At 64.2% G+C, this 56,681-nt stretch carries 53 protein-coding genes (1 of these 53 running past the window's edge); 29 read left to right on the top strand and 24 right to left on the bottom strand.

The features are described 5' to 3' along the window. The 4 genes from ACODSP_RS17315 to ACODSP_RS17300 form a co-directional block, all read left to right on the top strand. Positions 1 to 325: the 3' portion of a DUF4198 domain-containing protein gene (locus ACODSP_RS17315; RefSeq protein ID WP_488966812.1), read on the top strand. Its footprint begins 419 nt before the window's first position; 325 of the gene's 744 nt are visible here — the last part of the coding sequence; its start codon lies beyond the left edge, outside the window; it ends in the stop codon at positions 323 to 325. Between the two features lie 135 nt (positions 326 to 460). Then, positions 461 to 841, top strand: coding sequence for a hypothetical protein (locus ACODSP_RS17310; RefSeq protein ID WP_488966811.1), 381 nt, complete (start codon positions 461 to 463; stop codon positions 839 to 841). Positions 842 to 853: 12 nt separating this feature from the next. After that, positions 854 to 1,597: a HupE/UreJ family protein gene (locus tag ACODSP_RS17305; protein WP_488966810.1), complete on the top strand. Its 744-nt coding sequence runs from the start codon at positions 854 to 856 to the stop codon at positions 1,595 to 1,597. A gap of 12 nt (positions 1,598 to 1,609) precedes the next feature. Further along, entirely contained in the window at positions 1,610 to 2,215 is a 606-nt protein-coding gene (locus tag ACODSP_RS17300) for a hypothetical protein (protein WP_488966809.1), read from the top strand. A 145-nt stretch (positions 2,216 to 2,360) separates the two neighbouring features. On the opposite strand, the gene ACODSP_RS17295 is transcribed toward ACODSP_RS17300, so the two are convergent. Then, complete coding sequence (locus ACODSP_RS17295) at positions 2,361 to 5,234, bottom strand: phage tail tape measure protein (RefSeq protein WP_488966808.1); 2,874 nt, start codon at positions 5,232 to 5,234, stop codon at positions 2,361 to 2,363. Between the two features lie 3 nt (positions 5,235 to 5,237). Between ACODSP_RS17295 and ACODSP_RS17290 the strand changes: the two genes are divergently transcribed. Continuing rightward, a complete protein-coding gene (locus tag ACODSP_RS17290) occupies positions 5,238 to 5,534 on the top strand; it encodes a hypothetical protein (protein WP_488966807.1) in 297 nt (98 codons plus the stop codon). Positions 5,535 to 5,550: 16 nt separating this feature from the next. On the opposite strand, the gene ACODSP_RS17285 is transcribed toward ACODSP_RS17290, so the two are convergent. From ACODSP_RS17285 to ACODSP_RS17275, 3 genes are all read right to left on the bottom strand, one after another. Then, positions 5,551 to 6,483, bottom strand: coding sequence for a Mu-like prophage major head subunit gpT family protein (locus ACODSP_RS17285; RefSeq protein ID WP_488966806.1), 933 nt, complete (start codon positions 6,481 to 6,483; stop codon positions 5,551 to 5,553). 3 nt (positions 6,484 to 6,486) lie between these two features. Beyond that, on the bottom strand, positions 6,487 to 7,422 hold the full coding sequence (locus tag ACODSP_RS17280; protein ID WP_488966805.1) for a phage protease: 936 nt from the start codon (positions 7,420 to 7,422) through the stop codon (positions 6,487 to 6,489). A 127-nt stretch (positions 7,423 to 7,549) separates the two neighbouring features. Then, a complete protein-coding gene (locus tag ACODSP_RS17275; RefSeq protein ID WP_488966804.1) occupies positions 7,550 to 8,266 on the bottom strand; it encodes a hypothetical protein in 717 nt (238 codons plus the stop codon). 551 nt (positions 8,267 to 8,817) lie between these two features. Here ACODSP_RS17275 and ACODSP_RS17270 point away from each other — a divergent pair. Together ACODSP_RS17270 and ACODSP_RS17265 are read left to right on the top strand one after the other, a co-directional pair. Beyond that, a complete protein-coding gene (locus ACODSP_RS17270; RefSeq protein ID WP_488966803.1) occupies positions 8,818 to 9,078 on the top strand; it encodes a hypothetical protein in 261 nt (86 codons plus the stop codon). A 66-nt stretch (positions 9,079 to 9,144) separates the two neighbouring features. Further along, complete coding sequence (locus ACODSP_RS17265; RefSeq protein WP_488966802.1) at positions 9,145 to 9,705, top strand: hypothetical protein; 561 nt, start codon at positions 9,145 to 9,147, stop codon at positions 9,703 to 9,705. A gap of 953 nt (positions 9,706 to 10,658) precedes the next feature. On the opposite strand, the gene metF is transcribed toward ACODSP_RS17265, so the two are convergent. Together metF and ACODSP_RS17255 are read right to left on the bottom strand one after the other, a co-directional pair. Then, positions 10,659 to 11,594: a methylenetetrahydrofolate reductase gene (metF, locus tag ACODSP_RS17260; protein WP_488966801.1), complete on the bottom strand. Its 936-nt coding sequence runs from the start codon at positions 11,592 to 11,594 to the stop codon at positions 10,659 to 10,661. Positions 11,595 to 11,605: 11 nt separating this feature from the next. After that, positions 11,606 to 12,571: an ArsR/SmtB family transcription factor gene (locus ACODSP_RS17255; RefSeq protein ID WP_488966800.1), complete on the bottom strand. Its 966-nt coding sequence runs from the start codon at positions 12,569 to 12,571 to the stop codon at positions 11,606 to 11,608. 286 nt (positions 12,572 to 12,857) lie between these two features. Here ACODSP_RS17255 and ACODSP_RS17250 point away from each other — a divergent pair, with 286 nt between their 5' ends. Both ACODSP_RS17250 and ACODSP_RS17245 read left to right on the top strand, forming a co-directional pair. Further along, positions 12,858 to 13,517, top strand: coding sequence for an MlaC/ttg2D family ABC transporter substrate-binding protein (locus ACODSP_RS17250; protein ID WP_488966856.1), 660 nt, complete (start codon positions 12,858 to 12,860; stop codon positions 13,515 to 13,517). An 87-nt stretch (positions 13,518 to 13,604) separates the two neighbouring features. Next, entirely contained in the window at positions 13,605 to 14,402 is a 798-nt protein-coding gene (locus tag ACODSP_RS17245) for a hypothetical protein (RefSeq protein WP_488966799.1), read from the top strand. On the opposite strand, the gene ACODSP_RS17240 is transcribed toward ACODSP_RS17245, so the two are convergent. The 8 genes from ACODSP_RS17240 to ACODSP_RS17205 all read right to left on the bottom strand — a co-directional run bounded on the left by ACODSP_RS17240 (position 14,384) and on the right by ACODSP_RS17205 (position 22,161). After that, positions 14,384 to 15,139, bottom strand: coding sequence for a substrate-binding periplasmic protein (locus ACODSP_RS17240; protein ID WP_488966798.1), 756 nt, complete (start codon positions 15,137 to 15,139; stop codon positions 14,384 to 14,386). The two genes, ACODSP_RS17245 and ACODSP_RS17240, sit on opposite strands and share 19 nt — an antisense overlap. A gap of 96 nt (positions 15,140 to 15,235) precedes the next feature. Beyond that, a complete protein-coding gene (locus ACODSP_RS17235; RefSeq protein ID WP_488966797.1) occupies positions 15,236 to 15,586 on the bottom strand; it encodes a DUF3703 domain-containing protein in 351 nt (116 codons plus the stop codon). A 1-nt stretch (position 15,587) separates the two neighbouring features. After that, complete coding sequence (locus tag ACODSP_RS17230; protein WP_488966796.1) at positions 15,588 to 16,400, bottom strand: CheR family methyltransferase; 813 nt, start codon at positions 16,398 to 16,400, stop codon at positions 15,588 to 15,590. Next, entirely contained in the window at positions 16,397 to 17,611 is a 1,215-nt protein-coding gene (locus tag ACODSP_RS17225; RefSeq protein WP_488966795.1) for a protein-glutamate methylesterase/protein-glutamine glutaminase, read from the bottom strand. The genes ACODSP_RS17230 and ACODSP_RS17225 overlap by 4 nt, the downstream gene beginning before the upstream one ends. Positions 17,612 to 17,632: 21 nt before the next feature. Continuing rightward, entirely contained in the window at positions 17,633 to 17,998 is a 366-nt protein-coding gene (locus tag ACODSP_RS17220; protein WP_054170230.1) for a response regulator, read from the bottom strand. A gap of 27 nt (positions 17,999 to 18,025) precedes the next feature. Continuing rightward, on the bottom strand, positions 18,026 to 18,523 hold the full coding sequence (locus ACODSP_RS17215; protein WP_488966794.1) for a chemotaxis protein CheW: 498 nt from the start codon (positions 18,521 to 18,523) through the stop codon (positions 18,026 to 18,028). Beyond that, positions 18,520 to 21,222 (bottom strand): hybrid sensor histidine kinase/response regulator, encoded by a 2,703-nt coding sequence (locus ACODSP_RS17210; protein ID WP_488966793.1) that lies wholly within the window; start codon positions 21,220 to 21,222, stop codon positions 18,520 to 18,522. Before ACODSP_RS17210 ends, ACODSP_RS17215 begins: the two co-directional genes overlap by 4 nt. 309 nt (positions 21,223 to 21,531) lie before the next feature. Further along, the gene (locus ACODSP_RS17205; protein WP_488966792.1) at positions 21,532 to 22,161 is read right to left on the bottom strand and encodes a histidine phosphotransferase family protein; all 630 of its coding nucleotides are present in this window, start codon (positions 22,159 to 22,161) and stop codon (positions 21,532 to 21,534) included. Between the two features lie 104 nt (positions 22,162 to 22,265). On the opposite strand from ACODSP_RS17205, the gene ACODSP_RS17200 reads away from it, so the two are divergent. Further along, positions 22,266 to 22,448, top strand: a complete 183-nt coding sequence (locus ACODSP_RS17200; RefSeq protein ID WP_054170234.1) for a DUF3553 domain-containing protein — start codon at positions 22,266 to 22,268, stop codon at positions 22,446 to 22,448. 3 nt (positions 22,449 to 22,451) lie between these two features. Here the strand turns inward: ACODSP_RS17200 and ACODSP_RS17195 are convergent, their stop codons facing one another. Continuing rightward, the gene (locus ACODSP_RS17195; RefSeq protein ID WP_054170235.1) at positions 22,452 to 22,958 is read right to left on the bottom strand and encodes a cupin domain-containing protein; all 507 of its coding nucleotides are present in this window, start codon (positions 22,956 to 22,958) and stop codon (positions 22,452 to 22,454) included. 117 nt (positions 22,959 to 23,075) lie between these two features. Next, positions 23,076 to 23,435, bottom strand: a complete 360-nt coding sequence (locus ACODSP_RS17190) for a hypothetical protein (protein ID WP_488966791.1) — start codon at positions 23,433 to 23,435, stop codon at positions 23,076 to 23,078. A 351-nt stretch (positions 23,436 to 23,786) separates the two neighbouring features. Here ACODSP_RS17190 and ACODSP_RS17185 point away from each other — a divergent pair, with 351 nt between their 5' ends. Beyond that, positions 23,787 to 24,839, top strand: a complete 1,053-nt coding sequence (locus ACODSP_RS17185) for an aspartate-semialdehyde dehydrogenase (RefSeq protein ID WP_488966790.1) — start codon at positions 23,787 to 23,789, stop codon at positions 24,837 to 24,839. A 149-nt stretch (positions 24,840 to 24,988) separates the two neighbouring features. On the opposite strand, the gene ACODSP_RS17180 is transcribed toward ACODSP_RS17185, so the two are convergent. Further along, on the bottom strand, positions 24,989 to 26,905 hold the full coding sequence (locus ACODSP_RS17180) for an AsmA family protein (RefSeq protein WP_488966789.1): 1,917 nt from the start codon (positions 26,903 to 26,905) through the stop codon (positions 24,989 to 24,991). A gap of 144 nt (positions 26,906 to 27,049) precedes the next feature. Here ACODSP_RS17180 and moaA point away from each other — a divergent pair, with 144 nt between their 5' ends. Together moaA and ACODSP_RS17170 are read left to right on the top strand one after the other, a co-directional pair. Further along, on the top strand, positions 27,050 to 28,072 hold the full coding sequence (gene moaA, locus ACODSP_RS17175) for a GTP 3',8-cyclase MoaA (RefSeq protein WP_488966788.1): 1,023 nt from the start codon (positions 27,050 to 27,052) through the stop codon (positions 28,070 to 28,072). Positions 28,073 to 28,129: 57 nt separating this feature from the next. Next, positions 28,130 to 28,903 (top strand): NAD kinase, encoded by a 774-nt coding sequence (locus ACODSP_RS17170; RefSeq protein WP_488966787.1) that lies wholly within the window; start codon positions 28,130 to 28,132, stop codon positions 28,901 to 28,903. 4 nt (positions 28,904 to 28,907) lie between these two features. On the opposite strand, the gene ACODSP_RS17165 is transcribed toward ACODSP_RS17170, so the two are convergent. Next, entirely contained in the window at positions 28,908 to 29,768 is an 861-nt protein-coding gene (locus ACODSP_RS17165) for an N-formylglutamate amidohydrolase (RefSeq protein ID WP_488966786.1), read from the bottom strand. Between the two features lie 194 nt (positions 29,769 to 29,962). Here ACODSP_RS17165 and ACODSP_RS17160 point away from each other — a divergent pair, with 194 nt between their 5' ends. After that, positions 29,963 to 30,922 carry a M14 family metallopeptidase gene (locus ACODSP_RS17160; RefSeq protein ID WP_488966785.1) on the top strand — a complete coding sequence of 320 codons (960 nt, stop codon included), beginning with the start codon at positions 29,963 to 29,965 and terminating at the stop codon, positions 30,920 to 30,922. Next, complete coding sequence (locus ACODSP_RS17155) at positions 30,919 to 32,028, top strand: AbrB family transcriptional regulator (RefSeq protein ID WP_488966784.1); 1,110 nt, start codon at positions 30,919 to 30,921, stop codon at positions 32,026 to 32,028. The genes ACODSP_RS17160 and ACODSP_RS17155 overlap by 4 nt, the downstream gene beginning before the upstream one ends. 466 nt (positions 32,029 to 32,494) lie before the next feature. On the opposite strand, the gene ACODSP_RS17150 is transcribed toward ACODSP_RS17155, so the two are convergent. Then, entirely contained in the window at positions 32,495 to 34,237 is a 1,743-nt protein-coding gene (locus tag ACODSP_RS17150; RefSeq protein ID WP_488966783.1) for a hypothetical protein, read from the bottom strand. 158 nt (positions 34,238 to 34,395) lie between these two features. Next, on the bottom strand, positions 34,396 to 34,881 hold the full coding sequence (locus tag ACODSP_RS17145; protein ID WP_488966782.1) for a CreA family protein: 486 nt from the start codon (positions 34,879 to 34,881) through the stop codon (positions 34,396 to 34,398). Positions 34,882 to 35,075: 194 nt separating this feature from the next. Here ACODSP_RS17145 and ACODSP_RS17140 point away from each other — a divergent pair, with 194 nt between their 5' ends. From ACODSP_RS17140 to ACODSP_RS17115, 6 genes are all read left to right on the top strand, one after another. Then, the gene (locus ACODSP_RS17140; protein WP_488966781.1) at positions 35,076 to 36,143 is read left to right on the top strand and encodes an SPFH domain-containing protein; all 1,068 of its coding nucleotides are present in this window, start codon (positions 35,076 to 35,078) and stop codon (positions 36,141 to 36,143) included. Positions 36,144 to 36,172: 29 nt separating this feature from the next. Continuing rightward, positions 36,173 to 36,613 carry an NfeD family protein gene (locus tag ACODSP_RS17135; RefSeq protein WP_488966780.1) on the top strand — a complete coding sequence of 147 codons (441 nt, stop codon included), beginning with the start codon at positions 36,173 to 36,175 and terminating at the stop codon, positions 36,611 to 36,613. Between the two features lie 279 nt (positions 36,614 to 36,892). Beyond that, complete coding sequence (locus ACODSP_RS17130) at positions 36,893 to 38,224, top strand: putative bifunctional diguanylate cyclase/phosphodiesterase (protein ID WP_488966779.1); 1,332 nt, start codon at positions 36,893 to 36,895, stop codon at positions 38,222 to 38,224. 193 nt (positions 38,225 to 38,417) lie between these two features. Continuing rightward, entirely contained in the window at positions 38,418 to 40,490 is a 2,073-nt protein-coding gene (locus ACODSP_RS17125) for a protein kinase family protein (protein WP_488966778.1), read from the top strand. Further along, positions 40,487 to 40,999 (top strand): hypothetical protein, encoded by a 513-nt coding sequence (locus ACODSP_RS17120; protein ID WP_488966777.1) that lies wholly within the window; start codon positions 40,487 to 40,489, stop codon positions 40,997 to 40,999. The genes ACODSP_RS17125 and ACODSP_RS17120 overlap by 4 nt, the downstream gene beginning before the upstream one ends. Positions 41,000 to 41,059: 60 nt before the next feature. Next, positions 41,060 to 42,688: a diguanylate cyclase gene (locus tag ACODSP_RS17115; RefSeq protein WP_488966776.1), complete on the top strand. Its 1,629-nt coding sequence runs from the start codon at positions 41,060 to 41,062 to the stop codon at positions 42,686 to 42,688. Positions 42,689 to 42,835: 147 nt separating this feature from the next. On the opposite strand, the gene ACODSP_RS17110 is transcribed toward ACODSP_RS17115, so the two are convergent. Beyond that, positions 42,836 to 45,082 (bottom strand): GGDEF/EAL domain-containing response regulator, encoded by a 2,247-nt coding sequence (locus ACODSP_RS17110; RefSeq protein ID WP_488966775.1) that lies wholly within the window; start codon positions 45,080 to 45,082, stop codon positions 42,836 to 42,838. 253 nt (positions 45,083 to 45,335) lie between these two features. Between ACODSP_RS17110 and ACODSP_RS17105 the strand changes: the two genes are divergently transcribed. Further along, entirely contained in the window at positions 45,336 to 47,852 is a 2,517-nt protein-coding gene (locus ACODSP_RS17105) for a cation:proton antiporter (RefSeq protein WP_488966774.1), read from the top strand. A 1-nt stretch (position 47,853) separates the two neighbouring features. Here ACODSP_RS17105 and ACODSP_RS17100 read toward each other — a convergent pair whose 3' ends face one another. From ACODSP_RS17100 to ACODSP_RS17090, 3 genes are all read right to left on the bottom strand, one after another. Further along, on the bottom strand, positions 47,854 to 48,705 hold the full coding sequence (locus ACODSP_RS17100; RefSeq protein WP_488966773.1) for a class I SAM-dependent methyltransferase: 852 nt from the start codon (positions 48,703 to 48,705) through the stop codon (positions 47,854 to 47,856). A 67-nt stretch (positions 48,706 to 48,772) separates the two neighbouring features. Further along, positions 48,773 to 49,513, bottom strand: coding sequence for a metallophosphoesterase family protein (locus ACODSP_RS17095; RefSeq protein ID WP_488966772.1), 741 nt, complete (start codon positions 49,511 to 49,513; stop codon positions 48,773 to 48,775). Positions 49,514 to 49,609: 96 nt separating this feature from the next. Continuing rightward, positions 49,610 to 50,431, bottom strand: a complete 822-nt coding sequence (locus ACODSP_RS17090) for a hypothetical protein (protein WP_488966771.1) — start codon at positions 50,429 to 50,431, stop codon at positions 49,610 to 49,612. Positions 50,432 to 50,704: 273 nt separating this feature from the next. Between ACODSP_RS17090 and ACODSP_RS17085 the strand changes: the two genes are divergently transcribed. The 7 genes from ACODSP_RS17085 (at position 50,705) to ACODSP_RS17055 (ending at position 56,519) form a co-directional block, all read left to right on the top strand. Next, a complete protein-coding gene (locus tag ACODSP_RS17085) occupies positions 50,705 to 51,115 on the top strand; it encodes an EF-hand domain-containing protein (protein WP_488966770.1) in 411 nt (136 codons plus the stop codon). 14 nt (positions 51,116 to 51,129) lie between these two features. Next, the gene (locus ACODSP_RS17080) at positions 51,130 to 51,780 is read left to right on the top strand and encodes an RNA polymerase sigma factor (RefSeq protein ID WP_488966769.1); all 651 of its coding nucleotides are present in this window, start codon (positions 51,130 to 51,132) and stop codon (positions 51,778 to 51,780) included. Between the two features lie 40 nt (positions 51,781 to 51,820). Further along, positions 51,821 to 52,282 carry a hypothetical protein gene (locus ACODSP_RS17075; RefSeq protein WP_488966768.1) on the top strand — a complete coding sequence of 154 codons (462 nt, stop codon included), beginning with the start codon at positions 51,821 to 51,823 and terminating at the stop codon, positions 52,280 to 52,282. Then, positions 52,279 to 52,758 carry a periplasmic heavy metal sensor gene (locus ACODSP_RS17070; protein ID WP_488966767.1) on the top strand — a complete coding sequence of 160 codons (480 nt, stop codon included), beginning with the start codon at positions 52,279 to 52,281 and terminating at the stop codon, positions 52,756 to 52,758. The genes ACODSP_RS17075 and ACODSP_RS17070 overlap by 4 nt, the downstream gene beginning before the upstream one ends. Positions 52,759 to 52,786: 28 nt before the next feature. Beyond that, complete coding sequence (locus ACODSP_RS17065; protein ID WP_488966766.1) at positions 52,787 to 54,112, top strand: DUF1800 domain-containing protein; 1,326 nt, start codon at positions 52,787 to 52,789, stop codon at positions 54,110 to 54,112. Positions 54,113 to 54,114: 2 nt separating this feature from the next. Then, the gene (locus ACODSP_RS17060; RefSeq protein WP_488966765.1) at positions 54,115 to 55,305 is read left to right on the top strand and encodes a DUF1501 domain-containing protein; all 1,191 of its coding nucleotides are present in this window, start codon (positions 54,115 to 54,117) and stop codon (positions 55,303 to 55,305) included. Between the two features lie 86 nt (positions 55,306 to 55,391). Beyond that, positions 55,392 to 56,519: a beta/alpha barrel domain-containing protein gene (locus tag ACODSP_RS17055; RefSeq protein ID WP_488966764.1), complete on the top strand. Its 1,128-nt coding sequence runs from the start codon at positions 55,392 to 55,394 to the stop codon at positions 56,517 to 56,519. Positions 56,520 to 56,681: the final 162 nt, after the last annotated feature.

Here is a 56,681-nt window from a genome sequence, read left to right as displayed (position 1 = left end):
CATCCCCGCCCTGCCGGAACAGGTTCTCCAGATCGTGCCGGTGGACAAGGCCCTGCCCGTGGAGATGGGCAAGCCGCTGAAGGTGCGCGTGCTGTACAAGGGCAAGCCCGTCAAGGATGCGGCCCTGAAGCATGATTTCGTGAACGATCCCGATCAGGAGCCGGTGAAGACCGACAAGGACGGTGTCGCCACCATCAAGGTGCGCAACCAGGGCCTGAACGTGCTGGCCGCCACCTATGTTGGCCCGTCGGACAATCCCAAGCAGATCGACCATATCGAATATCTGGCGACCCTGTCCTTCGTGCTGCCGCACGCGCCGGAATAACACCAATCCGCCGAAGGTTTTACCTTTGGTGGATTGGAGGCCGGCGACTGCCGGCCCGGCGCCCATGCGCCGTTAGCCAAGCCGCCGGATGGCGGCGCCCGGCGCCTGAGGGCGCAATGAAAGTGGATTTCACACATGAAGCACCCGATGATCCGGCTGACGCTGGCCGCCACCCTGACCCTGACGCCGCTGACGGTCCTGGCCCATGGCGATACCACGCCCAAGCATGGCGGCATCGTCCAGCTGTCGGGCGAGACGCTGATCGAACTGGTGGCCGGCGCCGATGCCGCCAGCATCTATGTCAGCGAAGAGGATGAACCCGTCGCCAGCGCCGACCTGACGGCCACCATGACCATCATGGATGCGGGCGGGAAGCGTCAGGTCAATCTGACACCCGCCGCCGGCAACCGCTTCGACGCGCCGGGCGTGAAGCTGGCCAGTGGGGCCAAGGTGGCGGTGATGGTGGTCAACAAGGCCAGCCAGGCCCGCTCCATCCTGTCCTTCACCGTCAAGTGACGGGGGCGGACGATGCGGCGGCTCCCCTTGTCATTGACCAACGGGGGCGGTCGCGCCGTCCCCCTTCTTGTCGCCGCCCTGCCCTGGCTGGTGATTCTGGCCTTGCTGATCTGGGCACCCCATGCCATGGCGCATGGTGTGTCGGAGGAAGACCGATCCTTCATCGAGGATGCGCAGGGTGTGCATGTCATCCCCTATATCTATCTAGGGGCCAAGCACATGGTCACCGGCTACGACCATCTGCTGTTCCTGGTGGGCGTGATCTTCTTTCTTTATCGGCTGCCTGACGTCGCTGCCTACGTCACCCTGTTCGCGATCGGTCATTCCACCACGCTGCTGCTGGGCGTGCTGGCCGATATAAGGGCCGATGCCTATATCATCGACGCCATCATCGGCCTGTCGGTGGTCTACAAAGCGCTGGACAATCTGGGGGCCTTCAAAACCTGGATGGGTTTTCAGCCCAATACCAAGGCTGCCGTCCTGATCTTCGGCTTTTTCCACGGCTTCGGTCTGGCGACCAAGCTTCAGGAACTGTCGCTCTCGCCCGACGGGCTGCTGGCCAATCTGGTCAGCTTCAATGTCGGGGTGGAGATCGGGCAGTTCATGGCCCTGTGCCTGATCCTGATCGCCATGAATGCCTGGCGCACGACGCGCAGCTTCAACCGGTCGGTGCTGCTGGCCAATGGCGCATTGATGGCCGCCGGCCTGACGCTGGTGGGCTATCAGCTGGCCGGCTACGCCACCCAATCCGCCTGAGGGGGATCAACCATGACCGATATGAGTATGACACCTTATCAGGCCTCGCCCCGCGCCCTGCTCCGGGCCGGGCTGGGGGCCGTGGCGGCATCTGCCCTGGTGCTGACGCTGTTCGTGCTGCCGGCTGAATATGGGATCGACCCGACGGGGGCCGGTGGCGCCCTGGGCCTGACCAGGCTGGCCGGCGGCGGGGGTGAGGCGGCGGAACCGGCAGCCACCGCGCCCGTCGCCGCACCGGTGGCCCCCGGCACCCCGACATCGGCGGATATCACCAAATCCACCACCATGCGCAGCGACCGCCAGGAACTGATCCTGCCGCCGCATTCGGGGGCGGAGGTGAAGGCCCATATGGCGCAGGGCGATCATTTCATCTTTCGCTGGCAAGCCACCGGCGGGCAGGTGCGGTTCGACATGCATGGCGAACCGCCCAACGCCAAGGAAGGCGAATTTTCCAGCTACTGGAAGGCCAAGGACCTGGACAGCGCCCAGGGTGCCTTCACGGCCCCCTTCACCGGCACCCATGGCTGGTATTTCCGCAATCGCGGCGACACACCGGTGACGGTGGTGGTGGAGACCAGCGGTTTCTATAAGGACCTGTATCTGCCACCGGTGGAGTGATGCTGGGGGGCATCCGCCCTCACCCTCCCAAGCCTTGACAGGCTTGGGCCCCTCCCTCTCCCACTTTCGTGGGCGAGGGGCTTCAATGATGCGCGCCGAAAATTTTGATCGGTAGGGACATACCTTTTGATCGGTCTGCCAATCGTCACGCGATGTCGGCTAGGGCACTACGCCGCAGCCTATCGAACTCCCGCATCACCTGTTGCGCCACCTCACGAGGGTCGCTCGCTCCCGTGACGTTGATATTGATGTTGAACTCCTGCCGATGGTCAATACGGGAATGAACGACTTCCGGCGGTGATGACGGTTCGGATTGGGCTGTGGGCCGTGGCGGCGCGATGGGTTGCGGTGTGGGCTGGCGGAGGCGCGGCCCTGGCTGATCGCCTGCCACTGCAATGAGCCTTGGCGACGGTGGCGGCGGCACCGCGCTCCCAATGACAGGCGCACGCTCCATCACGGTTGCCCCTATGGGAGCCGTTGCCGGTTCCCGACCCGCAGGCGTGGAAACAGCTTCCGGCGTGCTGATCTGCACCGTTACCGGGGGCAGCAACACGGGCGGCGGTGGGGCGGCAACGGCTCCCATGGCGAGCATGGTGCTTCCCATGGCAAGGCCCGCCGGTTGCAACAGGCTTGGTGCCTTCGGAGCCGCCACGGTGGCCCCCACCATGGGCTGTTCCCTGTCGTCACCGCCGAACAGGTTGCCCAGACCCGACAGGGAACCCATGGTCGAACCAACCCAGCCGATGAACTGTTCCGCGTCCTGCCGCAGGCCTCCGAACAGGGATTGGAAGAACTCGCCCACGGGTGCCCAGAGGCGTTGAAAGGTTTCGGTCGGTGACCATTCCAGAATGCCCGCCAGCGTGTTCCAGGCACCGCCCACCGTGTCCACGACGCTGGTCACCGCCCCGCCGATATAAGTCCCGACGCTGTAACCGAAATTCCGCGCGCTGCCGTCCGCATCGTCCAGCGGCTCGAACAGGGAACCCAGTGCTGCCACTGCGCTGCCAACTATCCGGCCCACGGGTGCCAGGGCGGAACCAATGGCGGAAAAGACCGGGGCAAGGGGTTCCAACGCCTGTTGAACGCCATCCGAAACACCGGCGACGAACCCTGAAATCGGCCCCCAAAACTTGTAGATGGCGAGCGCGGCACCACCCACCAACAGGCCAATCGGATTGGTCATGAGGGCGACCGTCAAGGCCCGCAACCCACCGATGGCCATGGGAATGGCGCGACCGGCAACCGCCGTCAGCGTGCTGCCCACCATGCCGACGCTGCTGGTGATGGCCGCGCCCATCATGGGAATGCGGGTGGCGGCCATGGTGCTGCCCAGCCGCAACCATCCCGCCGACGCGGCGTTGGTGGCGACCGTTTGCCCGATCAAGCCTTGCCCGGCAACCGCGCTGCCTATAGCGGACGCAGTGGACGCGCTGGTGAGCGCACCCATGCCCGCCACGACAGCGGGCAGGTTCCCCGCCAACAGCATGCTTCCCATGCGATACCCGGCCATGGCCGTTTTCGCGGTCAGGAAAGCCCCGCCCGACAGAACCACGGCTTGGGTCAGGAACGGCATCTCATCGGCAAGAAAGGCCACGCCATCCGCCACAGTGCCCAGCACCCCGGCGGCTACGTTCAACGATGGCAACAGTGCGTCACCGATCTTGATGGCGGCGGCCCCGACCCGGTTTTGCAGTATTTCCAGGTTGTTGCCCGTGGTGTTGGACCGTTCGGCGAACTCCCTGTTCATCGAACCGGCATAGGCGGCGCGGTCCCCCACCATGCCCAGCGATTTCTGATAGATATCCAGGCCACTCACCAGTTTCGCCATGTCGTCGGCATATTCCGCGCCGAACAACTGCGCCAGGGTGGTCATCTTGTCGTCGGCACCATCCACGGCTTTCAGGAAGCCCAGCAAGGCCCCCTGCGCATCGCGTCCGATGGCGTCTTTCAGCGTGTCGGCTTCAAGGCCGATATCACGCAGGGCCTGTTGGAATTCCTTGGGTTGCGTGGTGGCGGTGGCCAGCTTGCCCAACAGGGCGTTGATACCTGTCGCGGCGACTTCCGGGGGCGTCTTCAACGCCAGCATGGTAGCGCCCAGCGCCGCGACCTGTTGCCCGGACAGACCAAACATCTTGCCCATGGAACCGGCCCGGTTCTCCAGGTTCAGGATATCGGCGGCACGCGCGTCCATGTTGTTGGACAGGTGGTTGATGGCGTCGCCCAGCCCGACAACCTCATCCTGCGACAGCTTGAAGATGCTGCGCAGGCCCGTCATCGCCCCACCGGCTTCCTTGCCCGAAAGGTCGAAGGCAACGCCCATCTTCGCCGCGTCTTCGGTAAAGCGCAGCAGTTCGGTGCGGGCAATACCGGACTGCCCGGCGGCGGCCATGATGTCGCCAAGCCCCGATGCCGCCATGGGGATACGGCGCGACAGGCCCAGCACGTCATCCGCCATCTGCTGGAACTGGCCGGGATTGTCGAAGTTCACCACCTTGCGGACATCCGCCATGGTGCTTTCAAACTCGACGGCGGGGCCGGTCACCGCCGTCATGGTCGCCCCGATCAGGCCGATTTGAATGGCGCTGTTTCGGAACGCCTGCCCGGCAACCATCATGGCCGAGGCGCGTTCCTGCGTTGCCCCCAGCCGTTCAATGGCCTGCCCGGCCTGATCCGCCTGCCGTCCGGCGGCCTCCAGATCGGCAGCCAGGCGCCTTTGCGCGGTGGCCAGGTCTTTCGTATCCACGCCCGCCGCGTCCAGTTCCGACCGCAGTGCCGCAAGCCGTTGTTTCTTGGCTTCCAGGGCGGCGGCGGAACGGGTGACGGCGGTGCGGGACTGGGCCAGCGCCGTGGAATGGGCCGCTTCCGCGCGTTCGGCTTCCTTCACCTGCTGCACAAGTTCGGCTTCGCGCCTGCGCAGATCGTCCAGCGCACGACCGGCGGCGGCGGGACCGGAAGCGCCTTCGGCCATGGACTGCATGGCGGTCTTGGCGCTGGTGATTTCCCGGCGGACATTCGCCAAGGCTTGCCGGTGTTCTTCGGCTTTGGTGCGGGCCTGATCCAGTTGCCGCGCCGTCGCCGCAACGCCTTCCGTCGCGGTCCGGTGGGCCTGTCCCGCTTCCAGAACGCCCCGGCCCATCTGGCGGTAGCTGTCGATCTCCCCAAGCTGCCGTTGCGCCTGCGCTATGCCTGCCACGGCATTCTGGTGCATGGTCTGAACGCCAAGCGCCGCGTCTCCCACCCGGCCTATCTGGGCTACCGTTGTGCCAACCGCGCTCCCCAGCATTGGGGAAACGGTGGCGCCGATGATAAGGCCGAGTGAGAGCGAGCTATCCATATCAGGCCACCCAGGCGGACGTGATGGGCTTGGCGGTGCCCTGCCATTCGTTGTTGACGGCGACAGCCTGTTGCAGACCTTCACCGACCGTCACGACTTCCACTCGCGTCCCGCCGTTCAACAGGCGCATGGCGGCCCCTTCCAGGGTGGGCGGAACGACCAGAGTATCGGGCACGATCCCCAGCGGGCGGCCCGCATCGCCCTTCAATTCCGCCATGCGGACGCGGGCGGCCTCGTAATTGGCGGCGGTCAACGGGGCTTTCGAGGCAAAGGCCAGTTGCCACAGCCCGAACCCGGCATTGTAGCGGGCACGCACGCCATAGACGTACTCGTCCTTGTAGAAGACGTTGGTTTCCTCGTCCTTCTCCAGCCGGGTGAACTTGGGCTTGATGCGTTCCTGGAACAGCAGCGGCTTGATGGGGCGGGAACAGTCCATCAGATACCATACGGGACCGGTGCCGGCCTGGACATTGCTGACAGCATATTCTTGACCGTCCTCACCGAGAACTTGATGTTCCGCGTCAAAGAAATTCTGCCCGTCGCAACAGGTTGTGACGAAGCCTTCTTTCAGAAGACTGAAGACCAGTTCGTCGGGATGTTCGGCGACACTGACGCCCATTTCCTGGAACAGCGGCCCGAAGACGCCATACCGATCATCTTCGATCTTGTCGCGGTCGATGGACAGCGTCAGTTCGAACTTGCGGTTCTGGATGGCGTAACCATGGACGGACAGGCTATGCACGATGCGGTCGCCAACCCATTCCCGCATCTTGGGCAACTGCCCCAGCCAGCCATAGGTTTGTTCGGCGGTATCGCTGGGAACGATCAAGGCGACTTCCTTGTGCTTCACCTGCTTGGCAGTGCCGAACCCGGCGTCAAACGCCTTGTTGAAGCCCTTGAAAAGAAGCTCCAGATTGCCGTTGTTGATAATCATGGATCAATCCCCCTGCACGCCGAGTTTGGCGTAAATCTGTTGCTGTTCAGCACTTTCCGGCTTCTCCAGACCGGGCGGCTTCCGCACCGGCCCACCGAACAGGCCCATGAAGCCGCGACCGTCACCAGCCACCCGGTCAAGGAAGCCGTCGAACAGCTTCGGGTCACTGGCGGCAACGGTCACAGCCCAGTCCTTCAGGAAGGGGGCAAGGCGTCCGCTGCTGATGGCGCTGTTGACAGCGGCCTTGGCACTGTCTTCAGTGACGCTGGTATTGACCCGCGACAGTTCGGCCAGGGCGCTTTCCAGAAGGCCGATGGGAACATAGCGCGTCGGATCGGGGTCCGACTTCGAAGCGTTCGGCTCAATGATGGCGTCACGCAGGGCCTTCACCGCCGCCAGAACGTCCGCCGTATCGGCATTTTCCGACAGTCCGAGCAGCGATATCAGGCCACGCAAGAGTTCATTGTCTTCAGGCATGGTAACTTTTTCCACTCCGTTGATGGAGACGAGTTGCGTCAAGTTCGGATTGTTCGTCAGACCCGCTCTCAACAGGCGGATAACAGTTCCTTTTCCTTTCTGCGGCGTGAGGAATACCGGAGAGATGAAGCGCCATTCCTTGGCGGCAATCGACTTATGGCCGCGCGGCGTCCATTCGACCTTTCCCCAAATGCCGTCCGTCCTGGCCTGCAACTGCACGATCCACCCGGCGGCGGGCGCTTCCCCGCCAGCGGGGGCGGCAAGGTCGGTCGCGTGGTCATAGTCGATGACCAGCGGACGGGCGTTCTCGCCCATGGATGCGTTGATGACCGTTCGCGGGTCACCCAAGGCGAAGGGGCCACGCCCATCAGTCCCGTTGAATGAACCCGCCGGAACCAGATGCACCCATTCCGGGACGACACCATCCCCCGGCAATTCGACGTGATGAATTCCAAGGTGCATTATCACGTCCCCTCTGAATGCGTTTCGAACGCTTCACGACTCGATGAACCGGCCCGGTGGTGGGTTGGGTGCGGCGACTGCCGGAAGGCATTCCACGGCGAAAAAATCGGGCTTTTCGAGAACGGGATCATTCAGCGCCCCCGTCATCGTCGGACGGCGTTGCGGCGAGGGCACGGGCCTGCCGGATGCGTTCTTCCGTGGTGTGGTACAGCGCAGCAAGCACGTCGTCGGGACCGCGACTTTCCCCGACCGCCCGTTCAAGCTGGATCATGTGCCGCCGCAGGCGTTCCGTTGCCCGGCAGTCCGGGTTACGCAGCTTCAACAGGGCCGAATGATCGTAGCCATAGCGCTTCGCGCATTCCTTGTCCGAACCGACGTAGAGCCAAACACGCAGGTTGAAGCGGACGCGCCCGACTTCATCCCCCTTGAAGAACAGCCGTGAGACGACTTCATCGTCGCTGTACGGAGAACGAGCGATACGAAGAAGGTTGTCAGAAAAGCTGAAATCCGCGCGGGCTTCATTGCGCACTCTTCGAACGTAGGCTTCCGTCACACTGAATTGAAACGCGATATCGCGCGTTCTGCCGGGGGTTTGCAGGATTTGGAGCTTCTTGGCCCTTTCATAGAAAAGCGTTGGAACCTCCAAATGCTCTCCACCAATCAAATTGCGCAGTTTGTCAAAATACTCCCTGCCAACAGCCTTGAGAATTTGATGGTCATTAAAATCTTGGCGCGGAACATATATGCTTATGCCTCGAAAATTCTCCAAAATCATCTGGGCGCATTCTTCAGAAATCTCCGAAGCAATGAGAGTTAAGACGGAAGATGATTGAAATTTCTTCATTGACCAACCCCGTGGCATCATTCTTATTGTTAATAAGAACACGCCGATACGGGTTTCGTCATTGTAACTGGTATCGGCGATACCCGTTCCGCTGGCGGCGATAAACTTGAAATGACAAGGGGCGGAACTTGCGTTCCGCCCCTTTCTATTTTGCTGTGGCTAAACCGGTTATTCCGGTGGCTTCCGCCCAGCCTTGGCAGCCTCCAACCCAAGTTGGATCAACCGCCGGATAGCTTCGGCCCTTGTGCTGATACGGTTCTCAAAGCGCCAATCATCTATAGCCCTCTGTTCAGAGGGCGTCACCATAAGCGGCAGGCGGACATCTTTGAGTTCAGGTTCCATGAGATGCACCATAGAAAGTTTGCGCCACTTGTGCAAGTCACCTTGACGGCGGCGGTAAACTTGGTCAACTTGTGCAAACTCAAAGCAGCCGGACGGAGTGCGCCAACACCCCGCCCGGCCTAACCCCGAGCAAGGAGTTATCTTCCATGCACAAGGCTGATCCCTCACATAGCCAATCTCGCTCACCCGAGCAAGCCGGGTGGCCGGACTTGCATCCGGTTGACACCCTTAACGACTGCATCCGCATCGTGGAATTCTACCGCGTCTCCCTGGATGCGATGGCGGTTGCCCCGGTCGATATCGGTCGGACCTGCCTTGAGGGGATGCAGGTGATGATGCGGAACTTGAGCGCGTCCCTGTCCGACGTGCTGGCCAGGATCGAAACCAGTCCCGCCGCGCCGTCCCTGATCGAGCCGGCCCCGTCCATTGATGACCGGGCACGGGAATTAGTCCGCCAGATGGCAGGCTGAAACAGCCAGATAGGAAAAAGGGGCGAGCCTGACGGTTCGCCCCTTTTCATTTCAAGGGACAGGATCATGACAGAAGACACGCTCCCGCTGACGGTCACGGTGTCAGCGCGGGAATATGAGGCATTGCGCCGCCGGCTCGCCTTCCTCGACACGGCCACCCTTCAACTGCTGGGACAGGGTGCCCGGCTGAAGGAATGGTTCACGGCTGCTGAACTGGCGTCGTACCGCCTGGCTGAATTGCCCACCCACCGCAACGCCATCACGCGGCTTGCGCGCGAACGGTCATGGCTGCATCGGGAAATCCCGTGCCAGGGTGGCAGCCGGCATGAGTACCACTATTCGGCCCTGCCGCACCGGGCCTTCACAGACATGATGCACCGCGTCCAGTTCGGCTCCCCCGCACCTAAGGACAGCACGCCGACCACCGCTCCGCTTGCCGCCGCGCCTCGTTCCGACGCGGTGCCGGCTTGGGTGCTGCCGCTGCTGCGTGTCGTTCGCAGCAGCGGCAGCCTTGACCTGACGACGGCATTGGAAGACCTGCCCAGCATGTTGCCCGCCGGTGTGACAGTGCCAACGGCAGAGGAAGCGGAGGCTGTGTTGAGGTCGCTGAAGATGCTGGTAGGTTGAAACAAGTTTCGGCTATTCAGACAGAAAGGGGCGGGGCGATTACCCCGCCCTTTTTTCATGCGCGGGCCTGGAAATCGAATGACAGTGCGTCCGACTTAATCGTCTCGAATTATCTCCGAACGTAGGTAGCTTTTGATTCAATTTCATCGACTTACCACAAGTCGGACATAGGTCTATAACTTAGACGGTGGTGTCCGTGATATTTTATTAAACATGGACGTTGACTTGCATCTTACCTAAATAGTTTTAGTTCCGTTCGTAGGTGGAGGTTAACGTATTTTCAATGACTTAATATCAAGAAGCAACACGCCTCATAGGGTGCGCCTAAAGGTGCAACCTATTCATCATAGCCTGCACCTTCTTTTCGGGGATATTGCGCTTGAAATATGGTGGAAACTAGTTTCGATGAGAACAGAAAATAACAGTACACAGGTCACTGTTTTTAATTTTGATCGAAACTAGAAAATTACCTTAACATGTTGATATTTCATAACAGTGACCAACATTGTATAGGGCTGATCGTTTGGTCACCTTAGACCATTATTACTACATTGGTGACGTGAACTTTGGGTCGGAAATCCAAACTACGAACGTAGTTTCGCCATCACCATTTTTTCTTGCCCGAACAACACTCTGAACGCCTTTCGAACGTTCTTTGAACGACGCCGTTTGAAATTCGGCTCAACGATCAAATACAATGTCCCAAAAGGCCAATTTGCCGTTTTTCGATCAAACCTACCCGTCTGCGGCTTACGATACCGAAACCACCCCGTAAGCCACAGAAATCCACGCTTTATCCCACCACGTCCGAGTTAATCCCGGCTTATCCCACTTCGATCAACCCTTATGTCCCCCTTCATTCAATTTCGTCCCTCGCCCGCTTGGGCGGGAGAGGGAGGGGCCCGAACGCGTCAGCGTTTGGGAGGGTGAGGGCAAAAACGGCGAAAAGCCGCTCACCCCTTGGCCGCCCGCACACCCAGCATGTGGCAGATGGCAACCGTCAGGTCGGCGCGGTTCATGGTGTAGAAGTGGAACTGCTTCACCCCATGCTTTTCCAGATAGCGGCACTGTTCGATAGCAACGGTCGCCGCCACCAGATGCCGGGTCTCCGGCGCCTCATCCAGTCCGTCGAACAGGTCGCGCATCCAGGCGGGGATGGCGGTGTTGCACTTCTCCCCCATCTCCGCCGCCTTGGTGAAATTCAGGATCGGCAGGATGCCCGGCACCATGGGTACATGGATGCCGGATGCTGCGGCCTTGTCGCGGAAGCGCAGGAAGGCGTCGACATCGAAGAAGAACTGGCTGATGGCGCGGTTGGCCCCGGCATCGACCTTGCGCTTCAGATTGTCCAGATCGACCTGGGCGCTGGGTGCTTCCGGATGCACTTCCGGGAAACAGGCGACGGAAATGTCGAAATCGCCGATGCGGCGAAGGCCGGCCACCAAATCGGCGGCATAGGCATAACCGCCGGGATGCGGTTCATACCCGCGTCCGCCCAGGCCGCCGGTACCGTCGGCACGCGGCGGCGGATCACCGCGCAGGGCCACGATATGGCGGATGCCGGCGTCCCAGTAGTTGCGCGCGATCTCGTCGATCTCTTCCTTGGTCGCTGCCACACAGGTCAGGTGGGCTGCCGCCGGGATGCCGGTTTCGGCCTGGATGCCCGTCACGGTGGCGTGGGTGCGTTCGCGCGTCGATCCACCGGCGCCATAGGTGACCGACATGAAGGCCGGGTTCAGCGGCGCCAGCCGGCGGATGGCCGTCCATAGATTCTCATGCATCTTCTCCGTCTTGGGCGGGAAGAATTCGAAACTGACGGTCAGGTCGCCGGGGGCGGTGATCAGCGGGGCCGGATTGGCGGCGGCATCCATCAGGGCGCTCAGGCTCATGGGACTATCCTTCAGGCGACGGCCAGCGGACGGGACCGCGTGGCAGGGGCATCGGTGCGGGTGGCCCGCCAGATGCAGACAGTAAGGGGATCACCCGGCAGGGTGACGACGGGATCGGGGCGCATGCCGGCCCGGCGCAGCCAGCCGGAGACTTCATCATCGGTGAAGCCCAGGCGGCGATGCGCGTGCTGTTCACGCAGATATTCAAGATCATGGCGGGCGAAATCGACCACCAGCATGGTGCCGCCGGGGCGCAGGACCCGCGCCGCCTCGGCCAGCGCATCAGCGGGCTCCTCAGCATAATGCAGCACCTGATGGAAGATCACGGCATCCTGGCTCTGCCCGGCCAGGGACAGTTGATACATATCGCCCAACCGCACCTGACAATGACGCAGGCCCGCCTGTTCCAGGTTGACGCGGGCAACGGCCAGCATCTCACGCGAGGCGTCAACGCCCAGGCCGCGCGAAATCCGCTCCCCGAACAGTTCCAGGATACGGCCCGTACCGGTGCCGACATCCAGCAGATCCTCTACACCCGTTGCCGGCAGCAGCGACAGCAAGGCCGCCTCCACATCCCCCTCCGGCACATGCAGGCCGCGCATCTCGTGCCAGCGGGCGGCGTTCTCGCTGAAATACTTGTCCGCCGCCTGCCGCCGCCCCTGCTTGATCAGGTCCAGACGTTCCAGGTCCAGGCCCATCCCCTCATCATCGCCGGGTATGGCATCGACCAGGGTACGGGCCAGTTCGGCCACCGGGCCACGTTCGGCCAGCCGGTAATAGGCCCAGATACCCTCACGGAACCGCTCCAGCAGCCCCGCCTCGCACAGAAGCTTCAGGTGGCGGGAGACGCGCGGCTGGCTTTGCCCCAGGATCTGGGTAAGCTCCGTCACGGTCAGCTCGCCATGGGCGCACAGCGACAGCAGCCGTAACCGTGTCGGCTCCGCCGCCGCCTTCAGCGCATTCAATAGGAATTCCATGCGATCTGACCCGCCCCTCGTTCGGATCAAGATATAAAGATATCTTTATGTCTGCGCAAGGCCCGATCCGGCGCGGCGAACGTATCGGCCCCGCGCCGAACGCGGTTCACAACGACAATGCCATCGCGATATGGCTTTTGCGCCGCAGATCGGACGCAATTGCCGGCTATTCATGAGCATGACAAATGGTTAATGCCATGGATAACCGGACGTGATGCGCGTCACTGCCGATGGCCCGGCCACCGGAAATGATGACGCCAGTGCAAAAAGGAATGATGACGTGACCATGCAGACCCAAAACCGCCGTTCGCCGCTGGCCGCTGCCGCATTCTGGATGCTGGCCGGTGTGGCCGCCGTCGCGGTGCCGGTTCTGGCCCCAACCGCCGTGCAGGCCCAGGCCGCCAAGGGCCAGGCCTCCGCCGACTTCGTGCAGGGGCTGGGCGACAAGGCCATTGCCACCCTGGCCGACCCGAAGGTCAGCAAGGATCAGGCGAAGGCCGTGTTCCGCGACCTGCTGAACCAGAATTTCGACATCAACACGATCAGCCGCTTCGTGCTGGGCCGTTACTGGAACGTCGCCACCGACGCCCAGAAGAAGGAATACCAGACCCTGTTCGAGCAGATGATCGTGGAGGTCTATGCCGAACGCTTCAGCCAGTATGCGGGAGAGAAGTTCAAGGTCGGTGGGGCTCAAGCCTCGGGCGATAATGACGCCGTCGTCAGTTCGCAGGTGCTGCGCCCCAATGGCCAGCCGCCCGTGAACGTGTCCTGGCGCGTCCGCTCCAAGGATGGAAGCTCCAAGATCATCGACGTGATCGTGGAAAACGTGTCGATGAGCGTGACCCAGCGGTCGGAATTCGCCAGCCTGATCGAAAGCAATGGCGGCAAGTTCGAAGCCCTGCTGGAGGCGCTGCGCCAGCGTATTCAGACGGCTGCTGTGAAGTAAGGGATACAGCCTGTACGGTTGTCTGTGCTATGGACGGGTCCGTTCCGGTTGTCCGGAGCGGACCTTTTTCATTGGCGCCGGGTGGCGATGCTTCGCGAGTTCCTGATCAGCCTGCGCACACGCTGCGCACCCGCCTTCGTTCGGCTGGGATACCGCTATGCCGCCGTTGCCTGCGTGGGGCGTGCGGCCCGTTGCGCCGCCGCGTGGGCCCCGCATCAGGAAAGCACGCGGCGGCGCATCCTGACCGCCATGGCGGAGGCTCCGGCGGGCCGCAACACCGCGGTGATCCTAGGCGCTGGCCCTTGTCTGGACCTGCCCATGGCGGAACTGCTGTCACGGTTCCGGCGTGTGCTGCTGGTCGATATCGCCCACCCCCCTGCCGCACGCGAACTGGCCCGCCGTCATACGGCCATCGAACTGCTGGATTACGATTTGACGGGGGTGGCAATCGCCCTTGCCAATGACGGCACGCAGGCCCCCCCTACCCCCTCCTGTACCGTCTGTCAGGATGATGGCGATGTCGGGCTGGTCGTATCCGCCAATCTGATCTCGCAATTACCGCTGGTGCCGCTTCGCCAGGTGGACAAGCGCTGGCCCAGCACCGACCTGCCTTCCTATGCCCGCGCCATCATCAGGGCCCATATCGATCATCTGCGCGGATTTGACTGCCCGACCCTGCTGATCGGCGATGTACAGCGGCGGGTCATCGATCCTGATGGACGGGTGACGGAGATGGAGGACCCTCTGTTTGGGGCCGACCTGCCGGCAGGGGAAATGGAGTGGGACTGGACGGTGGCGCCGGTGGGTGAACTGTCCAACGGTTGGTCCATCATCAACCGCGTCCGCGCCGTACGGGTCGATCGCGCCTACTGCGTGGCGTCGTAACGCGCCATGATGGCGTCATAGGTGCCGTCGGTCTTTACCCGGCGCAGCGCGTCGTTGAACCGGGCCACCAGGGCCGGGTCGCGGAAAGCGGCACAATAAAGGTTGGGCGGGAACAGCCGGTGCTCCACAATTGGCAGGCTGCGGACAGGATCACCACCCGCCGCCAGCACCTGCCCGATATGATATTGCAGCACCCGCGACTCGCCAATCAGCACATCATAGCGACCAAAGAGCAGCCCCTTGGCCTGCAGGGCCTGCACGGGCTCCTCCCGGTAATCCTCCGACTGTGCCACGGCTGCGGCAAATTCAGTGCCCAGCACCTTGGACGCCCGCTGAAAGGCCAGCACCCGCAGCCCCTTAAGATCGCCGGGGGTTTCAAGCTGGATACTGCGCGATATCAGGGTGATCGCCACGTTGCGATAGGTGATGTAGCTGTCGGTCAGGGTCAGTCCGTCCGGCGGCGAACCCACCACAGGCGCGAAGCCATCGATCGTCCCCTCCCCCGCCGCCAGTGCCAGACGGGCATTGGAACCGATATAGGGCTCCATCTCCATCCCAGCGGCGGTGAAGATGACGGATAGCAGCTCATACTCCACCCCGCGCAGTTTCCCGTCCGGCGCCGTTTCCACCAGGGGTGCCGCCTCCCGCAGGCCGAACCGCACCTTTTCCGCCCGCGCCGTGAGGGCACAGGACAGAAACAGCATGCAGATCAGGGGCAGCATAAAATGCCGGCGCATGGGATGAACCGTTGCGGAAGGCCTGAAAGGATTAACCTTTACCAGCCTAACAAATTGCAGCGGCGAAGGAATGCGCGCAGGGGGATAGGATCGGCCTTACTGGGATGGGCGGCCATTCAGCTTCGCGGCCAGATCGGGCGCAATCGGCTGTGGCAGGAAGGCGGAGATATTGGAGCGACCGCTGTTTCCAAGCGGTGCCTTCCCCGTGACGGAGCCGGGTACGGCAAGGACAAGCCGGAACAATTGTCCCCTGATTTCCCGCCAGTCACCCGTGGACAGCCCCAGATTTAGCATCAGCAGATGCACGCGGGCGTGCTGCCACCAATCCATCTGGCCCAGGATATGGGCACGCTCCAACGCTGCCCATGCGGTGGCGACATCCCCGCCAGCCCGCGCCCGGCGATAGGAGACAAGTTCGTCTTCCACCAGGGCGCGGAGGTCCGGCATGCTACTTGGCCAGGATGTAAAGGCCGCGCTGGCCTTCCATCGGCTTGAACTTTTCCGTGATGCCCAGCACCGTTTCAGCACCGCCAAGGTAAAGCACGCCATCCGGCGGCAGCAGCTTGGCCATGGATTCCAGCACCTTGCCCTTGGTCGGCTGATCAAAATAGATCAGGACGTTACGGCAGAAGATGACATCGAACTGGCCCAGCGGGGTCAGGTCGGTCAGCAGGTTGTATTCGCGGAACTGAACCTTGTTGCGGATCTCGTCATTCAGCTGCCACTTGTCGCCCACCTGCTTGAAATACTTCACCAGATGGGTGATGGGCAGGCCGCGCTGCACCTCGAACTGGGTGTAGAGACCGGCCTTGGCCTTGTTGACCATTTCGCCCGACAGGTCGGTGCCGATGATCTCGATCCGCCAACCGGCCAGCTTCGCCCCTTCCTCGTTCAGCAGCATGGAAAGCGAATAGGCTTCCTGGCCGGACGAGCAGGCGGCGGACCAGATGCGGATGGTCCGCTTGGCGGCACGGCTGGCCAGCAACGCCGGCAGCACCACCGCCTTGAACTGGTCAAATGGCTTTTGGTCGCGGAAGAACGAACTTTCGTTCGTGGTCATTGCCTCCGTGATGTCGCGGAGCAACGCCTCATCCCGCTTGCTGCGCACAGCGGCGGCCAGTTCATCCAGCCCTTTCAGACTCCATTTGCGGGCAACCGGCATCAACCGGCTTTCCAGCAGATAGGCCTTGTCGGGGGTCAGGACCAGACCCGACCGCTGCCTCAGCAGGGTGCAGAACATATCGAAATCTTCGACCTTCATGCTGCCTGCCTCAATGCGATCTTACGAATGTAAGGCCCGATTTCCTTCAATGGCAAGACGGCACTGCACAGCCCCGCGTTCGCCACCGCCCCCGGCATGCCCCACACCACCGAGGAAGGTTCATCCTGGCCCAGCACGGCACCACCGGCCTGGACAACCACTTCGGAACCACGCTGCCCGTCATGCCCCATGCCGGTCAGAATGGTCACCAACACCCGCTTGCCATAGGCCCGGACGATGCTGCGCAACATCGGGTCCACGGCGGGACGGCAGAAATTCTCCGGCGGGTCCTTGGTCAGGGTCAGACAATTCTGCCCGTTCTTCTGAACCACCAGCATATGGAAATCACCTGGTGCCACATAGGCGCGGCCACCCACAATCACTTCGCCTTCCTTGGCCTCCGCGCACTGCACGCCGCATTGGCGGGTGATGTGCTCGGCCAGGATGGTGGTGAAGGTGGCGGGCATGTGCTGGGTGATCAGGATCGGCTGCTTCACATCCTTCAGATGGCTCAGCACTTCAAACAGGGCCTGCGGCCCCCCCGTCGAACTGCCGATGGCCAGGATGTCGGGCCGGAAATCCGGCAGCGGACGCAGCGTGACCGGCCCCGGCTCCGGCTTGGGCCGGATGGGCGTGGCCAACGTGAAGCTGGTGGTCGGCGCGACATTGCCGACGGGCGCCGGGCGCGGCATGGGCGACGCGCCCGGCGTGGCCGGGGCCGCAGCAGCCTGACCCTTGCGCGGGTCGGCCTTGCGCGCGGCCATGCCCAGGGCCTTCACCTTTTCCGTCAGTTCCCGTTTGAAATCATCAGCGCTGGTCAGTTCGCGTGTGGATGACGGCTTGGGGATGTAATCCGCCGCACCGGCCTTCAGCGCGCGCAGGCTGATATCCGCGTTCTTGGCGGTCAGGGTCGATGCCATGACGATCTTGACGTGCGGATCGACATTCAGCAGGTGCGGCAGGGCCGACAGCCCGTCCAGCACCGGCATCTCAATATCCAGCACGATGACGTCGATGGTCTGCCGCTGAAGCGTATTGATCGCCATCTGCCCATTGGCGACGGAGGCGACCACCTTAACCTCCGGGTCACCCTCCAGCGAACGGGTCAGCAGGCCGCGGATGACGGCACTGTCATCCACCACCATGACCCGGTAGGGCTCTGTTCCGGTCGGTGCCGTGGCCGGCGCCGTCTTTCCGGGAAGCTCGTTCATTGCCTGCAATCCCGGACAGCCTCAGAGGAGGCCGACCTGCTGGAACTTGGTTTGGATGATGTCGCTGTCGAACGGCTTCATGATGTACTCATTCGCACCGGCCGACAGGGCTTCCTGGATATGGGCGAGATCGTTTTCCGTAGTGCAGAAAACGACCCTGGGGGTATCCCCGCCCGTCATCTTGCGCAGCCGGCGCAGGAACTCGATGCCGGTCATCACCGGCATGTTCCAGTCCAGCAGGATCGCGTCAGGCATCCGCTTGGCGCAATATTCCATGGCCTGCTTGCCATCCTCCGCCTCATCACAGGAGAAGCTGAGTTCTTCCAGAATCTTGCGCGCTACCTTGCGGACAACGCGGCTGTCATCGACGACCAGACAGGACTTCATCAACGGACCTCGATTGCCGGGAGCGGGTTAGGCCGCTTCGATGTTAGCAAAGTTCAGCAGCTTTGAGACATCGAGAACGACGAGCAGGTTCTCTTTCAGGCGATAAATACCTGTGGAGATCTCCCGCCAGCGCGGATCAAGGGTTGCCGGATGACGTTCGAAGTCATCCGAGGACAGCGAAAGCACCTCACCGACATTGTCGACCATCAGGGAATACAACTCCCCCTTATGGTCCACCACGATGCTCATCACCGGCTTGCCATCGGCCGGACGGGGCGGAAGGCCCAGACGCAGACGCACATCAATGGCGGTAACGATGCGACCGCGCAGGTTCAGCGAACCGGCAACCTCTGGCGGGGCCAGCGGAATGCGGGTGATCTTCTGCGGACCCAGGACGTCCTGGACCTGCAGCACCGGGATGCCGAACAGCTGGTTCGCGATAGTCGCCGTGACGAAATCCTCGTTCTTCACGGTGGCGATTTCCTGGGAACCAGCCTTTTTAACGGCGGGGAGACGGGCACTCATGCGGCACCTTTCTCGGCAATGGTCTGCTGCAGGGTGAGGAGGAGAGCCTCACGGTCGAACTTGGCAACGTAATCATTGAAGCCGGCCTGACGGCCACGCTCCAGATCGCGCGGGGCGGCATGGCTGGACAGGGCCACCATCGGCGTCCCGGACCAGCGGGCCGACGCACGGACCGCCTGGGCAAAATCCAGACCGCTCATGCCCGGCATTTCAATGTCGGAGACGATAACATCGAAATCTTCACCCGACTCGCTGAGCGCCAGCGCCTCGTCGGCACTTTCGACAGCCGTGACGTCGTAACCGGAAACGGTCAGCAACGGCGTCAGCAGGTTGCGGAAGAACGGGCTGTCATCGACCAGCAGCACGCGATGCTGGCGCTCATCCTCGAAGCTTTCATGGGCGTTACCGAACCAGTCCCTGAAGGCCCGGGTCAGGTAGAAGCCGGCATCGATGACGTCGGTCGCCTTGTTGGCGATGATGGCGGAGCCCAGGAAGCCCTGACGTTCCGTCCCCAGCTCGACCTGCAGGCGATCCTCGACGATGTCGACGATCTCGTCCACGACCAGACCCATGGACCGGTCGCCATCGGCGAACACCACCACGGGCTGGCGCTTGTCGCGGGTGATCTTCCAGTTCGGGTCGATCGGCACCAGCGGCATGAGCTTGCCACGGTACTGCACCACCGGCTCGCCGTTGGACAGTTCGACCAGATTGAGATCGACATCCTCCAGGCGGGCGACCAACGACAGCGGCACGGCCTTCGGACCGCCATCCCCGGCACTGAACAGCAGCAGGGCCATCTTGTCGTCCTCGCGGCGGGCGGACTTCGCCACTTCCTGCGCGGCGGTCTGGGCATTGTCGGCACTGCCGCCCATGGAGCCAGACGCCGTGGCAATGCCGTTGGGGTCCAGGATCATGATCACCGAGCCATCGCCCAGGATCGTGTTGCCGGAGAACAGCTCGATATGGCGCAGGATCGGTGCCACCGGCTTCACCACGATTTCTTCGGTATCGAAGACGCGGTCGACGATGATACCGAACGTGTAGTTGCCGACCTGGCTGACAACGATGAACGTCTCGCGCTTGTCGTCATCGTCTGCAACGCCCAGCTTCAGCAGGTTCTGCAGGCTGACCAGCGGCAGCAGGCGGTTGCGCAGGCGCAGAACCGGGGCGCCGTTGATCCGCTCGATCTTGTGCTCGCTGTCGCTGGCGGCGCGCACCAGCTCGATGACGCTGATCTGCGGGACGGCGAAGCGTTCAGACGCGCACTCGACAATCAGGGCCGAGACGATGGCCAGGGTCAGCGGGATCTTGATAGTGAAGGTCGTGCCACGGCCTTCGACCGACCGCATCTCAATGGTGCCGCCAATCTTCTCGATGTTGGTCTTCACCACATCCATGCCCACGCCACGGCCCGACACGGACGTAACCTTGGCGGCGGTGGAGAAGCCAGGCTTGAAGATGAACTGCTGGATCTGCTGATCCGCCATCTGGGCCAGTTCCGACTCGGTCGCCAGACCGTTCTGGATAATCTTGGCCTTGATCTTGGAGAGCGCGAGACCGCGGCCATCGTCCGCGATCTCGATGATGATGTGACCGCCCTCGTGATAGGCGTTCAGGGTGATGCGGCCCGTTTCCGACTTGCCGGCGGCAACGCGGTCGGCGGGGATTTCCAGACCATGGTCGCCGGAATTGCGGACCATGTGGGTCAGCGGGTCCTTGATCAGTTCCAGGACCTGACGGTCCAGTTCCGTCTCGGCACCCAGCATCTGCAGCTCAATCTTCTTGTGAAGTTCGTGGCTGAGATCGCGAACCAGGCGCGGCAGCTTGGCCCAAGCATTGCCGATGGGCTGCATGCGCGTCTTCATGACGCCTTCCTGCAGCTCCGACGTCACATGGTTCAGGCGCTGCAAGGGGGCCGCAAACTCGCTGTCCTTCTGCGAGCGCAGGATCTGCAACAGCTGGTTACGGGTCAGCACCAGCTCGGAAACCATGGTCATCAGGTTTTCCAGCAGGTCCACATGCACGCGGATTGTCTGCTGGGCCAGCGCGCTTTCCTTGGACTCGCCGCGCACATCGTCATGCGGCTCGGTGCGGGGCGGCGGGGGAGGCGGCGGGGGGGGGGCAGCCTCGACCACGGGGGCCGGCGCTTCCACCTTGGCCACAGGGGCCGGGGTCGGCGGCGGCGGCGGCGGGGGGGCGGCGGGGGCCAGCGTATGCGTCAGGTGCGCCGGGACAGGCGTGAACAGCTCTTCGGGGTCGTTTACCGGCGCGGCAGCCACCGGGGCCGGCGCGGCGGCGGCGCCGGCCTTCGGCACTTCCTTGCCCTCGGCCATGGCATTCAGCCGGTCGATCAGGTCCTGATCACCACCCGGCGGCTCCGCCTCGGTCGCTTCCAGAACGGAAAGGATGCCCTTGATCGTGTCCAGCGATTCGAGGATCAGCGACACGGCGTAGGGGGAAACATGCAGCTCGCCGTCGCGGAACTTGCCCAGCACGTTCTCGCCGGCATGCGCCACCGATTCCAGCCGGGGCAGCCCCAGGAAGCCGCAGGTGCCCTTGATGGTGTGAACCAGACGGAAGATGTTCGACAACAGCCCCGGATCGTTGGGGTTCTGCTCCAGCTTCACCAGCTCGACGTCGAGGACGGCGAGGTTCTCATTGGTCTCAGTGAGGAATTCACTCAGCAGATCATCCATGGTCCACGCCCCGTTTCGGGAAATCCCAGTTTCCGCGTCATACGCCGGTCTTCAGTCCGGTGAAGAGCCCTTGTACGCGCCCGGCCGACCGTCGGCCAATGAAGAGTGTCGGAATTCGGTTAGAATCGTTGTGTCATGTGGGAATTGATGGCCTGTCGGACATGGCTTTGGCAAGGGGAACATTACCTCTTTTCGGTTAGGTTCGGCCATTAGGATATGACACGCCCCAGAACAAGCCACCCCAGCCCCGCTCCCGGTGTGGTTGAACAGTTGCCAAAGCGCATCATCGCCCCTGATCCGAAGGGAAAATCACTCCTGGCCAGCCCGGATTCGGAACTGCACCTCTCCTCCCCCCGGCCCTCCTCCGACGGGATTTTCCACGCCGAATGACAATCCATAGGCCTTGGCCAAAAGGGGAGTGGCATGGGAGAGGACGGAGCGAGGTCCAAGCTCCGTCTCCGCGACCTGTCCGGCCAGCGCCGGCACCATTTCCGGACGCAGTGCGCAGCCGGTGCCGGTGGCCACAACCCGGATGCCGCCATCATCGCCCGTCACCCGAACCGAACCACCGCGCGGCAACGCCTCTTCCGCCAGCAGGGCGGCCAGCAGGGCAGTCTTCAACAGGCCGGGCACCGGATCGAACGACGTGGCGGTCCATTCCAGCCGGACCTTGCCGCCCCGGAACCAGCCTTCCAAGGCTGCACGGGCATCGCCAACCGATAGCGACTGCCCGCCCGCCGCACCCAGCGCCACGCGATAAAGCCGCAGCCGGGCAGCGGCAGTCTCCGCGCTGTCGGCGATCAGGTCCAGCGCCTCGCCGCCGCTGTCACCGCCTTCATCCAGCAGTTCGACACCATTATTGATGGCCCCGACCGGTCCCACCAGATCATGGCACAGGCGGGAGCAGAGCAGCTCCACAGCCCGAATTCCCAAGCTCATCCGCATCCTCAGCGCTGGGGCACTGCCCCTCCCCCGCCGGGGATGGCGTGCCATGTCACCGGCGGGTAGGATAGGCTGGCGCCACCCAACTGGAAACCATTCAAATGTCCGACATCCTGGCTCCCGGCATTTTTGTCCGCCACCCGTCCCAGCCCGACTGGGGACTGGGGCAGGTGCAGTCCGTGGTTGGCCAGCGGGTGACGGTGAATTTCGAACATGCCGGCAAGCTGCTGATCAATGCCGCTGCCATATCGCTGGATATTGTGGACCCGGACGAGGAGGGGTAACCCTCACTCATCCTCCCAATAATTCACGGCGGCACCGGGCCGCGTGATCATGCGCATGCCGCTACCGACATGGGAGATGCCGATCTTACCGCTGTCAGGATAGTCGACGATGTCGGGCGACATCATGGTGCTGATGCCCAGATAGCGCAGGTCCACATCCCCATCATTGATGATCTGATGCGCGGTCGAGGCGTCGCCCGGCGGGCAGGAGACGATGTCGCCCGCTCGCAGCGGATGCTGGCCATCGCCCAGGCGCAAGGTCCCCGTCCCTTCCAAAATGATGAACAGTTCCTCGTTCACCCGATGATTATGAAAGGGAAAGGCGCGCTTGCCGGGCGGCAGCACCGTCAGCATGCAGCCCAGATGGCGCGCGCCGATCAAGGGACCGATCCGGGCGATCAATGGCGCGAACCGTTCCGCCGTCTCCCCCTTGGGCCCATGCTCAGCCGGGAAGCCATCGGGATTGAGACTGTCCAGATTGATGATGGGCACAATACCGGCATCAGCCACGGCGATCACCCCGTCATTTTGATTTTGTACTTGATTTGTTCGCAATCAAACCACAAAAAAGGCGCCCGGTCCAGGGCGCCTTCATCGTAGCCAGATAAGCGCGGACAAAGCCGCCGCTTACCACTTCCGCTCGGTCTTCAGCTGACCGCCATTCAGGGCGTCCAAGAAGCTGCCGCTGGCCTTCGGGCGCTGCGCGCGGACCATACGGGGGTTGGGCTTCTTATTAGCCTGTTCAACAACCTTGATGGCGTGGGTCGTGGCTTCATTCTCCACGCGGCGACGCACATCCTCATCCAGGGACTCAAAGGCCTGCTGCGCAAAAACCAGCGCATTTTCCGACCGGGTTTCCACAACCTGACGCAACGCATTGGCGGCCATCAGGCATTCCAGACGCTCCGGCCCTGTGACATCGTCAAGAGCACCAGCGAGAATCCCAATCGCTTCCAAGGTTTTGGGGTCGGTCAATTCCACGGACATCTAAACACGCACCCTTCAGGTACAATCACTCTCGGCTATATAGTCCCACCGTCCGCAGAAAACCGCAACAAATAGTCTGGAAACAGTGTGCCATGCGGTGGGCGCAAGGATACCGCGCGCCGGCAGCGGGTTTACACAAGGCTGCCCGGACGGCATCGTCAAGCCCATGTCGAAGCGCACCCAGACCACTACTACCATGACTAAAAAGACCACCCTGCGGGGCGGGCTTTTTGTCATGCGCGCAGTCTGACGCGAACGACAGAAGCCAGATGCCCCGCCGGGAACGGACGGGGCGGCCAATAGTGGACCAGACCCCGTCTCCGGCACAGACGATGCCAAGGAACAGGGTCCATGAATATCCGCGTTGCCCCCGAAAACCTGAACGACGCCGCTAAGCAGGCCATTTCCGTCGCCGTTGTTGGTGCCACCGGTGCCGTGGGCGTCGAAATCCGTGAATGCCTGGAAAAGTCGGGCCTGAACCTGTCGACTGTGCGGCTGCTGGCGTCCAGGCGCTCCGCCGGTCAGCGCGTGCTCTTCGCCGGTGGCGAGTTGGTGATCGAGGAACTGACCGATGACAGCTTCCAGGGCATCGACTACGCCCTGTTCTCCGCCGGCAGCGGGATTTCGAAGGAATTCGGGCCCAAGGCTGTGGCCGCCGGCGCCGTCGTCATCGACAATTCGTCCGCCTTCCGCATGGATGAGGCCATTCCCCTGGTCGTGCCGGAAGTGAACCTGGACGTGATCCCGGCACAGCCCGGCATCATCGCCAACCCCAACTGCGTGGCCATCATCGCCACCGTCCCGCTGGCCCCGCTGAATGCCCGCCACACCATCCGCCGTGTGAATATCGCCACGTATCAGGCGGCCAGCGGTGCGGGTGCGGCAGCCATGGAGGAACTGCGCCTCTCCACCGCCGCCTATCTGGCCGGCCAGCATTACGAGCCGAAGGTCCTGAAGCATCCCTACGCCTTCAACGTCTTCTCCCATAATGCCGACGTCAATCCGCAGACGGGCTACAATGGCGAGGAGGAGAAGGTGATTGAGGAGACGCGCAAGATCATGCGCCGTCCCGACCTGCATATCTCCATCACCTGCGTCCGCGTGCCCGTCCTGCGCGCCCATTCCATGGCGGTAACGGTGGAGTTTGACGAGGTGGTGAGCCCGGACGAGGTGCGCGCCATCCTGCGCGATGCGCCCGGCGTGCGGATTGTCGATGATATCGAGGCCAACCACTTCCCCATGCCTAACGAGGCGTCGGGCCAGGGTGATGTGCTGGTCGGCCGCATCCGCCGCGACCTGGGCGACCCGTCGGGCCGCTCCATCGGGCTGTTCTTGGCGGGCGATCAGTTGCTGAAGGGTGCGGCCCTGAACGCCGTGCAGATCCTGCAGCGGCTGGTCGGGTAAGGGATCGGGTGTGGTGAGGGGTGACCCTCACCCTCCCACCCGCTGACGCGGGCGGGCGAGGGGCGGAATTTTCACCCTCGCCCACGAAGGTGGGAGAGGGAGGGGCCCAAGCCGGAAGGCTTGGGAGGGTGAGGGAACAACGGCGAACACTACTGCTTCTTACCCAACAATCCCTTCAGCAGACCCTTCGCCCCATCCTTGGCCTTCAGCTTTTCCAGCGCATCTTGCGCCTTCTTGGGGTCCTTCAGGGCGGCCTTGACGGAGGAGGACAGGTCGGGGGTCCAGGAGAGATTGTCGAAGGGTCCGCGCACGCGCACCGGCACCGTGATGCCATCGACATCGATGCGCGTGGTCCCCTGCCCTTCCAGACTGCCCACCAGCTTGGGCGACAGGCGCATATCCACGCGCTTGGAGGCCAAGTTGACATTGCCCTTGCCGGCGACGCGCAGCAGCGGGGCTAGAAGGTGGAAATCCTCGGTCGCGGCGATGCCATCGGTCAGGGTGAAGGTGCCGCCCATTTCGGCAAAGTCGGTCTGCGGCGGCTCCGCACTGGCGTGGCCGATGGCGCTGCGCACGATCTGCGCCAGATTGACATCCTTTACGGCGCCATTCAGGAACAGGACAGTGCCGCCGCCGTTCAGGCTGCCGACCAGTTCCTGCTGATTGGTGCCGCTGGCCCGGATATCGATATTGGCGTCGGTGGCGCCTGACAGCTTCTCAAACCCGGCGAAACGGGTCAGCAGCGGTTCGGCCTGCACGCCCTTGGCATGCGCCGCCACGGCCAGGGCGTTCGTCTGCCGCCCGGCATCCAGCGTCAGCTTGCCACCGATGGTGCCGCCGAACAGGGCGGTGTCGGCCAGCCCGGCATTCAGCCGCCCGTCGGTCAGTTTTAAGGTCAGGGTCGTGGCCCCAACCTCCACCCCCTTCACCAGCAGCCCGGCCAATTGCAGGGTCATGTCCAGATCGGCACTTTTCAGGGCCGAAAGGTCGATGCGCTCCTTGCTCCACCCTGCCGGCCCCACCTCCGGTGCCGGTGCGGTCGGGTCGGGCGCGGCGGGGGCGGGAAGGTAGCGGTCCAGTTCCAGCTTCGGCAACGACAGGCTGCCGCCCAGCGCCGGGCGCGCGCCGTCCAGCTTCACCGACAGGTTGCCCTTCGCCGTCAGGTCGCCCGCCTTGGCGGACAGGCCGGCCAGCGCCAGACGCGACGGCGTGCCCGACAATTTGCCGGTCATGGTCAAGTCATCGACCGGCAGGTCAGACGGCACAGCCCCCGTCGCCACCTTGATCAGGTCGGCCAGGGACGTGACGGTCAGCGACAGATCACCGGACAGCGACAAGGGCGCCTCCCCCTGGCGTTCCACCTGCCCCTTCACATCCAGCCCGGTACCAGCCCCTGCCACGCGCAGCGCCATCCCGGCCTTGCCGCCCGACAGAAGCGGACGCACCGGGTCGATCCCCAGGTCCAAGGTAACGGGCGTGCCGTTCAGCAGCAGTGCTGCCTCCAGGGTCAGCGGGCCATCCAGGTCCGGCAGGGACAGGGTGACATCCACGTCGGTGGCTTCCCGCACCATGCCGGTGCGGATATCGGTGTAGCGCAGGCGGCCATCGACGATCTCCACCTCCGCCAGCGACAGGCCGGACATGAAGCCGGGGCTGGCATGATCGGCAGGGGCCGGCGCGGCGGTGAGGGCGACATCCCAGTTGGGCTTGCCCTGCTTGTCCACCGTCAGATCGATGACGGGGGCCGTCAGCACGAATTTCTCCACCTCCGCCTTGCCGCGCAGCAGCGGCATCAGGCGCAGCCGCACCGCCAGCTGCTGCACCGCCAGCAGGTCTTCACCCTGGCGGATGCCGGCGAAATGCACCTGATCGGCGGTCACGGCGATGGACGGGAAATAGGAGAGATCGACCCGACCCTTGATGGTCAGCGCCCGACCTGTCGCCGCCTCCACCTGCCTTTCCACCTCCGCCACGATGGCGCCCACGGGCACCAGAAATGGCAGCGCCACCGCCGCCCCGATGGGCAGCAGCAGCAACAGGGACAGGATGAAAGCAAATTTCCGCATGTCTGGTCCGTCTCTTCCGGAGCGGGTTGATCTTGTTGATTGCCAGTCAAGCAGCCCAACTTGCCCAAAACAAGGCCGAATACAGCATCTTTCGTGCGGGTCGGTCTTGGAGCGGCGCGCCATAGGCGCTATATCCAGCGGACGATGACCATATCCCCCGCCCCTTTGATCGATCCGTTTGGCCGCGCCATCACCTATGTGCGCGTATCGGTGACGGACCGCTGCGACTTCCGCTGCGTCTATTGCATGTCGGAGGATATGGCCTTTCTGCCCAAGGCCGACATCCTGTCGCTGGAGGAACTGGACCGGCTCTGTTCGTCCTTCGTGGCGCTGGGCACGCGCAAGCTGCGCCTGACAGGCGGGGAACCGCTGGTCCGCCGCAACATCATGGAACTGATCCGCAGCCTGGGCCGCCATGTGGCGTCGGGCGCGCTGGAAGAGCTGACGCTGACCACCAATGGCAGCCAGCTGGCCAAATATGCCGACGATCTGCGCGCCGCCGGGGTGCGCCGCATCAATGTGTCGGTCGACACGCTGGACCCTGACCGTTTCGCCGCCATCACCCGCTGGGGCCGGCTGGCCCAGGTGCTGGACGGGCTGGAGGCGGCGCGGGCCGCCGGGTTGGAGGTCAAGATCAACGCCGTGGCGCTGAAAGGCGTCAACGATCAGGAACTCGACCCTATGCTGGCCTGGTGCGGGGAAAAGGGCTTTGACCTGACCCTGATCGAGGTCATGCCGCTGGGCGACATGGATGGCAATGGCGGCGGGGCCGTGCGCGAGGAACAGTTCCTGTCGCTGCGCGATGTGCGCGCCGATCTGGAAAAGCGCTGGACCCTGGTGGATAGCACCCACCGCACCGGCGGTCCCGCCCGCTATGTCACGGTCCGGGAAACGGGCCGCCGCCTGGGCTTCATCACGCCCATGACCCATAATTTCTGCGAATCCTGCAACCGGGTCCGCGTGACCTGCACCGGCACGATGTATATGTGCTTAGGCCAGGAGGATGCGGTCGACCTGCGGACACCGCTGCGCGCCAGCACAGACGACACCCTGCTGCACGCATCCATCCGTGACGCCATCACCCGTAAACCCAAGGGCCATGATTTCATCATTGGCCGCGACCGTGGCCCCGCCGTGGGCCGGCATATGAGCGTCACCGGCGGTTGAGAAGCCGCCCACGCATAGGGTACTGTCGCTCTCTGCCGTGATACCGGGAACAACGCCTTGTCACAGACCCCCGTGCCGCTTGCCTTCGTCGCCGCCGATACGCCGGATGCGCGCGCCGCCAGGGACAGGCTTGCCGTCCGCTACGCCGGTGTTCCGCCGGAAGAGGCGGGGATCATCGTGGCGCTGGGCGGCGACGGCTTTCTGCTGGAAACCCTGCACCGCTATCTGTTCCGGGGCGTGCCCGTCTATGGCATGAACCGCGGCTCCGTCGGTTTCCTGCTGAATGATTACAGCGAAGATAGCCTGACCCGCCGCCTGATGCGGGCGCAGCGCGTGGTGCTGCATCCCCTGCGCATGAAGGCGATGACGCGGGAGGGCGTGGAGATCGAGGGCCTGGCCTTCAACGAGGTTTCCCTGCTGCGTGAGACGCGGCAGGCGGCCAAGCTGCGCGTCACGGTGGACGGGCGGGAACGGATGTCGGAACTGACCTGCGACGGGGCACTCGTCTCCACGCCCGCCGGCAGTACCGCCTACAACCTGTCGGCCCATGGCCCGATTCTGCCGCTGGGTGCCGATATCCTGGCCCTGACGCCCATCAGCGCCTTCCGCCCCCGCCGCTGGCGCGGAGCCCTGCTGCCGCATACGGCCCGCATTCAGTTCGACGTGCTGGAACCGTCCAAGCGTCCGGTCAGCGCGGTGGCCGACTTTACCGAAGTACGCGATGTGGCGCGGGTGGAAATCAGCGAAGACCGCAAGGTCGCCTGCACCCTGCTGTTCGATCCGGAAATGGCGCTGGAGGAACGCATCCTGAAGGAGCAGTTCACGCCGTAGCCCCCTACTCCGCCGCCATGCGCCCCGTGCGGTCCAGTGCGTAATCGCGCATGACGCGGACCAGCGTCGCCAGATTGGCGCGCAGTTCCGGGAACCCGGCATGGGGTTCCAGCGTCTCTTCATCCATGTAAAGCCGGCGGTCGATTTCCAGCTGCAAGGAGTTGCGACCGCGCGGCGGGCAGGAATAGCGGCGGACCAGTTCCACGCCCTTATAGGGATCGTTCAGGCGGACATTGTAGCCCATGCCCCGCAACGTGCCCACGATCAGCCGGGTGAACCCCGCCTCCGCCGTGGTGCCATCGCGGTCGCCGATCACGAAATCGGGCGATTGCCGGTCCGGGCCGATCACGAAGGACGGCATGGAATGGCAATTGATGTGATAGACGGCCCCGAACCGCCCATGCAGCGCTTCCAGGCTTTCCGACAGAAGCTCGTGATAGGGGCGCCAGTAATTCTCGATCCGGTCCTGAACGGCACCGACCGGCAAGCGTCCATCATACATGGGCACGCCGGGCCGGCAGAGATGACGGACCAGCCCCATGCCCGCCACGCTTTTGGGTGACGGGTTCACCGGTTCCGGCCATTCGCCATCCAGCATGGCGGGATCGATATCGTCTGGTGCCCGGTTCACATCGATATAGGAGCGGGGGAACAGGGCGCAGATGAAGGTGGCCCCCATGTCCGGGACCATGGAGAACAACTCATCCACATGCGTATCCTCCGCCTGGCGCAGCAGGGGGAACGGGCAGGTGAAATCGAAATCCGCCGGATAGCGCGTACCGCTATGCGGACTGTCGAACAGCAGCGGGACCGCGGGCCCGACCGGATCATGCCGGACGACCACATCATCGATCACCAAACTCATTCGGCCCCGTCTCCGGCTGCGGAAAATCGGCGATGAAGGGCCTGCGGAAATGAAACCGCCCTTTCATCGAATTGACTTGGAACCTATACCTTGGGGTCGGGGCCGGCGTCGATAGCACAGAAGACATGCCTGCCTTTGGGGGCGAACGCCAACTACAGGAGATGGCGTCACAGGCCACCCGCTGGGGAGGGACCATGGCGCGTATCGATCCCTTGTCACCCGATGATCTTCAGCCGCCGGATATCATACCCTGGCAGGCGGGCAATACAGACATTCCCTTCGCCCATCATTTCAACAGCGGACGGCCCGGCCCGCATGTCCTGATCAATGCCTTGATGCATGGCAATGAATATTCGGGCGCCATTGCCGCCATAAGGTTGCTGGAAGCGGGCATCCGCCCCACAAACGGATCGCTTTCCATCACCTTTGCCAATGTGGAGGCGTTTGCGCAGTTCGATCCGCAATTCCCCATCATGTCGCGTTACATGGATGAGGATATGAACCGCGTCTGGTCACCCGCCTCCCTGGCCGACGGGCGGCCAAGCCAGGAACGGCGGCGGGCACGGGAACTGTGGCCGCTATTCGCCAGGGCCGACCTGCTGCTGGACCTGCATTCGATGCAGGCCGACCGCATTCCCCTGATGCTGTGCGGCCCATCGGTGCGCGGGCGGGAACTGGCCATGCTGCTGGGCATGCCCGGCATCGTGGTCGCCGACCGGGGCCATACCGGGGGCAGCCGCCTGATTGATCATCCGTGCTTTACGCAGGGCGATCAGGGGCCCATCGCCCTACTGGCCGAATGCGGGCAGCATTGGGACACCGACAGTGCCGAGGTCGCGACGCAGATTGCGGTGCGTTTCCTGCACCTTTCCGGGATCGTGCCGGCATCTGCGCTGTCCCCATGGCTGCCATCCGCCGAACCGGCGCCCGCCCGGCTTGTGGAGGTGACGGAAACCGTTACGGTAGGCAGCGATCGTTTCCGGTTCCGTAAGGAATATCAGGGCATGGATGTCATTCCCGCTGCCGGCACCCCCTTCGCCATGGATGGCGAGACGGCGTTGCTCACCCCCTATGATGAATGCGTGATGATCATGCCGTCGCGCCACCCCGAGCGCGGGCAGACCGCCGTCAGGCTGGGCCGGTTCGCGGCATGAGTGGGCCGCCCGATACAGTACCGGCGCCGAGGCCGACGCCACCCCGGCGCGCCCGCCGCTTCGACTGGCCGGCCTTTGCCACCGCCATGGTGCTGGGCACCGCCGGCGGGGCGATCTGTTTCAAGCTGCATGTGCCCCTGGCCTTCATGATCGGGGCCATGCTGGCCACCACCATCGCGGCATTGGGCGGTGTGCGCACCATGGTGCCGCCACGGCTGCGCGATGGGCTGGTGATCGTGCTGGGCATCATGCTGGGCGCCTCCTTCACCCCCAGCCTGCTGGGCCATCTGGGCGAATGGTCGGTCAGCCTGATCTTCATGGCCGTGTATATCATCATTGGTGCCGCCGCGGGTACCTTCTACCTGCGGCGCTTCGCCCGTTATGACCCGCCCACCGCCTATTTCACGGCCATGCCGGGCGGGTTCACGGAAATGGTGCTGATGGGCGGTGCGTCCGGCGGGGATGACAGGTCCATCGCGCTGGGCCACAGCCTGCGGATCATGCTGGTGGTGATGACGGTGCCCTTCGCCTTCCAGGCTCTGCCCGGCTATGACCCGGCGGGCCGGGACTGGAGCCTGCATGGGCTGGGTCCTTGGCCCTGGGAACTGAGCCTGACCGATTACGCCATCATCGCCGCCTGCTTCATCGGCGCGCCGGTGGCGCAGAAGCTGGGCATCCCCGCCGGTATCCTGGTGGGGCCGATGCTGCTGTCGGCGGGTTTGCATCTGGCCGGCCTGACCACCGTGAAGCCGCCGGGCCTGCTGGTTGCCGCCGCACAGATGGTGATCGGCGCCTCCATCGGCGGACGGTTCCAGCGGGTGCCCCTGATGCGCATCGCCCGCACCGCCGGCATCGCAGCGGGGCTGACGCTGGTGCTGCTGCTGGTGACGCTTGCCCTGTCGCTGCTGGTGCATCTGCTGACGGGGCTGAACCTGGCAGCCCTGATCCTGGCCTATGCGCCCGGCGGGCTGGCGGAGATGAGTTTGGTGGCCCTGGCCCTGCATGTGGACGCAGCCTTTGTCGCCACGCATCACATCATCCGCATCGTCCTGATCATCCTATTCGCCCCCGCCGCCTATCACCTGTGGCGGCGCATCACGGGGTAAGGGCTGTTGAGATTCACTGGAACTTGAGAAAATCTGCCTCCCCGGCGAAGGCCGGGGCCCAGGAGTCACAGGCTCAAACCTCGAAGCTGCGTTGATCGACACCGCTGATAGGTCGAGCGTTTGGCCCCTGGGCCCCGGCCTTCGCCGGGGAGGCAATCTATGATTCTCAATGGGTTAGAGCTGTTTTCGGTTGACCGGAAACAGCTCCGGCGGCGACCGCCGCCGCGCGGCTCGTGCCGCGCAAGCCAAGCTGCGGATGCAGCGCTGGCGATTGAGGAAACGAAAAGCTAGAGCGTGATTCCGGTCAACGGAAACACGCTCTAGAGAAATTACGCCCTGAATCTCAACACTTTCTAGACGGTAGCCGTAATCCGCGGAAACCCCGACGTTGCTCCGCGGATTACGCTGCGCTAATCCGCGCTACGATCAAGCTGGCGTGACGCACGCGCTGCGTCGATGCCCAACCTCACATGAACTGCGCCTGACGCAGCAGGCCGTAGAACTGCCGCAGGGCGTTGGCCTGTTCCTGCGGGGTGCTCAACCCCTCCACGAACTTGCCGTCGAAATTGGGCTGACGCAGAAGGCCGACAATCTGGTCCCGCACCATGCGACGGGCCTTGGGACTGGACAGAACGTCGTTGGCGGCGAACTGCATCAGGCGGGTGGCGCGGATGCGCAGCGAGGCGGACGGATCGTCCAGCCGTTCGATCACCTTGGCCTGCAAGATATAGCTGGCCACCATCTCGTCGATGCGGTCGGCCATGCCGGGTCGCACATCGTCGGGCAGTTTGGACTGGTTGATGGCGGTGTAGAGCGACGCCATGGCCTGCATCTTGGGCTTCAGCGGCACCTGCAGGCCGACCATGTTGTTGACGTCTCGGTCGGTCGACAGGCAGTTGCGCAGGCGCGCCACCACCGTATCCATCTCCCGCTGGCCCACATCCCCACCGGCCAGTTCGGCCAGATACAGCGTCCGGTCGCGCCAGGCGGGAAACAGGGTCATCACCCCTTCGATCGACAGTCGCCGGCCCTCGCCGCCACCCTGTTCGATGAAGCGTAGATAGCCGTTGCTCAGGGCATCCGCCATCCGCGAGCCGCCGAACAGACCGGTCGGCGTCACGACGCGGGCGGCCAGCGTGTTGAAGCTGGCCCGGTTGCGATCAGGATCACGCGACAGGGGGGCGGTTCCCCGCAGGCTGCGCAGGAACGCTTCCAGAACCACCTGATAGGTCTGCGGGGCGTGGCCCATGCCCAGCCACTGGCTCAACACCTTGGCGATGGGCGGCGCCATTTCACGCTCGGTCGGCTCAAACTTGCCTTCCACCATGTCCAGCATGCGGCCCAGGGCCGTGCCCAGGTCCGGCTGCCGGCCCAGCAGGTCCTGAATGACCGACTGGAAGCTGCTGGCATCGGCCACCAACGTGTCGATGATATGGATATGGGCGGCCTTGTTCTGGGCGGCGTCACCGGCGCTTTCCAGCAGCCATTCCACCTTACCCAGCAGATTGCGGATCTGCACCAGATCGCGGCAGAGGATGACCTTGGACAGGTAATCGGCCTCGGCCACGTCGCCGTTGCACAGCGCCTCGACCTTGTCCAAGGCACCCCGGAACCCGTCCTGCTTCACGCTGAAACCAGCGCGCTTCTGCGCTTCTTCGGCCTTGCCGCGCAGATCGGTCAGGCTGGAATAGATGATGTCTCGGCGTTCGCGCACATCCTGGCCCGTCACCTTGCCCTGAATGGTGGCGACACGGCCCACGGCGGTGGGCACCAGATTTTCGAAATTGATGGCGCGCTTCATCTCCGCCGCGTTGTACAGCAGCTCCGACGCGGTCAGCGCCTTGTCTTCCAGATATTGCCGCAGCAGCTTTGAGATGGTCTGGCGGCTTTCCGCCTCCAGATAATCCTTGCTCTCGGCGCAGACGGGGCTGTCATCCACGGGCTGAACCGCGATGGTCTTGCCCTTGGCTTCCCGCATTTCGGAGAAGATGATGGTTTCCGTTGCGGGTTTCCCCGGAACACCCGCGAAATCGCGAATGATGCGCACGCCGTCGCGGTTCGGCAACAGCTTGGTAGCCAGCGCCCGTGCTTCTTCCTCGGTCGCCAGACTTTCTTCAATGACCCAGTGATCGGCCTTGAAGGTCTGAACCTCGAAATTCAAACGGCGCCCAATGGCAGAACCCTTGCCGCCCCCGACAAGGCTCGTCATCCACATGACCCTCGGTCCCCATTTTGGAGTATGCATCGTCCCTTTGGGACAGGCGATACATACCACCGAACGGTGCTTCAGATAAACCTTGTATTAACCCATTTGTAGGGTTTTGCCAAAGGAAAGCCATGAAGCACCCGCAGACACGGGTCACCTGATCACTTGGGCTTGCCTTTTTCCCAGGTGGGATTGGCGGCAAACAGCGGGACCGTGCTGATCGACATCTTGGCCGACGCGTCCTTCACCTGTCGGCTGTAGACGACATAGATCAGTGTGTCATTGGCCTTGTCATAGATGCGGCGGACCGCGATCGACTTGAACACCAGGCTCTTGCGTTCGGAGAACACCGCCTCTCCGCGCTTGGACAGGTCGATATCGCCAATGCTGATGGCGCCCGTCTGCCGGCAGGCCAGTGAGGCGTTGGACGGGTCCTCGAACCAGTTGCCCTTGGACAGCCGGTCCCAGACGGAACGATCGAAATCCACGATGTGACAGGTGATGCCCTTCACCTCCGGATCGGGAAAGGCCGTGATGTCCAGCTCGTTCCCGGTCCAGTCATTGCTGAACTCCCCCACCACCTCCTGTGCCGCGACCGGCAGGGCCAGCACCAGGGGAAACAGCAGGGCGGCAATGAAGCGGCGCATGGCAAGGCTCCTGAAAATCCGAAAAAGGGACCGATGGCCGGCAGGCTATGCCGGCTGGATGGCTGGGGCAAGGGCGGGGTGGAAACGGTCCCGTCGGAAAATCGGTTAATGGTTGTGGCCGATCACTTGCGCTCGCCTTTCCACCATCCCACATGCGATGCTGGGGATATGGGTTCAAGGGGGGAAACCAAAATATGGAACTGGCGATCTTCGCAGGCGTTGTGGCCCTGTTCGGTATCCTGCTGGCCTTCGCCGGCATCAAGACCGTGCCGCAGGGCAAGGAATACACGATCGAACGGTTCGGGCGTTATACGCACACGCTGCGCCCCGGCCTTCACTTCATCGTGCCCTTCATCGACGCCATCGGCGCCAAGATGAACATGATGGAGATCGTGCTGGATGTGCCCAGCCAGGAGGTCATCACCAAGGATAATGCCATGGTGAAGGTCGACGGCGTCGTCTTCTATCAGGTGCTGGATGCCGCCAAGGCCGCCTATGAGGTCAGCCAGCTGCAGATCGCCATTCTGAACCTGACCATGACCAATATCCGCACCGTCATGGGCTCCATGGACCTGGACGAACTGCTGTCGCAGCGCGATCGCATCAACGCCCAACTGCTGCATGTGGTGGACGTGGCGACACAACCCTGGGGCATCAAGGTCACCCGCATCGAAATCCGCGATATCCAGCCGCCGCGCGATCTGGTGGACAGCATGGCCCGCCAGATGAAGGCAGAGCGCGAGCGCCGCGCCCTGATCCTGGAGGCCGAGGGTGCCCGGCAGGCGGCAATCCTGAAGGCCGAGGGCCAGAAGCAGGCCGCGATCCTGGAGGCCGAGGGCCGCCGCGAGGCCGCGTTCCGGGATGCCGAAGCGCGTGAGCGTGAGGCCGAGGCAGAAGCCGCCGCCACCCGGATGGTGTCCGATGCCATATCCGCCGGCAATGTGCAGGCCATCAATTACTTCGTGGCCCAGCAATACCTCACCACCTTCAAGGAATTCGCGCACAGCCCGAACCAGAAGGTATTCTTCATGCCGATGGAGGCGACCGGCATCATCAGCTCGCTGGGCGGTCTGGCCGAACTGGCCAAGGACGCGTTCAAGGGCGATGGCGGCGGCCCCACCATCCCGCCGGCACCCAAACCGCCCCGCAAGCCGGCGGCGTCGGCCCTGCCCGCCACCGGCGGAACCAACGCCGAACAAGTCGCCGCCATCAAGTCCGCACAGCAGCAGCCGTCGCCCTGGGGCGACAATAGCGGCGCCTGAAACATCTAACCGGATGAAGGGAGGAAGCGATGGAAGGGGTACGCGTTCTCTACTGGTACTGGTGGTGTCTGGCGCTGGTCCTGGCGGCTCTGGAAATGTTCATTCCGGGAGCCGCCCTGCTGTGGATCGGCGGGGCGGCAGGCTTGGTTGGGGTCGCCGCCCTGGTCTTCGATATCGGGCTGGTGACGGAGCTGGTGCTGTTTGGTGTGCTGGCGGTGCTGGCCTGGTTCCTGTCGCGTCTGCTGGCGCGGCGGGACCCTGACGATACACAGTCAGGCACCCTGAACCGCCGCGGAGAGCAATATCTGGGACAGGTGCTGACCTTGGAGGAAGCGATCGTGAACGGCTATGGCCGGGCCCGTGTCGCAGACGGCATCTGGAGGGTGGCCGGTGCCGCCGATCTTCCGCAGGGCAGCCGTGTTCGGGTCACGGGCGTCGATGGCGCCATCCTGCGCGTGGAAGGTGCATAAGGAAACACTCTAGGGGTGTCATTCTGTTTCCGGTGGAAGCAGCATGACACCCGAATGCCCGTAACATATTGCACCAGAAGATTTCTCCGGTTTCCAGCACCCTCACCAAAGTATGTATTCACGACGTTGGCGATTGGATATTCATTGAATACTTTGTGATTAATAATTAACGAAGAATTTATTGATTGATACAATCAACTATCCCTCTGCACATCTGACAAAATAATCATTATGGCCCATGATGTTGCAATGGATTGCAAGATAATGGGTAGGGTTCAGATGCAACGGGTACATTACCTTCGTGCAGGCGACGACGCCGTCTCGGCCATGGCGCCGCGGACCCCTGTCGCCCTGCGCGATCCGTTGACGGGATTGCTGAACAAGCACGGCTTCATCCGCGAGGGAAGCCGCCTGCTGCCCATGATGGTTATGGCGGGGGAACATCCGCATGTGGTCTTCATTGAGCTGAACAATTACGAAGGCATCGTCTCCCGCATGGAGTACGAGGAGGCGCTGGAACTGCTGCACGCCATGCGGCGGCGCCTGGAACTGGCCTTTGGCGATGATGTCCTGCTGGCACGTCTGGACAGTGAACGTTTCGTGGCCCTGCTGCCCGACACGGGCGACAGTCTGGAGGCCCTGAACCGGGCGCTGGAGGCCCCGGTCGTCATTGGCAGCCACGCCTATCATCTTTCCATCACCTGCGGCGTGGCCTCCTACCCCGAAGCCGCCGACGATATGCATATGCTGGTTGTGGCCGCCCGTATCGCACGGCGTGATGCGGTCAATGAGGGCCGGTCCGTGGGCTTCTTCGCTAGCGACCTGCGCAAGCGTCTGGCCCGCAGCCGCGCCATTGAGGATGGGCTGTGGGCAAGCCGGGCCGGCGCCGGCATCTCCCTGCTGTATCAGCCCAAGGTCGAAATCCATTCGGGCCGCGTGACGGGGGTGGAGGCGCTGATGCGCTGGTCGCATCCGGAGCTGGGCCCCATCTCACCGACCGAGTTCATACCGGTGGCCGAACGGACCCGCACCATCAATCCGCTGGGCGAATGGCTGATCCGGGAATCGCTACGCCAGCAGGCGGATTGGCGGCGCGACGGCATGGACCTTTCCATGGCCATCAATATCTCCCCCGTGCAGTTGCTGGTGGAACCCAGCCACGCCTCTGTCCTGGAAATCCTGGTCGATGAATGTGCGCGTCTGAACCTGGACCGCCGGAAGGTGGAACTGGAGATCACCGAAGGCATGCTGACAGACGAGCGTGCCATGGTACAGGTGCGCCGGCTGGCCGATGCCGGCTTTTCCATTGGCATTGACGATTTCGGGCGGGACCATTCGGCCCTGTCGCTGCTGGTGGAAAGCCCGGCCAATACTTTGAAGATCGACAAGAGCTTCGTGGACAACGTCCTGCGCAACCCGCGCCAGGCCACGATCATCCGCTTCATCGCCGAACTGGCCCATGATCTGGGTATGCGGACGGTGGTGGAAGGGATCGAGCATATCCGCCAGCTGGTGGCTGTCGCCGGGGCCGGCTGTGACTATGGTCAGGGCTATTTCTATTACCGCCCCATGTGCGCGGGCCGCATCCTGGATCTGCGCCACGCCGCCTGATGCCAGGACTGATCCGCCGCCATTGGCGCAAGCATTGACGTATAGACAGGCGCATTAGGCCAAAGTTCAGGTGCCTGTTTCTTTCGGCTGCATGCAGCCACCCGCCATTGTGCATTCGCACATGGTTTGCGATGATCGCGCGGAACCATTCCCCCGCCCTTGCGATCATCCGACCGGAGCGCCCCCTTCGATCATGGCCAGCAGCGCCGACCTTGACGAGAAGCACGCCCCGCCGCCGCCGCGCCGTGGAGCGGAGATGATGGCCCCCTCGTCGCCCGTCGATCTGGGCGGGCGGTGCGAGATCATGCCCGGCACAGCCCTGCCGGCCCTGGATTCGGCAGGTGGCCCCGCTTTTGCGGCGCGGATGAGCCGGGACCGCAAGACGGAAGTCTTTGCCATCGTCACCGACCGGTCCGTGCCGGCCCGCATCGACATGATGGCCACCTACCGCGCCATTGAGAATCCGGCGGTATTGCGCCTGATGGACTGGGGCACGGTGGATTGGACGCCGGAGGGCAAGAAGCGTTTCGTCCTGATCTATGAACGGCCCGGCGGACGCCGGGTCATGCAGGATATGGGCGAGACGCGCGAACCCATGTCGGACGATACGATCAGCCGTTCGCTGATGCCGACACTGCTGTTCGCGCTGCGGGAAATGAATGCGCGGGGCATGACCTGTGGCGCTATCCGGCCCACCAACCTGTTCCAGAAGGACCCCGCCTCCCCCACCGTCACCATCGGCGACTGCCTGTCGACACCCGTCGGCTATGGCCAGCCTTTGCTGGTGGAGACCATTGAGCGCGGAATGGCACAGCCGGCAGGGCGCGGCCCCGGCACCGTTGCCGATGATCTCTACGCGCTGGGCGTCACGCTGCTGGTGCTCTATCTGGGCCGCAACCCGCTGGCCGATCTGGATGATGAAAGCGTCCTGAAGCTGAAGATGGACAAGGGCACCTATCCGGCCCTGACCAGCCAGGTGCGCCTGCCGCAAAGCCTGGTGGAGCCGTTGCGCGGCCTGATGATCGATGATCCCAAGCAGCGCTGGTCCGTCTCCGACCTGGATCTGTGGCTGCAGGGTCGGCGCATGTCGCCCAAGCAGCCGCAGGTGCCGCGCCGTGGTGCCCGCCCGTTTGAGTTCCAGGGCGAGGATTTGATGCATTGCCGGGCGCTGGCCCGGTCGCTGACCCGGCACAGCGCCGCCGCCGCCGCCCTGATCGAACGCGGCGATGTGGAGAAATGGGTGCGCCGGTCGGTGGGGGATGAGGCGCGGGCAGAGGCCATGCAGACCGCCATCGCCTCTGCCGGGGCCGGCGGACGCGGCGCCAGCCAGGAGGACAAGCTGGTCACGCGCGTCTCCATCGCGCTGGACCCGCCGTCGCCCATCCGCTATCGCGGCATCTCGGTGCTGCCCGACGGTCTGGGCACGGCGCTGGCGGAGGCCATCTGGCAGAATGGTGGCGTGCAGCCCTTTGCCGAATTCGTCCTGGCGCAGTTCCCGCATTTCTGGGTCAACTGCCAAACCGATTTCCGGCCTGAATATGTGCCCATGGTGCAGGCCTATGACGGCTACCGCGCCCTGCTGGAACATGTCGGCATGGGGTTCGGGATCGAACGTATCGTCTACGAACTGTGCCCCTCCTGCCCCTGCCTGTCACCGCAACTGCGCGACCATTATGTGTTGAGCCCGGCGGAGCTGCTGTCCGCCCTGGACCAGATCGCCCTGAAGCCGAACCGGGGGCGCGACCCGGTGGACCGGCACGTGCTGGGCTATATCACCACGCACCACAAGAAGCTGAACGACCGGCTGCTGGTGCCTTTGTCGAACCCGCATGATCCGGCGCGGCGGATGATCGCCATGATCACGGTGCTGGCCGATGTGCAGAACCGGTTCGGCCCCGCCCGTCTGCCCAACCTGTGCGGCTGGCTGGTGTCGCTGATGGACCCGGTCTTCAAGCGCTTCAAGAACCGGGAGACCCGCGACCGCATGAAGGCGGAAGTGAGCAATGTGGCGCGCGATGGGGTTCTGGATGCCATTGTTCGCATCATCGACAATGTCGATGTCATCCGCGCCGACGATAAGGGCTTCCTGGCTGCGATGCGCCAGTATGAAGGCCTGACGCGGCAGATCGAGAAATTGAAATCCAGCGCCAATGACAAGGCGGCCCTGGCCGATGGCGCCGGGCGGCAGATCGCCGCCGTGGTCACCGCCATCGTCGCCGGGATGACCATGATCGGCACCGTCCTTTACATGCTGAGGCTGGCATGAGCGCGTCGCTTGGTAAACGCCCGCCCAAGCGGCGCAACGGCGGCGGCAGTGCGCTGCTACTGCTGCTGCTGCTGGCCCCCGCGGGCCTGATGATGATGCCGACCAGCGTGCTGCTGCTGGCCGGTCTGGCGCCCACCTTCGTCGCCTACCTGATCGACCGTGATCCGGAGAAATCGGCGGCCATGACGGTCGGTGCCATGAACCTGTGCGGGGTGGCGCCCTTCATCGTCCGGCTGTGGCAGCGCGGGCATGAAATGGCCATCACGCTGCGCATGCTGGCCGATCCGGGCACCTGGCTGATCATGTTCGGCGCGGCGGCCATCGGCTGGCTGATGTATTTCTTCATCCCCCAGATCGTCGCCGCGATCATGAGCCTGCGCAGCCAGGCCAAGATCAAGGAGCTGGAGGAACGGCGCGGCCTGCTGATCGCCGATTGGGGAACGGAGATCATGGGCAAGGGCGATGACAAGCCGGAACCGGCGGGCCTGATCGACGACCCGCAAGATTGACCATGCCCGGCACCTGATTTGGTGTAATCTGGTCCAAGTAATCCCCATAAGATCGCGGCAATGCCCATACCCAAGCATGCCTTCCTTCTGCCGGTCACGGGTCGGGTTCTGGCCCTGCTAGTCTGCACCCTTTTCTGGGTATCGCCGGTTCTGGCCCAGGCGGCGGGCGAAGGCCTGCTGACACCCGTCAGGCTGCAGCTGAAATGGACACACCAGTTCCAGGGGGCGGGATTCTATATCGCGCTGGAGAAGGGGTATTACCGGGAGGCCGGCCTGGATGTCCGCATCCTGGAGGGTGGGCCCACGATGGATGCGGCCCAGCGCGTCACCGATGGCGAGGCGGATTTCGGCGTGGGCAGCGCCGGCCTGCTGGTGGAACGGGTGAAGGGCCGGTCCGTGGTGGCCATGGCCGTCCTGTTACAGCATTCGCCCTTCGTCCTGCTGACCCGCACAGATACCGGCCCGCCGCATGTCCATGCCCTGCCCGGCCACCGGCTGATGCTGGAAACCCATGCGGAGGAGTTGCTGGCCTATCTGGCGGTCGAACGCGTTCCAGAGGACAAGCTGACGGTCCTGCCGCATAGCGGGTCGGTGGAGGCACTGATCAAGGGGGAGGTTGATGCCATCACGGCCTACACGACCAGCGAACCCTATGACCTGCGCGTGGCCGGTATCCCCTATCAGGTGTTTTCCCCGCGCGCGGCGGGCATCGATTTCTATGGCGATACCATCTTCACCTCCGAACGCATGGTGCGGGAGAACCCCGCCGTGGTGGAGGCCTTCCGCCGGGCCAGCCTGCGCGGCTGGCGGGACGCCCTGTCAAACCCCGACGCCGCCATCGACCTGATCCTGCGCACCTATGCCCCCGGCCTGGAACGGCCACGCCTGCTGTTCGAAGCGGATGAGATGGCGCGCCTGATGATGGCCGACATGGTGGAGGTCGGCTACATGCATGAGGGGCGCTGGCGGCATATCGCGCAGGGTTTCGCGGCGGCAGGACTGGTGCCCGGCGATGTCGATCTGCGCGGCTTTCTCTATATCCCCGATCATCAGCCCGACCTGACATGGTTCTATGCGGCCTTTGCCGCGCTGGCCTGTATCACCCTGGCCGTCAGTCTGGTCACCGCGCGTTTCCGGAACCTGAACCAGCGCCTGCAGGCGGAGGTGGCGGAACGGACGCGGCTGGAGGCGCATTTCCGCGAACTGGCCACCGTGGATGCCCTGACCGGCCTGCCCAACCGCCGCGCCTTTCTGGACAAGGCGCAGGCCGAACTGGCCCGCTCCCGGCTGACCGGCACGCCCTTGTCGCTGCTGATGCTGGATATCGACCATTTCAAATCGATCAATGACCGGTTCGGCCATGCCGCCGGCGATGCCAGCCTGATCGCCTTCCGCAGCGCCTGCCGGCAGGCATTGCGCGATCAGGATGTGATGGGCCGTATCGGCGGGGAGGAATTTGCCGTCCTGCTGGGCGATACGGGGATCGCGGGTGCCCTGGCCGCCGCAGAACGGCTGCGCGCCTCGGTTGAGGGCATGGGAACGGACGTGGTGGACCCCTGCCTGCTGACCGTCAGCGTCGGCGTCGCCATGCTGGCCGAAGGGGAAGGGCTGGATCAGTTGCTCAACCGTGCCGACCGCGCCCTCTACACCGCCAAGATCGAAGGCCGCAACCGCGTGGTCATGGGCTAGAGCTGTTTTCGGTTGACCGGAAACAGCTCCGGCGGCGACCGCCGCCGCGCGGCACGTGCCGAGTAAGCCCGAGCGCGGATGCAGCGCCGGCACTTGAGGAAACGAAAAGCTAGAGCGTGATTCCGGTCAACGGAAACACGCTCTAGCTCACGCCCCCACCGGGGCCATCCCGATAAAACGGCCCGCATCCAGCGCGGGCATAGGCCGGCCATAGAGATAGCCCTGCAGGAAGCCGCAGCCCAGGCGTGACAGCTCGTCCGCCTGTTCATCCGTCTCCACCCCTTCGGCCACCACCTCCAGCGCCAATTGCTGCGCCAGGGCCAGCATGGTGCGCAGGATGGTGCGGCTTTCGAAGCGGTCGATCATGCTGGACACGAAGGCGCGGTCCACCTTCAGGAAATCGAACGGCAGGGTCTGCAGGTAGGACAGGTTGGAATAGCCGGTGCCGAAATCATCCATGCAGAGCCGGATGCCCAGATCCCGCAGGCCCGTCAGGATTTCCGCCGCATGCGCCGGATCGCCGATGATGGTGCTTTCCGTGACCTCCAGCTTCAGCAGGGTCGGATCAACGCCACTGTCGGCGATCACCTTGCGCACATTGTCCAGGAAGCCCGGTTCCGACAATTGAGCGGCGGAGATATTGACGGAGACCCAAACGGGGCGTCCCGCGCGCCGGGTCCATTCCGCCGTCTGCACCGCCGCCTCCCGCATCACCCAGGTGCCGATGGGCACGATAAGGCCCGTCTCTTCCGCCGTGGGGATGAAGGCGGCGGGAATGACGATCCCGCGCGACGGGTGGTTCCAGCGCACCAGCGCCTCAAAGGCCACCACCTCCCGCGTCGCGGCATCGACGATGGGCTGGTAATAAAGCTCGAACTGCCCCTGTTTCAGGGCGGTGCCCAGTTCCATGGTCAGACCGAGGCGCCCGCCTTCCTCCCGGTCCGCGCCGATCACCACCTCCTGCAGGCGGCCATAGGCGCGTTTGGAGGCCTGCATGCTCTCCTCCGCACGGGCCAGCAGCTCCTCCCCATGCCGGCCAGCGCAATTGCACCAGGCCAGGCCGGGGGAGGACATGGGATGCACTTCCCGACCCGCCAGCATCGCCGGCTCGCTGACCGCCGTCACCACAGCCTGGACCAGATCGCGGGCGGCGGACAGGATGGGCGCGCCGGGCAGCAGCAGGGCAAACTGATCCGCGCCTGTGCGTCCGCAGATGGCGCCAGGGCCGGCGGCAGCGGTAATACGGTTGGCGGTCTTGACCAGCAGCCGGTCACCTGCCGCCACGCCCAGTTCCTGGTTGATATCGCGGAAATGGCGCAGGTCGATGATGCCGACGGCGACGGTGTCGGCGTTGCCCGCCTGCATCTGCCCCAACCGCCCCTCGATGGCCTGGATGAAGCCAAGGCGGTTCAGAAGACCGGTGGCGCGGTCATGGGTGCGGTCCTGGGACAGTTGCGCCACCAGCCGGACATTTTCCAGACTGACGGCGACGGTGCGTGCGAACAGCGACAGGGTCCCCACATCGGGGTGCCGGCCCGGCGGCAGACGCGACAGGTGCAGGACAATGGCGGCCTCGCCAGACAGGGCGCTGGACAGCGCGAACCAGCCGCTCCCCCGCTCCGGCGCGCCGGAGGCGAGCGCCGCCGCCACCTGCTGCCCGATCTCCGCCGGCACCAGATGCGAAAGGGAGCCGGGCGTCATGGCCAGACCGCCCTCCCCGATCCCAGCCAGCAGGCGGGGTTCGCCCGCCGTACCATCGGGCAACCGGTCACAGCGAACCAGAAGCACGCCCGCCCCCGGCCCGGCAACAGTGGCCAGCGCCTTCACGGCGGCATGGGCCAGCCGTTCGGGGTCATGTTCGCCAAACAACCGGGCCGTGGCATCCAGCACATGGGTCAGACCGGCCCGGTGGTCATCCAGTTCGCGGATCTGCTCATAGGCGCGCAGGGCCGTATAGACGGAGGTCCAGAGACGCCGTGCCGTCAGTTCATCCTTGGCGCGGTAATCATTGATGTCATACCGCTCCACCACGTCGCGCTCCGGCGCCTGTCCCGGCTGACCGGTGCGCAGGATGATGCGGACATCATGGTTTCCCATCTCCTCCCGCACGGTGCGGACCAGGCGCAGACCCGAATCCTCCGCCTCCATCACCACATCCAACAGGATCAGGGCGATGTCGGGATAAACCGCCAGCATCTGGCGCGCATCAGCCGCCGAATAGGCCGACAGGAACAGCAGCTTGCGGCCCGCATGGGCCATGTCGCGCAGGGCAAGGCGCGTGACGGAATGGACAGACGGATCATCATCCACGATCAGGACCAGCCATGGCGGCAGCGACGGGGCTGCCGGCACCGGTGCCGGTTCCGCCGCAAAGTCCAGCAGGTCATCCGCCATTACGCTCGCCCCCCGATCGGCCTGACGACCGTCCCTGTCCTCTTTGGCCGCCTGAACCCGCCCCGGAGTGGCTGCCTTCTTTTCATCAAGATCATTGAATCAATGCAATTAACTTACGCTAACCATCATGCAGCGGCAAGCATGGCGCAGGGGCGACCTTCCGCCAACGCCGGGTGCCAAGGCTGGCGGAAGGCGTTCCATCCGTGCCATTCTGCCCCCCATTCCCGCCCGCCCTGCCGCGTGTGCCGCATCCATGGAAACCTTGATCAACACGCTTTTGGCTGTTGCCGGCCTGCTGGGGCTGGTCAGCCTGCTGCCGCCGCTGGCCAAGCGTCTGGGCCTGCCCTATACGGTCGTGCTGGCCGCCCTGGGTGTGGGTATCGGGCTGCTGCTGCATCTGGGCGGCGGGATGGAACAGGGGGTGACCGGCCCCGTCACGGCCTTCATCAATGCCGTGGGCGAGGTGGAGCTGACCTCCGCCGCATTCCTTTATATCTTCCTGCCGGTCCTTCTGTTCGAAACGGCCTTGGGTGTGGACGTCCGGCGCATGCTGGACGATCTGGGACCGATCCTGCTGCTGGCCATCGTGGCGGTGCTGGTCTGTACATTGGTGGCCGGGCTTGCCATGTGGTGGGTCTGGGGCCTGTGGCATGGCATGCCGACGCAAAAGGCGCTGATCGTCTGCCTGCTGCTGGCCAGCATCATTGCCACCACCGATCCCGCCGCCGTCGTCAGCATCTTTCGCGATCTGGGCGCGCCGCGCCGCCTGACCATCCTGGTCGAGGGTGAAAGCCTGTTCAACGATGCCGCCGCGATCGTTTTGTTCACCCTGCTGCTGGGCATCCTGACCCAGGGCGGGGAGCCGGATCTGGTCGCCGCCGCGTACGACTTCGTGTTCAAGTTCGTGGGCGGGGTGGCCGTGGGCTGGCTGCTGGGCTGGCTGACGGCGCTGGTGGTCACGCCGCTGCGCAGCCAGACCCTGTCGGAGATCACGCTGACGGTGGCTTTGGCCTATCTCTCCTTCATCCTGGGCGAACATTATCTGCATGTGTCGGGCGTGGTGGCCGTGGTCGTAGCGGGGCTGGTCATGGCGTCCGCCGGGCGCACCCGCATCAGCCCCGAAAGCTGGTCCGGCCTGGAACAGGTGTGGAGCCAGCTGGGCTTCTGGGCCAATTCCCTGATCTTCCTGTTCGCCTCCATGCTGGTGCCGCCCACCATGATGGAGGCGAAATGGAGCCATATCGCCCTGCTGGCCGCCCTGATCGTGGCCGCCCTGGTGGCCCGCGCCCTGGTGATCTTCGGCATCCTGCCCGTCCTGTCCTGGGTCGGCGCGTCCGACCATATCAGCAACCGTTTCCGTCTGGTCATGACCTGGGGCGGCTTGCGCGGTGCGGTGTCGCTGGCTCTGGCGCTGGCGGTAACGGAGCATCAGTCGCTGCCCGACTATATCCAGGAACATGTGGCCGTCGTGGTGACGGGTTTCGTGCTGTTCACCCTGTTCGTGCAGGGCACCACCCTGCGCCCCCTGATCCGCGTGCTGCGCCTGGACCGGCTGACGCCTGTGGAACTGGCGTTGCGCAACCGCGCTGTGGGCCTGTCCCTGTCGAATGTCCGCCACGACCTGGAAAATGTGGCCGAACGCTTCGGGCTGGACGTGGTGCATGCCGTCGATCCCCTGCTGGAACGGGGTGCCGAACTGGCGCAGGAACAATTGGACCTGGAAAGCCGCTATGGTCCCTTGTCACTGGATGACCGGGTCTTTATCGGCCTGTCCACGCTGGCGCGGTATGAGGAACAGCGCTATCTCGCCTATTTCCGTGACGGTGTGATCTCCCGCCTGTCGGTGCAGACGCTGACCGCCGTCGCGGGGCGGTTGCAGGATGCGCTGAAGACCGGTGGCGCCCCCGCCTATGAAAAGGCGGCGGCCAAGCAGTTGAAGCCCGGCCGCGCCCTGCGCACGGCCTTGTGGCTGCACCGGCGTTTCGGGTGGGAGCGGCCGGTATCGGCGCGGCTGGCCGAACGCTATGCCATGCTGACGGCGCTGCGCTTCTGCCTGCGCGAACTGAACCAGTTCACGGGCGACCGCCTTGTCCCCATGCTGGGCAAACAGGCGGCAGAGGCGGTGCGCACCCGCCTGACCACCCGGTTGAAGGTGGTGGAAGAGGCGCTGGACAGCATCCGCCTGCAATACCCAGCATATCTGGACGCGGTACAGTCGCAGTACCTGATCCGCGCCGGCCTGCGCATGGAGGAACGGTCGACCCAGTCGCTGTTCGAGGAAGCGCTGATCAGCAGGGAAATCCTGAACGATCTGGAACGTGACCTGCGGGAACGCTGGCAGGAGGTCAGCAGCCCGCCCAAGCTTGATCTGGGGCTGGCCACGCATGAGCTGATCAGCCGTGTGCCGCTGTTCACCGGCCTGCCGCCGGACCGGCTGCTGCGGATCGAACGGCTGCTGCGCCCGCGCCTGTATTTTCCGGGGGAAACCATTGTCCGCAAGGGCGAGCGCGGCGACACGGTCTATTTCGTGTCGTCGGGGGCCGTGGCGGTGCATGTGCCGGGCCTGGATGCGCCCATCCGCCTGGGCAGCGGCGATTTCTTCGGGGAGATCGCCCTGGTCCTGGACCAGCCGCGCAATGCCGATGTCACCGCCATCGCCTATTGCCAGTTGCTGCTGCTGGACAAGCGGGAATTCAACCGCCTGTACAGCAGCGACCCGGACATGAAGACCCATATCGATCAGGCGATTGAAAAACGCCTCTCGGCGTAACTCACAACCTTCGCGCCACGACCACGATCTTGGCCGATCCTGCATCGAACGGCGTCCCCTGGAAATCGCCATCCACGCGGATCGGGTTGAACCCGGTCAGGCGCAGCATCAGTTCCAGTTCGAACCGGAAGATGGGGCGCCAGTCGAAATGGTAATGGGTGCGGCGGACGGCACCGCCGGGCACCACCTCATCATACCAGCCGTAATTGCGCTGCACCTGCCGGTCATCCAGCGTCCCGACCAGGGCGAATTTCGTATAGAGATTGCCCGTACGCCGGCTCACCCGGCTGTAGCTGACTTCAGGTGCCTGGGTGGCACCCAGCGGCATGACCAGCGGGTTGACCACATCCAGCGCCAGAATGCCGCCCGGCGCCAGGTGATCACGCACCTTTTCCAGGGCAATGATCTGCGCCTCGAAATCGGCCAGGAGCATCAGGATGTTGAAGCCCATGATCACCAGATCATGGTCCTTCACCGGCACATCCAGTTGCAGCAGATCACCCTGCACTGCCGTCACCCGTGCCGCGACCTCCGGTGCTTCCCGTTCCAGCCGGCGGGCAAGTCCCGCCAGCATGGTGACCGACGCGTCCAGACCTGTGACCGCGAAACCTTCCCGCGCCAGCGGTATCGACAGCCGCCCGGTACCGCAGGCCAGTTCCAGCAGCTTCGGCGCCCGGCCCAGCAGATCGGCCAGTTCGTTGGCCAGACCGACATAATGCGGCACGTCATGCAAAATGCCCTGCCGCAGGGCGGCGGCATGCAGCGACGGGTCGGTCGCCAGATCCTCCGGCCAGGGATAGTCGCTGTCGTAATAGAGATAACTGCCGTCGCTCTCTGGCACGTGCGGGTTCATGCGGCGGCGTATCCTTGCTGTCGAATGGGCGGACAGCCTATCCGATCCCCCGCCGCGCCGGAAGACATCACCCCGCCCGGCCCGTGCGCAGGGAACCGGCCCAGCCGTCGGCACCACGGGAAGCCGCCAGATCGGCGGCGGCATCCCAGTCATAGGCGACCTCCACCATGGTCACCGCCCAGGTACCGCGCGCCCGGTCCAGCAGGCAGTAGCGGGCATGCGGGCTGCCCATTTCGTTGCGGTGGGGGAACCGGAAATCATCGCGATAGGCCTGCAAGCCCACCGAGCCGGGATTGACCACCATCCGCCCGTCGGGCAGGCGCACCGCCCGCTGCACATGGGAATGGCCGCACAGGATGACCGGCGCCTGGATGTCCCCGGCCCGCTCTGCAACCAGGGCGGCCGCTGCCGGACGGCTGCCCCAGTCGCCCAACTCCTCCAGGAAATAGATCAGATCAGAATTGGGCGTGCCATGACAGAGCCAGACCTCTCCCCCCGCTATCTCCCCCTGTGCCGGCAGGGTGGACAGCCAGTCCCGGTGCGCCGGCGTCAGCGCCTCATGCGCCAGCCGGTCCGACATGCCCATCTTCGCAACAGGCAGTTCCAGCAGCTGGCGTTCATGGTTGCCGGCGATATGCAGGATGTCGCGGCCCCTCATCAGATCGGCGGTTTCGGCGGGGTACAGGGGGCCCGACAGCTTGTCGCCCAGATCCACCACCTGATCCACACCGCGCCGGTCAATATCGGCCAGAACGGCGGTCAGGGCACCCAGATTGCCGTGAACATCGGAAATGACGGCGATACGCATGCTGTTTTTCCTCCCCCCTGTTGGTCAGGGCGGCATGGTGACAGCGATGTCGGGGGCCGCAAAGCAAGGCTTTGTCAGGAGGACAAGAGAGCCGCTTCAGCCGCGCAGGGGCCGGAAGAAACGCAACATGTTCTGCAACTCGCTGCGCAGCGCCTCATCCTCGCGCAGGCGTGATTGCAGGGCCACATCACGCTTGGCCAGGAACACGACATGTTCCTTGGGCGGCAACTGGCGATAAGAGGGTTTCGGCGCGATGGTCCCGTCATCCTGGATGGTGGACATGAAGAAACAGGCGCGCATGAATTTGGAAAACAGCTTGCTGCCACTATCCCCCGGCTCGCGCGCCATGATCGCGAAGATGTAGTAGGCGCGGAAGAAATAGTAGCTGTTGTAGATACGCTGAACGGTCGCGAACTGCTCCCCCGGCGTGCTGGTCTTGGCCAGCATCTGCTGTTCCTTGAAGCCCGCGAAGAAATGCGTGGTCGCTTCCTTGGTGAAGCTCAGGGGCCGTTCGCGGTTGGCGCTGACCCGCTTGCGATATTCCAGCAGGGCGCGACCGATCAGCGTATGCATGATCCGCCGCTCCGCCTCCAACTCGCCGGGCATCGCCATCAGGAATTCGATGGCGGACATCATCTGCAACGGATGGGAGACGGAGGCCCGCTTGCCCCGGCCCTTGGACAAAAGCGAGGATTGCAGCCAGTCGATCACCTCATGCGCCTGCCAGCGCACGCGGACCACCGTGGGAACAGAGGTCAGACCGGATGATTGCAGAAACAGGCGCAGATGATCACGCCAGCCCTTCTGCGGCAACCTGACAATCTCGACATCCGTCAGTTTAAGCGGCGAACCCAGCACATCCGGGTCGGGCGGCTGCGGCCTGAAATCAAGGCTGCGCCCGTAGACGACCCCCCTCAACTTGCTCTCCCGTGCCGGCGCCATCGCCTTGGTTGCCCCGATCGAAGATGAGCCGATCCTTGCCCTGACCCGCATCACCGACAGTATTAACATACGGTTATTATCACTAATCCGTTAGCAATACATCTTTTTCCTAAAAGTCAGAATGCAGGGTTCCCCGCCATCGTCCGTATCAGGATTGAACAAGGGCGATATGGCGCCTGAAACGCCCCTGTTCCCCGCCGCAGGAAATCGCGGCGGCCCCATTCCCAAACGGAGTTTCAGGATATGACCATGACCCACCGCACCCTTGCCGCCCTGGCCGTTTCGGCCCTGCTGGCCACCCCGCTGACCGCCTTTGCCCAGCCGATGGGTCCCGCTGACGGTCCCCGTGGGCCGGGCCGGGCAGAGATGCTGGCCAAGTATGACACCAACAAGGATGGCAAGCTGGACGATACCGAACGCGCCGCCATCAAGGCCGACCATTTCAAGGCCCTGGACAAGGATGGCGACGGCAAGGTGAAGCGCGCCGATTTCCCCGCCGCCATTGAGGCCGCCCGGGAAAAGGCCCGCCAGGACCGCGAACTGGCGATGTTCGACAAGATGGATACCGATAAGGACGGTACCGTGACCGCTGCCGAATTCGCGGCCTTCAAGCCGGTCCGTGATGGTGAGCATCGCGGCCACAAGCGCGACGGCAAGTAACGGCAAGTCCCGCGATGACGATGACGGCCAGCCTGTCGGGACGTAGAGTGGTGGGGACGGATGCGCCGCCCCCCGATGGGACCGGCGCATGGGCGCGCGGCAGGCAGGACGTTATTTTGGACGATGCGGGTGAAACGGACGAGGCGTTGGTGACGAAGGTCGCGGCGGGCGACCGGCGGGCCTATGGTCTGCTGGTCGACCGCCATCTGGACCGCACCGTCACCATCGCCCGCCGTATCCTGAACAATCAGGCCGATGCCGAGGATGTGGCGCAGGAGGCGTTCCTGCGGCTTTGGCGCCATGCCGACCGGTTCGATCCGGCGGCGGCGCGGTTCGGCACCTGGTTCTACCGGATCACCACCAACCTGTGCCTGGACCGGACGCGCCGGACCCCCATGGCACCGCTGGAGGTGGCGGGCGATCCCGTCGATCCCGACATGGACCAGGAACGGTCCCTGTCGGACCAGCGTACAAGGCAGGCGGTGGCCGCCGCCGTCGCCGATCTGCCCGACCGGCTGCGGGCCGCCGTGACACTGACCTATGATGGCGGCCTGTCGAATGCGGAAGCCGCCAAGGCGCTGGATGTCAGCGTCAAGGCCCTGGAAAGCCTGCTGGTCCGCGCGCGGCGCGCGTTGCGGGAAAAGCTGGCAGGATGGGGCACATGATGAATATCTGTTGTGAACGGACCGGCCAAAGGTGGCTGCCATGACGAAACGCGAATTCCTTGATCTTCTGGACCGGTACGGGGCCGACCCGTCACGCTGGCCCGCCCCCCTGCGCCTTGCCGCCGACCGGGCGCTGGCGGTGGATGCGGACCTGCGCGACCTGCTGGCGGCAGAACAGGTTCTGGAGGCGGCGCTGGCCGATCTGCCGGCCACGGGCGCCAGCCCCGATCTGCGCCGGGCCATCCTGGATATCCCGCTGGATCATCCGCGCAGCCTCGCAGCCCCATCGCTGGCACACCTGCTTCTGGCCGGCTGGCGGCGCTGGACCGCCGGTATGGCGACGGTGACGGCGGCGGGCGTGATCGGCTTTGTGCTTGGCTATGGTCAGCTGGTGACCCTGCCCACGGCCTCAGCCGGCGAACAGGTGGCGGGGGAGGATCTGGTCTCCATGCTGGGGGATACACCCTATCTTGATGCCGCCGACGCGGAGAATGCGGAATGAAACGCTCGACCCTGATCCTGTCCGTCCTGCTGGTCCTGTCGGCAGCCGGCAATCTGGCCGTGCTGGGCATCTTTGCCGGACATTGGCTGCGCGGCGGTGGCGGTGGTGGACCACCCAGCAGTGTGGAACGGCTGATGGGGCTGGTGCCGGAACCGCTGCGCCCAGAGATTGATCAGGCCATGCGCCCGAAGGATGAGGACGTGAAGGCGCAGATGGAGGCCTTCCGCGCCGCCCGCCGCGCCGTCACCGAAAGCCTGCGCCAACGCCCCTTCGATGCCGCCGCCACGACCGCCGCCCTGGCCGACCTGCGGCAGGTGATGGGCCAGGCACAGGAACGTCTGCACCGCACGATCGTTGAGCGGATGGAAGCGGCCCAGGCTGCCGGCACCCTGCCCCCACCGCCCCAGCGCGGGGGCAAGGGCAAGCCGGACAAGGATGGGCCGCCCCATCCGCCGCCGCCCCCACCGGGACACTGATCACCCACTCCTGTCTGGAGGATTGACCATGGTGATGACCACCGCGCCAGGAACCCTGGCCGCGCATGCCCTGTCGCGCTTCGGCTTTGGTGCCGGGCCGGGTGACCTGGACAAGGTCAAATCCGATCCGCGCAGCTGGGTCGAAAGCCAGCTCACCCCCCGCCCCCTGCCCGCCATCCTTGACCAACACCAAGGCTCCGCGCCGCGTGTCGCCACCATGCTGGCCGCGCGCAAGGCCAAGGGCGAGGTAGAAGAGATGGCCAAGAAGCAGGCGCGCGAGCAGTACCGCGCCGATATCGCGATCCGCACCCGTCTGGCCGCTGGCAGCGATGCCCCGTTGCAGGAACGGCTGGTGCAGTTCTGGTCGAACCATTTCACGGTATCGACCCAGCGCCCCGTGATCGCGCCCCTGGGGCTGGCCTATGAGAATGAGGCCATCCGCTCCCATATCCTGGGCAATTTCCGCGACATGGCGCGCGCCGCCATCCTGCATCCGGCCATGCTGATCTATCTGGACAATGCGCAGTCGATCGGGCCGGACAGCAAGGCTGGGCAGAAGCGCGACAAGGGCCTGAATGAGAATCTGGGGCGGGAGGCGCTGGAACTGCATCTGCTGGGCGTCGATGCCGGATATCATCAGGATGATGTGCGGGCCATGGCCCTGGTCCTGACAGGCTGGACCCTGGATGAAGAACGCGGCACCGCCACCTTCGCCCCGCGCCGGCATCAGCCGGGGGAGAAGGTCCTGCTGGGCCAGCGCATCCCGGAAAGCGGGATATCGGAGGCGGCAGCCGCCATCGACATGCTGTGCGCCCACCCGGCCACCGCCAACCATGTGGCACACAAGCTGGCCCGGCATTTCATCGCCGATGATCCGCCGCCCGCCGCCGTCACCGCGCTGGCCAAGGCCTTCCACGACAGCCGGGGCGATCTGGCCCATGTCACGGCAACGCTGGTCAGGATGGATGCCGCCTGGGCACAGCCGCTGTCCAAGATGCGCAGCCCTAATGATTTCATCACCGCCACCCTGCGTGCCAGTGCCGTGGAGATACCGGATGACCGGATCGTCAATGCGATGAACCTGCTGGGCCAGATGCCCTTTGCCGCACCCTCACCCGCCGGCTGGCCCGACAAGGCCGCCGACTGGACGGGCCCGGATGCCATCCTGCGCCGTATCGACTGGTCGCTGGCCTTCGGGCAGCGGCTGGGGGCGAAGCTGGACGCCCGCGCCTTTGTCGACACGGCCCTGGGCGATCTGGCCGATGACGGCCTGCGTCAGGCCGTGGCCCGCGCGCCCAGCCCGGCGGAGGCGCTGGGTCTGGTTCTGTCTTCCCCCGCCTTTCAACGGAGGTGATCATGATGCTGCATCGCCGTCATTTCATCGCCACTGCCGGGGCCGCCGGCCTTCTGGCGGCATCATCCCCGCGCCTGTCGCTGGCCGCGGCGGGCACCGACCGCCGCCTTGTGCTGATTGTGCTGCGCGGGGCCATGGATGGGCTGGGGGCTGTCGTGCCCTATGCCGACCCGGATTACCGCACTGTGCGCGGCACGCTGGCCCTGGCCGAACCGGGGCAGGAAGGCGGGGTCCTGGACCTGGATGGCCGTTTCGGCCTGCACCCGGCGCTGGCCCCCTTGCATGAATGGTGGGGGCAGAAACAGCTTCTGGCCGTCCACGCCATCGCCACCCCCTATCGCGACCGCAGCCATTTTGATGCGCAGGACCTGCTGGATACCGGCGGTATCCGGGCCGGCGATGACAGTGGCTGGCTGAACCGCGCCCTGGCCCGCCTGGATGGCGGGGGCAAGGGGCTAGGTCTATCGCTCGGCCAGGGGGTGCCGCTGGTGCTGCGCGGATCGGTGCCGGTGGCCAGCTGGGCCCCGTCGCCCCTGCCGGAACCGACCATGGATTTCATGGACCGGGTGGCGGGCCTGTATAGCAGCGATCCCGTGCTGGGCCCCGCCCTGATGGCCGGGCTGGGTGTGGCCGACATGGCCAATGGCATGGATGGCAACAAGAAGCGGGATGGCGGCAAGGATCGACTGATCCTGGCCGAAACGGCGGGCCGCATGCTGTCGGACCCAGCCGGCCCACGCATCGCCACCCTGGAACTGTCCGGCTGGGACACGCATGTCGGTCAGGGCACAGTACAGGGCCGCCTGTCCAACGCCCTGGGTCAGTTGGCCGAAACCATGGTGACCCTGCGGGGCAGCATGCAGGGCGTCTGGGATCAGACCCTGATCGCGGTCGTCACCGAATTCGGCCGCACCATCCGCCCCAATGGCACCGGCGGCACCGACCATGGTACGGCGGGCGTGGCCCTTATGGCCGGTGGTGCCCTGAATGGGGGTCGAGTCCTGGGCGACTGGCCGGGTTTGCGCGATGACAAGCTGTTTGAAGGCCGCGACCTGGCCCCCACCACCGACATGCGCGCCCTGCTGAAGGGTGTGCTGGCCGGTCATCTGGGCCTGCCGGCGGCGGATATCGACCGCTATGTCTTCCCACAGGCCAAATCGGTCCGGGGGTTGGCGGAACTGGTGCGGGCGTAGAAAGATCGGCCCCGGCGGTGGGCATGTCTTGCCAGCCGGGGGCGGGATCGGCTTATCATCGGCAGCCCTTTCAGGATGCTTGCCGCATGACCCAGACGCCCCCCGCCGCCGATGCCGTCGCCCAGTGGACCGACGTCTATTTCCAGCGCACACGCGCGATTGTGGAAAAATTCGGCGATCAGAAGGTCACCTATGCCGTGTTCATGCGCCGGCCCGTGGTATTCGCCCCGCGTCTGGCTCTGGACTGGCTACGCGCCGTGGCCGCCGAACGCGGCTTCACCCCCGATATCCAGCTGAATTATGAGGAAACGAAATGGGTGGGGGCCGGTGAACCCATGATGTGGATCACCGGCCCGTTCAGCCAGATGGCGGAACTGGAGACCCTGTTCCTGATGAAGCTGGGTCCCGCCTGTGTGGCGGCCTACAACGCCTACATGATGTGCGCGGGCCTGCCCAAGGTGGCGTTCCTGGCCATGGATGCCCGCCATTGTGCGGGCACGGAGATGGCGGAGATCATGGCCTATGCGGCATCCGTCGGGTCCGCGCGCGCCCGGCGGCGCGACGGGGCCATGGGCTTCATCGGCAATGCCACCGACGCCACCGCCCATTATTTCGGGCGCAGCCAGGGTCTGGGCACCATGCCCCATGCCCTGATCGGCTATGCTGGGTCTACCGTCCGTGCGGCGGAAATGTATGCGGAGACCTTCCCTGGTCAGCCCATGACCGTCCTGGTCGATTATTTCGGGCGTGAGGTGACGGACGCGCTTGCCGTCTGCCGCCGGTTCCCCGATATGGCGGCGGCAGGCGACCTGTCGCTTCGCATCGACACGCCGGGCGGACGGTTCCTGGAGGGGCTGGACCCGCCCACCAGCTACGCCGTGCTGGAACGCCACGCGCCGCACAGCATCCGGGGTTATCGCGACGAAAGCGAACTGCGCCACCTGATCGGGGCCGGCGTGTCGGCAGCATCCATCCACTACCTGCGTGAACAACTGGACGCGGCCGGATTCCCCAAGGTGAAGATCGTGGCGTCCAGCGGCTTCAACCCGGAAAAATGCCGTATCATGGCCGATGCTGGCGCGCCCATCGACGTGATCGGCACCGGCAGCTACCTGCCCGACAAATGGTCCGAAACCTATGCCACCACCGACATTGTCGATTATGACGGGGTGAAGCGGGTGAAGGTCGGGCGCGAATTCCTGCTGCGGAAATAGAAAAAGGGGCGGTCGCACGCCCCCTTTCCCCTTCCGCCCTAAACTCAGTTCTATTCTTCGATCGGTTTAACTTTGACTAGAAGCACCTCTCATCGTCTTCCCGGCGTAGGCCGGGACCCAGGGGCCAAGCGCCTGACCTGTCGGCAGCGATGATCGACGCGG

Source organism: Niveispirillum sp. FG156 (genome assembly GCF_057809555.1).
This window is presented reverse-complemented; position numbering and strand designations above follow the sequence as displayed.

Bases quoted from the DNA above. Each gene is read 5' to 3' on its own strand.
- ACODSP_RS17125 (WP_488966778.1), top strand. From the start codon at position 38,418: ATGGCCAGCAGCGCCGACCTTGACGAGAAGCACGCCCCGCCGCCGCCG.
- ACODSP_RS17255 (WP_488966800.1), bottom strand. From the start codon at position 12,571: ATGGAATTCCTATTGAATGCGCTGAAGGCGGCGGCGGAGCCGACACGG.
- ACODSP_RS17160 (WP_488966785.1), top strand. From the start codon at position 29,963: ATGGCGCGTATCGATCCCTTGTCACCCGATGATCTTCAGCCGCCGGAT.
- ACODSP_RS17130 (WP_488966779.1), top strand. From the start codon at position 36,893: ATGCAACGGGTACATTACCTTCGTGCAGGCGACGACGCCGTCTCGGCC.
- ACODSP_RS17180 (WP_488966789.1), bottom strand. From the start codon at position 26,905: ATGCGGAAATTTGCTTTCATCCTGTCCCTGTTGCTGCTGCTGCCCATC.
- ACODSP_RS17220 (WP_054170230.1), bottom strand. From the start codon at position 17,998: ATGAAGTCCTGTCTGGTCGTCGATGACAGCCGCGTTGTCCGCAAGGTA.
- metF (WP_488966801.1), bottom strand. From the start codon at position 11,594: ATGAGCCTGAGCGCCCTGATGGATGCCGCCGCCAATCCGGCCCCGCTG.
- ACODSP_RS17070 (WP_488966767.1), top strand. From the start codon at position 52,279: ATGAAACGCTCGACCCTGATCCTGTCCGTCCTGCTGGTCCTGTCGGCA.
- ACODSP_RS17060 (WP_488966765.1), top strand. From the start codon at position 54,115: ATGATGCTGCATCGCCGTCATTTCATCGCCACTGCCGGGGCCGCCGGC.
- ACODSP_RS17145 (WP_488966782.1), bottom strand. From the start codon at position 34,881: ATGCGCCGCTTCATTGCCGCCCTGCTGTTTCCCCTGGTGCTGGCCCTG.
- ACODSP_RS17305 (WP_488966810.1), top strand. From the start codon at position 854: ATGCGGCGGCTCCCCTTGTCATTGACCAACGGGGGCGGTCGCGCCGTC.
- ACODSP_RS17140 (WP_488966781.1), top strand. From the start codon at position 35,076: ATGGAACTGGCGATCTTCGCAGGCGTTGTGGCCCTGTTCGGTATCCTG.
- ACODSP_RS17225 (WP_488966795.1), bottom strand. From the start codon at position 17,611: ATGAACGAGCTTCCCGGAAAGACGGCGCCGGCCACGGCACCGACCGGA.
- ACODSP_RS17055 (WP_488966764.1), top strand. From the start codon at position 55,392: ATGACCCAGACGCCCCCCGCCGCCGATGCCGTCGCCCAGTGGACCGAC.
- ACODSP_RS17100 (WP_488966773.1), bottom strand. From the start codon at position 48,705: ATGAACCCGCACGTGCCAGAGAGCGACGGCAGTTATCTCTATTACGAC.
- ACODSP_RS17210 (WP_488966793.1), bottom strand. From the start codon at position 21,222: ATGGATGATCTGCTGAGTGAATTCCTCACTGAGACCAATGAGAACCTC.
- ACODSP_RS17085 (WP_488966770.1), top strand. From the start codon at position 50,705: ATGACCCACCGCACCCTTGCCGCCCTGGCCGTTTCGGCCCTGCTGGCC.
- ACODSP_RS17235 (WP_488966797.1), bottom strand. From the start codon at position 15,586: ATGCCGGACCTCCGCGCCCTGGTGGAAGACGAACTTGTCTCCTATCGC.
- ACODSP_RS17080 (WP_488966769.1), top strand. From the start codon at position 51,130: ATGACGATGACGGCCAGCCTGTCGGGACGTAGAGTGGTGGGGACGGAT.
- ACODSP_RS17110 (WP_488966775.1), bottom strand. From the start codon at position 45,082: ATGGCGGATGACCTGCTGGACTTTGCGGCGGAACCGGCACCGGTGCCG.
- ACODSP_RS17230 (WP_488966796.1), bottom strand. From the start codon at position 16,400: ATGAAGGTCGAAGATTTCGATATGTTCTGCACCCTGCTGAGGCAGCGG.
- ACODSP_RS17280 (WP_488966805.1), bottom strand. From the start codon at position 7,422: ATGCACCTTGGAATTCATCACGTCGAATTGCCGGGGGATGGTGTCGTC.
- ACODSP_RS17135 (WP_488966780.1), top strand. From the start codon at position 36,173: ATGGAAGGGGTACGCGTTCTCTACTGGTACTGGTGGTGTCTGGCGCTG.
- ACODSP_RS17115 (WP_488966776.1), top strand. From the start codon at position 41,060: ATGCCCATACCCAAGCATGCCTTCCTTCTGCCGGTCACGGGTCGGGTT.
- ACODSP_RS17240 (WP_488966798.1), bottom strand. From the start codon at position 15,139: ATGCGCCGGCATTTTATGCTGCCCCTGATCTGCATGCTGTTTCTGTCC.
- ACODSP_RS17155 (WP_488966784.1), top strand. From the start codon at position 30,919: ATGAGTGGGCCGCCCGATACAGTACCGGCGCCGAGGCCGACGCCACCC.
- moaA (WP_488966788.1), top strand. From the start codon at position 27,050: ATGACCATATCCCCCGCCCCTTTGATCGATCCGTTTGGCCGCGCCATC.
- ACODSP_RS17200 (WP_054170234.1), top strand. From the start codon at position 22,266: ATGTCCGACATCCTGGCTCCCGGCATTTTTGTCCGCCACCCGTCCCAG.
- ACODSP_RS17075 (WP_488966768.1), top strand. From the start codon at position 51,821: ATGACGAAACGCGAATTCCTTGATCTTCTGGACCGGTACGGGGCCGAC.
- ACODSP_RS17105 (WP_488966774.1), top strand. From the start codon at position 45,336: ATGGAAACCTTGATCAACACGCTTTTGGCTGTTGCCGGCCTGCTGGGG.
- ACODSP_RS17150 (WP_488966783.1), bottom strand. From the start codon at position 34,237: ATGACGAGCCTTGTCGGGGGCGGCAAGGGTTCTGCCATTGGGCGCCGT.
- ACODSP_RS17265 (WP_488966802.1), top strand. From the start codon at position 9,145: ATGACAGAAGACACGCTCCCGCTGACGGTCACGGTGTCAGCGCGGGAA.
- ACODSP_RS17185 (WP_488966790.1), top strand. From the start codon at position 23,787: ATGAATATCCGCGTTGCCCCCGAAAACCTGAACGACGCCGCTAAGCAG.
- ACODSP_RS17190 (WP_488966791.1), bottom strand. From the start codon at position 23,435: ATGTCCGTGGAATTGACCGACCCCAAAACCTTGGAAGCGATTGGGATT.
- ACODSP_RS17065 (WP_488966766.1), top strand. From the start codon at position 52,787: ATGGTGATGACCACCGCGCCAGGAACCCTGGCCGCGCATGCCCTGTCG.
- ACODSP_RS17215 (WP_488966794.1), bottom strand. From the start codon at position 18,523: ATGAGTGCCCGTCTCCCCGCCGTTAAAAAGGCTGGTTCCCAGGAAATC.
- ACODSP_RS17245 (WP_488966799.1), top strand. From the start codon at position 13,605: ATGCTTCGCGAGTTCCTGATCAGCCTGCGCACACGCTGCGCACCCGCC.
- ACODSP_RS17120 (WP_488966777.1), top strand. From the start codon at position 40,487: ATGAGCGCGTCGCTTGGTAAACGCCCGCCCAAGCGGCGCAACGGCGGC.
- ACODSP_RS17095 (WP_488966772.1), bottom strand. From the start codon at position 49,513: ATGCGTATCGCCGTCATTTCCGATGTTCACGGCAATCTGGGTGCCCTG.
- ACODSP_RS17285 (WP_488966806.1), bottom strand. From the start codon at position 6,483: ATGATTATCAACAACGGCAATCTGGAGCTTCTTTTCAAGGGCTTCAAC.
- ACODSP_RS17205 (WP_488966792.1), bottom strand. From the start codon at position 22,161: ATGAGCTTGGGAATTCGGGCTGTGGAGCTGCTCTGCTCCCGCCTGTGC.
- ACODSP_RS17250 (WP_488966856.1), top strand. From the start codon at position 12,858: ATGCAGACCCAAAACCGCCGTTCGCCGCTGGCCGCTGCCGCATTCTGG.
- ACODSP_RS17275 (WP_488966804.1), bottom strand. From the start codon at position 8,266: ATGAAGAAATTTCAATCATCTTCCGTCTTAACTCTCATTGCTTCGGAG.
- ACODSP_RS17165 (WP_488966786.1), bottom strand. From the start codon at position 29,768: ATGAGTTTGGTGATCGATGATGTGGTCGTCCGGCATGATCCGGTCGGG.
- ACODSP_RS17310 (WP_488966811.1), top strand. From the start codon at position 461: ATGAAGCACCCGATGATCCGGCTGACGCTGGCCGCCACCCTGACCCTG.
- ACODSP_RS17300 (WP_488966809.1), top strand. From the start codon at position 1,610: ATGACCGATATGAGTATGACACCTTATCAGGCCTCGCCCCGCGCCCTG.